Raw genomic sequence first — 57,312 nt, 5'->3', positions numbered from 1 at the left:
GCATCATTGTCTACGGGTAATTTGGATTTCGAACAGTTCCGGGTCTTCCTGGAAAAAGCCTGTGGCATTCTGCTCGGTGAAAACAAGCAGTATCTGGTCTCGAGCCGTCTCAACAAACTGATGGAGCAGCAAGGCATCAAGTCCCTGGGTGAGCTGGTACAGCGCATCCAGACCCAGCCGCGCAGCGGTTTGCGCGAGCAGGTGGTCGATGCCATGACGACCAACGAAACCCTGTGGTTTCGCGACACCTATCCGTTTGAAGTCTTGAAGAACAAGGTACTGCCGGAAGCGATCAAGGCCAGCCCCAACCAGCGTCTGCGGATCTGGTCGGCGGCCTGCTCGTCGGGGCAGGAACCGTACTCGCTGTCGATGTCGATCGACGAGTTCGAGCGCAGCAACCTGGGTCAGTTGAAGATGGGCGTGCAGATCGTTGCCACCGATCTGTCGGGCCTGATGCTCAACAACTGCAAGACCGGCGAGTACGACAGCCTGGCGATCGGTCGCGGTCTGTCGCCGGAACGCCTGCAACGCTACTTCGACCCGAAAGGGCCGGGGCGCTGGGTGGTCAAGGCGCCGATCAAGAGCCGGGTGGAATTCCGCTCGTTCAACCTGCTCGACAGTTACGCAGCGCTGGGCAAATTCGACATCGTGTTCTGCCGCAACGTGTTGATCTACTTCTCTGCCGAAGTGAAGAAGGACATCCTGTTGCGCATTCACAGCACGTTGAAGCCGGGCGGGTATCTGTTCCTTGGCGCTTCGGAGGCGTTGAACGGATTGCCGGATCATTACCAGATGGTTCAGTGCAGCCCGGGGATTATTTACAAGGCGAAATAAGCGGTTTGCGCTGATACAAAAAACGGGAGGCCCCAAAAGGCCTGCCGTTTTTTTGTGCCCGAATTATTTCCACGAACACCACGAACCCCCTGTGGGAGCGAGCCTGCTCGCGAAAGCGGTCTGTCCATAAGACAGTTGGCGCCTGACACGCCGCCTTCGCGAGCAGGCTCGCTCCCACAGGGATCTGCGCTGGCCTGGCAAGGACGGCAAGCGGCAGAAAAGCGGCATCCGGCGGTAACCGGTTGCCGCTTTTCTGGCATTGCCGCTTAGCCTGTTCGGCGCAAAGCCCCGGAATACGGGGCTTTGTTCATTTGGCACGGCGCTTGCTAAAGCTCAGATACGAAAAACCGGTCACCTGAAGGTTCCCGACATGAGCATCAGCTTCGACAAAGCGCTGGGCATTCACGAAAAGGCATTGGGCTTCCGCGCCCAGCGTGCCGAAGTACTGGCCAACAACATCGCCAACGCCGACACCCCGAACTACAAGGCGCGGGATCTGGATTTCTCCAAAGTGCTCGAAGCACAGACCGAGAAGACCAAGACCGGCGGCCACTTTGCCCTGAACATGACCAACAGCCGGCACATCGAGGCTGAAGGGCTGGGCAACGGCGACGAATCGTTGATGTATCGCACGCCGATGCAGCCTTCGATCGACCAGAACACCGTCGACGCTCAACTGGAACAGTCGAACTACGCGGAAAACGCCGTCGGCTTCCAGGCCAGCTTCACCTTGCTCAACAGCAAATTCAAAGGGCTGGTGTCAGCCCTGCGCGGAGAATAATCCATGTCCCTGTCCAGCGTTTTCAACATTGCCGGCAGCGGCATGAGCGCGCAGACCACGCGTCTGAACACCGTGGCGTCGAACATCGCCAACGCCGAAACCGTTTCGTCGAGCATCGACCAGACCTACCGCGCGCGCCATCCGGTGTTCGCCACCATGTTTCAGGGCGGCCAAGCCGGCGGCAGCAATTCGCTGTTCCAGAACCAGGACGCAGCCGGGCAGGGCGTGCAGGTGCTCGGCGTCGTCGAAGACCAGAGCAACCTCGAAGCGCGCTACGAGCCGAACCATCCGGCTGCCGACGCCAAGGGCTACGTCTACTACCCGAACGTCAACGTGGTGGAAGAAATGGCTGACATGATTTCTGCGAGCCGCTCGTTCCAGACCAACGCGGAAATGATGAACACCGCCAAAACCATGATGCAGAAGGTACTGACCCTCGGTCAGTAATAAGGGGCGACTGCCATGAGCGTTACGGATACCACCAGCAGCCTGAGCATGAACGACATCCTGGCCAACTCGTCGAAGAAGGCCAGCAGCACTACGTCAGGCGGCATCGCTTCGGCGACCAACAGTGCCACCGGCGGCCAGGCGCTGGGCAAGGATGCTTTCCTGCAATTGCTGGTCACCCAGCTGAAAAACCAGAACCCGCTCGACCCGCAGGACAACAGCGCGTTCGTTGCGCAACTGGCGCAGTTCAGCAGCCTTGAAGGCATCACTACGCTGAACTCCACGGTCAGTGGCCTTGCCGGCAACTACAACTCGTCGCAGGCGCTGCAAGCGTCGTCGCTGGTCGGTCGCAACGTGATCGTGCAGACCAACACCGCGCAGCTCGATGACCCGAGCAAAGGCCTGACCGGTTCGGTCACCGTGCCTTCGTCGATTGCCGGCGGCACCGTGACCATCACCGACAAGGACGGCAAGACCGTGCGCACCATCGACCTGGGCAGCCGCGCTGCCGGCGATGCCAGTTTCACTTGGGACGGCAAGGACACTGCTGGCACCGTGGTGCCGGTCGGCACTTACACGTTCAAGGCCAACGCACCGGTCAACGGCACCGCGACGGACCTGGCGACTTATCTGCCAGCGACCGTCAACAGCGTGACGATCAGCCAGACCGGCGGTGAGCTGATGCTCAACCTGGCTGGCAAGGGCACCGTCGCCCTGTCCAAAGTACAAACCATTGGTATATAGAGCCGACTAACCCGGCATAAAGGAGTGGAATATGTCTTTCAATATCGGCCTTAGCGGTCTCTATGCAGCCAACAAGCAACTGGACGTGACCGGCAACAACATCGCCAACGTCGCCACCGCCGGTTTCAAATCCTCGCGCGCAGAATTCGAAGACGTCTATTCGTCGACTCGTCTGGGCAGCGGCAGCAAAGTGATCGGCAACGGCGTGCGCCTGGCCAACGTTTCCCAGCAGTTCACCCAGGGTGACATCAACAACACTGGCAACGTGCTGGACATGGGCATCAACGGCTCCGGCTTCTTCACCATGAGCAACAACGGCTCGATCTCGTACACCCGTGCCGGTACGTTCAAGGTCGACAACGCCGGTTACATCACCAACACCGACTACACCTCGCGTCTGCAGGGTTACGGTGTGGATGCCAACGGCAAGATCATCAACGGTGTGTTGACCGATCTGAAGATCGACACCTCGAACCTGGCGCCGAAGTCGACTTCGGCGGTGACTTCGAGCATCAACCTGAACTCTTCGGCACCCGTGATTATTGATACCGGCGCTACTGCCGTGAAGTTCGACCCGTCGAAGCCTGAGACTTACACCAAGTCGTTCAGCACGCCGATCTATGACACTCAGGGTAACTCCCACGTCATGGATCAGTACGTGGTCAAGACTGGCGAGAATACCTGGAAGGTTTACACCCTGGTTGATGGACGCAACCCGGATGCCACCGGTAGCGATCCAACCAACGCCGCCACGCCTCCGGTTGCTTCGACATTGACGTTCGACAGTTCCGGCAAATTGCTTCAGGTGAGTACACCGAGTACTTTGCCGCCGCCGGCGCCAAACCCGCTCATCAGCAGCGACTTGACGTTGAGTAACTGGAAGCCAGGCACCGTGACCAACGGTGTTTTTACGCCTAACGGCGCGGCAGCAAATCCGGCTGGCGTGACCATTTCGATGGCCAAGACCACCCAGTACAACGCTGATACTTCGCGCACGATACCGACTCAGGATGGCTACGCCACTGGACAGATCACCAACCTGACCATCGACGGTACCGGTACGCTGTTCGCCAACTTCAGCAACAACCAGAGCAAGGCGATTGGTCAGGTTGCACTGGCCAGTTTCACCAACGAGCAGGGCTTGCAGGCTGTCGGTGGCACTAGCTGGAAAGAGACTTTCGCTTCGGGTATTCCGGGCTACGATGCGCCGAAGACTGGTACGTTGGGTGAGGTGGTGTCCAACTCGCTGGAAGAGTCGAACGTTAACCTGACCAACGAGCTGGTTGATCTGATCAAGGGTCAGAGCAACTATCAGGCGAACGCCAAGACCATTTCGACTCAGAGCACGATCATGCAGACCATTATTCAGATGACCTGATTCGGGTTTCTGACTGGTTTTTTTGGGCCCCTCGGTTTTGAGGGGCTTTTTTTGGTCTTGGCGGCCTCTGGGCCGACCAGGTTCTTGGGGTTTTGGGGGTATATCCGTTTTTGCGGGTGTTGCGGCTGGCGGTTCCGCTCTTACAGCGGGTCACTTTTGCAGACGCCCAAAAGTAACCAAAACGCTTTGCTCCTGCGTTCGGCCCTCGCAGGCTCGGGTTCCTTCGCTCCGGGACTGATCCGGGCGCAGCGGCTACGGTTTGCTTCGCTGCACCTCCTTCCGCTGTGTACGACTGCGTCGTACGGTCGCTGCGCTCCCACGCCCGGATCAATCCCTCCACTCAGCCTTCCGACGTCGCCGGTGGATCAAAAGCACTCGAGCTAACGCTCATTGTTGAATGGGGCGGCTTCGCCGCGGGCAGCTGCGCTGCTTTGCTTTTGCTTTTGTGGGAGCGAGCCTGCTCGCGAAGGCGGCCCGACAGCCGACCTGGTCTTGAGGTAACACTCGATCCAACTGTAGGAGCCGCCGAAGGCTGCGATCTTTTGATCTGGCTCTTGATCTGGCTTTTGCTTTGCTTCGGCTTTTGATCTTTTGCCCCTTCGGCAGGCTTCGTTACGGGATCGATCCGGGTGTGGGAGCGCAGCGACCGTACGACGCAGTCGTACACAGCGGAAGGAGGTGCAGCGAAGCAAACCGTAGCCGCTGCGCCCGGATCGGTCCCGTAACGAAGGTACCCCGAGCTTTAGCGAGCGGGCCGTACGCCGGGGCAAAGCCTTTTGGGTTACCTTTTTGGCGTCTGAAAAAGGTGACTCGCTGTAAGAGCGAAACCGCCAGCGGCAACACCCGCAGCAACGGATATACACCCAAAACCCCAAGAACCTGGTCGGCCCAAAGGCCGCCAAGGCCGCCAAAAAACAAAACCCCCGACAAACCAGAAGTCTGTCGGGGGTTTTGTTTGTCTTGAGATTCCAGGCGTCTCGCAACGCCTGATCTCAGCTCAGCTTATTGGCAAGCTTCGCAATCCGGCTCGTCAATCGCGCAGGCCTTTGGCACTGGCGCCGGACCTGCCGGAGCGGCCAGAACCGAATCGTCGCCGTGGTTGCCGCCGCTGGAAACAGCGTTCAGCTTACCGGTGTTGATGGTCGACTTCTCGGTGCTGGTCGCGGCCAGGGCACGGAGGTAGTAGGTGGTTTTCAGACCACGGTACCAGGCCATGCGGTAGGTCACATCGAGCTTCTTGCCCGATGCGCCGGCGATGTACAGGTTCAGCGACTGGGCCTGGTCGATCCACTTCTGACGACGGCTGGCGGCGTCAACGATCCACTTGGTGTCCACTTCGAACGCGGTCGCGTAGAGCTCTTTGAGTTCTTGCGGGATGCGCTCGATCTGCTGCACCGAACCGTCGTAGTACTTCAGGTCGTTGATCATGACCGAGTCCCACAGACCGCGAGCCTTCAGGTCGCGAACCAGGTACGGGTTGATCACGGTGAATTCGCCCGACAGGTTCGATTTCACGTACAGGTTCTGGTAGGTCGGTTCGATCGACTGCGAAACGCCAGTGATGTTGGCGATGGTCGCGGTCGGTGCGATGGCCATGATGTTCGAGTTACGGATACCTTTCTGTACACGGGCGCGAACCGGTGCCCAGTCGAGGGTTTCCTTCAGGTCGACGTCGATGTACTTCTCGCCACGCTGTTCGATCAGGATCTGTTGCGAATCCAGCGGCAGGATGCCCTTGGACCACAGCGAACCGTTGAACGTCTCGTAGGCGCCGCGCTCGTCGGCCAGGTCGCAGGAAGCCTGGATCGCGTAGTAGCTGACCGCTTCCATCGACTTGTCGGCGAACTCGACGGCAGCGTCGGAGCCGTAGGCGATGTGCTGCAGGTACAGAGCGTCCTGGAAGCCCATGATGCCCAGACCGACCGGACGGTGGCGGAAGTTGGAGTTCTTCGCTTGCGGCACCGAGTAGTAGTTGATGTCGATCACGTTATCGAGCATGCGCACGGCAGTGTTCACGGTGCGTTGCAGCTTGGCGGTATCGAGCTTGCCGTCGACGATGTGATTCGGCAGGTTGATCGAGCCCAGGTTGCAAACGGCGATTTCGTCCTTGTTGGTGTTCAAGGTGATCTCGGTGCACAGGTTCGAGCTATGAACCACGCCGACGTGCTGCTGCGGGCTGCGCAGGTTGCACGGGTCTTTGAAAGTCAGCCATGGGTGGCCGGTTTCGAAGAGCATGGAGAGCATCTTGCGCCACAGGTCTTTGGCCTGGATGGTCTTGAACAGCTTGACCTTGCCCGGATACTCGGTCAGCGCCTCGTAGTACTCGTAGCGCTCTTCGAAGGCTTTACCGGTCAGGTCGTGCAGGTCCGGTACTTCGGATGGCGAGAACAGGGTCCACTTGCCGTCATCGAAGACACGCTTCATGAACAGGTCAGGGATCCAGTTGGCGGTGTTCATGTCGTGGGTACGACGACGATCGTCACCGGTGTTCTTGCGCAGCTCGATGAACTCTTCGATGTCCATGTGCCAGGTTTCCAGGTAGGCACACACCGCGCCTTTGCGCTTGCCACCCTGGTTCACGGCCACAGCGGTGTCGTTCACTACTTTGAGGAACGGCACCACGCCTTGCGACTTGCCGTTGGTGCCCTTGATGTACGAACCCAGCGCACGAACAGGCGTCCAGTCGTTGCCCAGGCCGCCGGCAAATTTCGACAGCATGGCGTTGTCGTGGATCGCGTGATAGATGCCCGACAGGTCATCCGGCACGGTGGTCAGGTAGCAGCTCGACAGCTGTGGACGCAGGGTGCCGGCGTTGAACAGGGTCGGGGTCGAAGCCATGTAGTCGAACGAGGACAGCAGATTGTAGAACTCGATCGCACGGTCTTCTTTCTGCTTCTCTTCGATCGCAAGACCCATGGCCACGCGCATGAAGAAGATCTGCGGCAGTTCGAAACGCACGCCATCCTTGTGGATGAAGTAGCGGTCGTACAGGGTCTGCAGGCCCAGATAGGTGAATTGCTGATCGCGCTCGTGGTTGATCGCCTTGCCCAGTTTTTCCAGGTCGAAGGTAGCCAGCACAGGGTTCAGCAGTTCGAACTCGATACCTTTGGCGATGTAGGCCGGCAGAGCCTTGGCGTACAGGTCGGCCATTTCGTGATGGGTGGCGCTTTCGGCGACTTCGAGGAAGTTCAGGCCTTCGGCACGCAGGGTGTCCATCAGCAGGCGGGCGGTGACGAACGAGTAGTTCGGCTCGCGCTCGACCAGGGTACGGGCGGTCATCACCAGGGCGGTGTTGACGTCGGTCAGGGCCACGCCGTCGTACAGGTTCTTCAGGGTTTCGCGCTGGATCAGGTCGCCGTCGACTTCTTCCAGGCCTTCGCAGGCTTCGGTAACGATGGTGTTCAGGCGGCCCATGTCCAGCGGCGCGAGGCTGCCGTCGGCGCGGGTGATGCGGATCGACGGGTGCGCGTTGACTGCTGCTTCGGCAGGAGCGTGAGCTGCGCGCTCTTTCGAACGGCCGTCACGGTAGATCACGTAGTCGCGTGCAACTTTCTGCTCGCCGGCACGCATCAGGGCCAGTTCGACCTGGTCCTGGATTTCTTCGATGTGGATGGTGCCGCCCGATGGCATGCGACGCTTGAAGGTCGCGGTGACCTGTTCGGTCAGGCGCGCAACGGTGTCGTGGATTCGCGACGAGGCGGCAGCGGTGCCGCCTTCAACTGCGAGGAACGCTTTGGTGATAGCGACGGTGATCTTGTCATCGGTGTAAGGAACGACAGTGCCATTACGCTTGATCACGCGCAGCTGGCCAGGCGCGGTGGCTGCCAGATCCGAAGTCGAATCGGCGGCCTGCGGCAAGGTGCCCTGCGGGTTCTCGCGAGTTGTGTCGGTTTGCATGGGGGGTGGTCTCCACATTCTCTATGTTTGTTTGGCACCGTCATGGTGCTCACCGTTCTGTACCGAAGCACTGCAACCGACGGGCGTCGGCATTACAAACTTCGGAACAGTAGGAAAAAGGCTGCAACGCCGCATCCTTGCCGAAGTTTTGGTTACGAGCCGAAGCTCGCCACCGGATTCCTTCGCGGGTGGCAGTCATGACTGCAACACCCATACCGTTTTGTCCGTTTCGGACCAAATAAAACGGTGCCATCCGCCAGCGCGGTTTGGGCTTGAAAAAACTCGCTTGTTCTACCGGAAACTGGCCATAAAGCACTTGAGTTTCAGGTCTGAAATGTGGTTGGGCATTTTAGGTGAAAACCCTATATGTAGGGTCTCTCTTTTCGCCGTGCTACAAGATAATGCGTTTCAGGGGGGGATTGCAACGTACTACCTGTGGATAAGCCTGTGCGTAATTTGTGTAAGAAAGAGGGAAAACGCGTGTAGGCCGCGAACCTGCTGAGCCAGACCGTTTGTCATTGTTTTTTTGTCTGGAAAAACGCTTCAGCGGTTTTTTAAGGGCGCGAACCCTATCACAGAATTCCGCCTTGTCCGAACGCATTTACCGACTTGTTTTCCGGGTGAGCGGCGTTTATACAATCGCTGGGTGCATGGGCATTTTTATCCTCCTGAAACATGACAGATGATCGGGAGGTACACGCAGGATTGTGGGAGCGAGCCTGCTCGCGAATCGGTTGACCACTGAGCATTCAGGTTGGAGCAACAGACGCTTTCGCGAGCGGGCTCGCTCCCACAGGTTTTGTCCGTGTCAGGCGATTGTCTTTCTTCTTTTAATAAAAACAGCAAGCAGAGGTCACCGGTGGAGCAACAAACCTGGCAGGTATTGATCGTCGAGGATGACCAGCGACTGGCCGAGCTCACCCGCGATTACCTGCAAGCCAATGGCCTGCGCGTGGAGATCGAAGGCAACGGTGCGCTGGCGGCGGCGCGGATCATCAAGGAGCAGCCGGATCTGGTGATCCTCGATCTGATGCTGCCCGGCGAGGATGGCCTGAGCATCTGCCGCAAGGTGCGCAGCCAGTACGACGGGCCGATCCTGATGCTCACCGCGCGCACCGATGACGCTGATCAGATCCACGGCCTCGACCTCGGTGCCGACGACTACGTATGCAAACCCGTGCGTCCGCGCTTGTTGCTGGCGCGCATCCAGGCGTTGCTGCGCCGCAGTGACACACCGGAGCCGGCCGCGGAAAAATCCCGGCGTTTGCAATTCGGTCCACTGGTGGTCGACAACGCGTTACGTGAAGCCTGGCTGAGCGACAACGGCATCGAGCTGACCAGCGCCGAATTCGACCTGCTGTGGCTGCTGGTGTCCAACGCCGGGCGGATTCTGTCCCGCGAAGAAATCTTCACTGCCCTGCGCGGCATTGGCTATGACGGCCAGGACCGTTCGATCGACGTGCGTATCTCGCGCATCCGCCCGAAAATCGGCGACGACCCCGACCATCCGCGCCTGATCAAGACCATCCGCAGCAAAGGCTACCTGTTCGTCCCGGAAGCCTGCGCAGACCTGGCGCTGTGAATTCGATCTTCCTGCGCATCTACGGCGGCATGTGCGCCGCGCTGATTCTGGTGGCGGTGCTTGGCGTGCTGGCGCTGAACCTGCTCAATCAGGTGCGCAGCGAGCAATACCGCGAACGCCTGGCCCACGGCACCTTCTCGCTGATGGCCGATAATCTGCAACCGATGAACCAGACCGAGCGCCATCGCGCGCTGCTGGTGTGGGAGCGGCTGCTCGGTATTCCGCTGACGCTGAAGAAATTCTCTGAAACCGACCTTGATCTGGCCCAGCGCACCCGTGTGTTGCGCGGTCAGGCGCTGGTCGAGCAGACCGGGCCACACGCGGCAAAGGTCTATCGGCTGATCAGCGAAAAAGAGCAAATGATGCTGGTGGGCGAGGTACAGCAAATCAGCGAGCAACTGGCCCGGGCGACCATTTACCTGCTGGCCGATGAACTGGTGCGGGTACCGGTCGGCGAACAGCCCAAACGTCTGGCGCAGATAAAGCAGGAAAAGGGCTTTGGCTTCGATCTGCGTCTGGTCACGGTAAATGACGCCGACATGGACGAAGATCAGAGCCGCCGCGTGGCCGAGGGCGATACGGTGATGGCGCTGGGCAAGGGCGGCGATTCGATCCGCGTCTTCGCCGGTATGGTCGGCACGCCGTGGGTGCTGGAAATCGGCCCGCTGTATCAGATGAATCCGTATCCGCCGGAATGGCTGGTATTGATTGCCGCGCTGGGCCTGACCCTGATCGGCCTTATCGTTTATCTGTTGGTGCGTCAGCTCGAGCGACGTTTGCGCGGCCTCGAAGCAGCGGCCACGCGCATCGCCAAGGGCAGCCTGGAAACCCGTGTGCCGGCGCGCGGTGCCGACTCGGTCGGACGGCTGGCGTTGGCGTTCAATGGCATGGCCGAGCACCTGCAACAGTTGCTGGCGATCCAGCGTGAACTGGTGCGTGCGGTTTCTCATGAACTGCGTACCCCAGTGGCGCGGCTGCGTTTCGGGCTGGAAATGATCGGCACGGCGACCACTCCGCAAGCGCTGGAAAAATACCGCGAAGGCATGGATCACGACATCGAAGACCTCGATAAGCTGGTCGACGAGATGCTCACTTACGCACGGCTGGAGCAGGGCTCGCCGGCGCTGACTTTCCAGCGCATCGATCTGGATGCGCTGGTCAATCAGGTGATCGCAGAATTGGCGCCGCTGCGCGCCGAGGTCACGGTGCAGCGCGGTTTGTGTTTGTCATCGGCCGACAACGACGGCGCGTGGGTCGAGGCCGAGCCGCGTTATTTGCATCGGGCGCTGCAGAATCTGGTGGGCAACGCGATGCGCCATGCGCATTCGCAGGTGACGGTGAGTTATCAGGTTGGCCAGTTGCGTTGTCGGATCGACGTCGAGGATGACGGGCCGGGCGTGCCGGAAGTGGCGTGGGAACGGATCTTCACGCCGTTTCTGCGCCTCGACGACAGCCGCACGCGCGCCTCGGGCGGGCATGGTCTGGGCTTGTCGATTGTGCGACGGATCATTCACTGGCACGACGGCCGGGCGATCATTGGCAAGAGCAAGAGTCTGGGTGGGGCCTGTTTCAGTCTGAGCTGGCCGAGGAATCAGGAGCGCCGCTGAGATTCGGGATACCGCCTTCGCGAGCAGGCTCGCTCCCACATTTGAAATGCAATCCCCTGTGGGAGCGAGCCTGCTCGCGAAGGCGCCATGACAGGCAATGCAAACTTCAGGCAGGAATGCTGACCAGACTCAACAACTGCCCATCCTGCACTGCAAACTGCGCCTCCAGCTCCGATCCGTTGCGCCATTCGCTGGACAAATCAGTCAACAACCGCAGCCTGACCTGACCCGCCGCACTCCATTCCAGCACTTCGGCATGCTCGAAATAAAAGCGCTGCTGCACGATCGGGTACAGCGCCTTGAACAAACTCTCTTTCACCGAAAACGTCAGGGTCACCCGCAGCGCCAGTTGCTCCTGCGAGCCTGCCGCCATGCGCTGCATTTCCGCCGGGGTGAGAATTTCCCCGGCCAGGCGTTCAGCGCGCTCGTTACTCAACAGGTTTTCCAGATCCATGCCCAAGCCGCGCCAGTGTTGCTTGTTGGCGACAATCGCCGCCGCACGGCCAGTGCTGTGGGTGATCGAACCGCAGATGTGCGCCGGCCAAACCGGCGCGCGGTCTTCGCCAATCGGCGGGACGATATTCAGGCCTTCGAGTTGTTGCAGCGCGGCACGGGCGCAAATGCGCCCGGCGAGAAACTCGGCCTGGCGCTTGGCCACCGAGCGCTGAATGCTCGGCGGCGTCGGCACAGCGCTGCGCTGGAAGTCATCGCCGAGCAGGCGTGTCGGGTCGAAGTGGGTACTGAGCAGCACGGTATCGGCCAGGACCGTCGGCAACGGCCAGTGGCTGTCGAGCGCAGTGCAGCAGGCGGGCAGGGCGGGGGTGGTATGCATGGCGGGCATTTTGCCGGTTAGTCGAGGCAAGGTCGAGAACGGCGGTGAAGCCTTCGCGAGCAGGCTCGCTTCCACAGGGGATTTTCTGTGCGACAGGGATCCAATGTGGGAGCGAGTCTGCTCGCGAAGGCCGCGCCTCGGTCGCTACTGACTCAGCCGAAAATCTTCTTGAAGAACGCCTGCATATCCGCCCAGGATTTTTCATCCGCCGCCTTGTTGTAACCAATGTCCGGCCCGCCATGCTCGCCATGGCTCAAACGATCGGCATCCGGATTGCTGAAACCATGCTTGGCGCCATCCAGACTGACGAACTGGTAGTCCGCCCCGGCCTTGTCCATCTCTGACTTGAAGGCGGTGACGTGGTCCTGAGTGACCATGCTGTCCAGCGCACCGTGCTCGACGAGGATTTTCGCCTTGACGCTGCCCGGAGTCGCCGGGGTCTTGGTTGCCAGCGCGCCATGGAAACTCACCACGCCGGCCAGCGGCACACCCTGACGCGCCGCATTCAGCACCACGGCGCCACCGAAGCAATAGCCGATGGCGGCGATCCTGTTCGGGTCGGTCTGCTTTTGCTTCTTCAACAGATCGAGCCCGGCGGCGAAGCGTTTACTGGCGGCATCGGCATCCTTGGTCGCTGCCTGCATGAAGGCCATGGCGTCTTTCGGGTGCTCGGTGTTTTTGCCTTCACCGTACATATCGATGGCCAGAGCGCTGTAGCCGAGTTCGGCAAGATCCCGCGCGCGGCGCTTGGCGTAATCGTTCAGCCCCCACCATTCGTGAACCACGACAACGCCGGGGCGTGGGCCTTTGATCGCGTCGTCGTAGGCGTAGTAGCCGATCAGTTGGCTGCCGTCGGCGCTTTGGTAGGGGATTTCTTCAGTCTTGATCGCAGCCTGGGTGAAGCTGCTGACTGCCAGCAAAGTGAGGGCGAGGAACAGGCGCATGGTCGGGTCTCCTTATTGAAAGTGGTCAGAACAGCCTAGTCGATCCGGTTCAGGTCAGGTTCAGAGACGGTTCAGGGGCCGTACAGGGGCGGCTCAGTAACCTTGCGCCATACCCAAACAGCACTGTGAAAGAGGAAATACCCATGACTCGTTTAAACAAATTGCTGCTGGCTTTTACCCTGTTAGGCTCCAGCATCGCGGCCAACGCCGACGACACCAGCAACTTCGCCGGCCTGACGTTCGGCCAGACCAGCGACAAGATCGACAAGTCCCACGCGCTCAACAACAATCTCGGCAACCCCAACGTCACCGGGGCCATCGACGGCAACAACACCTACGGCATGCGCCTCGGTCAGCAAAACAGCCAGGGCCGCTACTACGCCACCTACGACAACGTTTCCGGCTCGCACAATGGCGTTAAACTGCGCCAGGAAAATCTGCTCGGCAGCTATGACCTGTTCTACCCGGTGGGCGGCAGCACCAAGTTGTTCGGTGGCGCCACGGCCGGTCTGACCAAGCTGACGCAGGATTCGCCGGGTTTCAGCCGTGACAGCGACATCGGTTACGCCATCGGTGGCCAGGTCGGTGTGTTGCAGCAAGTTTCGCAGAACACCTCGATAGAACTCGGTTACCGTTACCTGCGCAGCAACGCCAGCACCGAAATGAAAGACAGCGGCGGCAGCAAACAGGGCTCGCTGGACTTGACCAGCAGCGCGCAGACCTACCTGTCGGCCAACTACTATTTCTAAGCGGTTGTCGCCGATTGAAGTGTGGGAGCGAGCCTGCTCGCGAAAGGGGTGTATCAGCCGACACTTGCTTGGCTGATCCACCGTATTCGCGAGCAGGCTCGCTCCCACAGGTAGTTGCCTGGAGAGTTCAAGTGATAGGGAGAAAGGCATGAAACTGTTGGTCGTCGAAGACGAGGCGCTGTTGCGTCATCACCTGCAAACCCGCCTGACGGAAAGCGGTCATGTGGTCGAGTCCGTGGCCAATGCCGAGGAGGCGCTGTACCAGACCGGCCAGTACAACTTCGATCTGGCGGTGATCGATCTCGGCCTGCCGGGCATGGGCGGCCTCGACCTGATCCGCCAGTTGCGCTCGGGCGGCAAGACCTTCCCGATCCTCATACTCACTGCGCGCGGCAACTGGCAGGACAAGGTTGAAGGACTCGCCGCCGGTGCCGACGATTACGTAGTGAAGCCGTTCCAGTTCGAAGAACTCGACGCACGCCTGAACGCATTGCTGCGCCGCTCCAGCGGCTTCACCCAGTCGACCATCGTTGCCGGGCCGTTGCTGCTCGACCTCAATCGCAAACAGGCCAGCCTCGATGAACAACCGCTGGCGCTGACCGCTTACGAATACCGCATCCTCGAATACCTCATGCGCCACCATCAGCAGGTGGTGCCCAAGGATCGCTTGATGGAGCAGCTGTATCCGGATGACGACGAGCGCGATCCGAATGTCATCGAAGTGCTGGTCGGCCGTCTGCGCCGCAAGCTCGAAGGCCCGGCCGGGTTCAAACCGATCGACACCGTGCGCGGCCTTGGCTACCTGTTCAATGAGCGCTGCACTTGATCCGTTCCCTTCGCGTTCGCTTGATGCTCGCCGCCACCACGTTGGCGGTGTTGTTCATGCTCGCTTTGTTGCCGGCGATGCAGGGCGCGTTCAGCCTTGCCTTGCAGGACTCGATCGAACAACGCCTGGCCTCCGACGTCACCACATTGATCTCCGCCGCGCGGGTGGAAAACGGTCGGCTGGTGATGCCGTCGCAATTGCCCGACGAGCGTTTCAACCTCACCGATTTCCGCTTGCTCGGCTATATCTACGACCGCGACGGCAAACTGGTGTGGCGCTCGAAAGCCACCCAGGAAGAACAGATCAACTACAAACCGCGCTACGACGGCCTCGGCAACGAGTTCGCGCGGATTCGTGAAGCCAGCGGTCAGGAGTTCTTCGTCTACGACGTCGAAGTCAAATTGCTCGGCGGCAAAAGCGCAGCGTTCAGCATCGTTGCTCTGCAACCGGTGCGTGAATACGAAACCACCCTCGAAGGCCTGCGGGAAAACCTCTATCTGGGCTTCGGCGCGGCATTGCTGGTTTTGCTGGCATTGCTGTGGATCGGCCTGACCTGGGGCCTCAAGGCCTTGCGCCGCTTGAGCCAGGAACTCGACGAAATCGAAGGCGGCACCCGCGAAAGCCTGACGGAAAAACACCCGCGTGAACTGCTGCGCCTGACCGGCTCGCTCAACCGCTTGCTGCTCAGCGAACGCCAGCAACGCAGCCGCTACCGCGACTCCCTCGACGACCTCGCCCACAGCCTGAAAACCCCGTTGGCGGTGCTGCAAGGCGTCAGCGAAGACATGGCCCAGCGCCCTGAAGACCGTGATCAGGCGTGGGTTCTGCAAAGTCAGATCGAACGCATGAGCCAGCAGATCAGCTACCAACTGCAACGGGCCAGCCTGCGCAAAAGCGGCCTGGTGCGCCATCAGGTGCGCCTGCAACCAGTGCTCAAAAGCCTCTGCGATACGCTGGACAAGGTCTACCGCGACAAACATGTGCGCGTGACCTTTGATCTGCCGGAGCATTGCTACGTGCCGATCGAGCAGGGCGCCCTGCTGGAAATGCTCGGTAACCTGCTGGAAAACGCCTACCGCCTGTGCCTCGGCGAAGTGCGGGTCAGCGTGCGCGAATCACTGGCCGGGATCGAGTTGTGTGTCGAGGACGATGGCCCGGGTGTGCCACTCGATCAGCGTGCGCGGATTCTTGAGCGTGGCGAACGGCTGGACGCCCAGCATCCCGGGCAGGGCATCGGGCTGGCGGTGGTCAAGGACATCATCGAAAGCTACAACGCGCGTTTGGCTTTGGGCGATTCACCGATGGGCGGGGCGGCGTTCAGGATTCATTTTCCTGCGGTGTGAAGGTTGGCAGTGCCAGCCTCTTCGCGAGCAGGCTCGATCCCGCCTTGAAAAGCATTCTCCTGTGGGAGCGAGCCTGCTCGCGAAGGCGTCTGACTTCACAACTCCTGTGCCCGATAAGCCCCCGGTGTCAGCCCCGTCCATTTCTTGAATGCCCGGTGAAACGCCGAAGGCTCAGAGAACCCGAGCTGCTCGGCAATCTGCTGCAACGACAGATCCGCGCGGCCCAGATGATAGATGGCGATATCCCGCCGCAGCTGATCTTTCAGCTCCTGAAAACTGGTGCCTTCCTCGCGCAAGTGCCGGCGCAAGGTCTGCGGGCTGATATGCAGATGCGCCGCAACCGCTTCCAGATCAGGCCAGTGCGCAGCGTCGCGACTGAGCAAGCGGCGCAGACGGCTGCTCAGGCTGTCGCCGTCGTCCGGGCGTGAGAGCAGGTCGGCGGGGGAGCGTTCGAGGAAGTGCTTGAGCGTGCGTTCGTCCTGCAACAGCGGCATTGCCAGGTAGCGACTGTGAAACAGCAGGCTGCTTTGCTCGGCATCAAAGGTCAGCGGGCAGGGGAACAGCAGGTCGTATTCGCTGCCGTGCTCGGGGCGCGGATAGCTGAAGGTTGCCTGCTCAAGGCGTATCCGCTGGCCGATCAGCCAACTGCCGAGGCGGTGCCAGATCACCAACAGACTCTCGCTGAGAAAACGATCCGGGTCCCACCACTGCGCGTCGTCCAGACTCAAACGCACCCATTCGTCTTCGCGGCGCAGGGTCAGGCGTGGGGAGTCGGGGAACAGGCTGTAAAACAACAAGCCACGTTGCAGAGCCTTCTCCAGGTTGCGGCAGTGAATCGAGGCGTGGCACATCATGGCGAAGCTGCCGGGCTTGCTCGGCGCGCTGCCGAAACCCAGGTATTCGTCGTCCAGCGCCAGCCACAGCCCTTGAATCAGCCGGGTGAACTGCTCCGGGGCAATCCGCGCGCGGGGTTCGTCGAGCAACTCCGGGCTGATCCCCAGTTGCTGCAACAGACCTGAATAATCCAGGCCGCGCCGGCGTGCGCCGCCAAGGGCGGCACGGGCGAAATGGCTGGCGATGGTGCGTTCGCGCATAAGCGGCAATCCTTGTTCAGGCACCGATCGTAACGGCGGGCCGGCAACGCCACAAGGCGGATTTCCGCCAAATTGCAGGACGCCGAACGCTCAGTTGGCGGAAATCCGCCATGCCTCAAGTCACTGATTGGTGACAGGAAAATCCCCCAGCCCCTGATATCAAAAGGCTTGCTGCCATTCGCACCAATCTGGCACGACGTTTGCGATACAAGCGACAGAAGCGTGCATTTCTCCGACCGGGAAAAATGCCGTTCCAACAACAAATCCCTCCAGTGCAGGAGGGTTCGCAATTAAGGTTCAGCGCTCGACAGATGGATGTTGCCGCTGGACGCTTGAGGAAACCTGCAATGACGACTCGTCAGCCACTGTACAAATCCCTGTATTTCCAGGTGATCGTTGCCATCGCCATCGGCATCCTGCTTGGTCACTTCTATCCGCAGACCGGTGTGGCCCTCAAGCCACTGGGTGACGGCTTCATCAAGCTGATCAAAATGGTCATCGCCCCGATCATCTTCTGTACTGTTGTCAGCGGCATCGCCGGCATGCAGAACATGAAGTCGGTAGGCAAGACCGGCGGCTACGCGCTGCTGTACTTCGAAATCGTTTCCACCATTGCCCTGCTGATCGGTCTGATCGTGGTCAACGTTGTGCAACCGGGCGCCGGCATGCACATCGACGTCACCACCCTCGACGCCTCGAAAATCGCCACCTACGTGACGGCCAGTAAAGACCAGAGCATTGTCGGTTTCCTCCTCAATGTGATCCCGAACACCATCGTCGGCGCGTTCGCCACCGGTGACATCCTGCAAGTGCTGATGTTCTCGGTGATCTTCGGCTACGCCCTGCATCGCCTGGGTTCGTACGGTCGTCCGCTGCTGGACATGATCGATCGCTTCGCCCACGTGATGTTCAACATCATCAACATGATCATGAAACTGGCGCCGCTGGGTGCGTTCGGTGCCATGGCGTTCACCATCGGTGCCTACGGTGTCGGCTCGCTGGTGCAACTGGGCCAGTTGATGATCTGCTTCTACATCACCTGCGTCCTGTTCGTCGTGCTGGTGCTGGGTGCGATCTGCCGGGCTCACGGTTTCAGCGTATTCAAGCTGGTGCGCTACATCCGTGAAGAACTGTTGATCGTACTGGGTACGTCCTCGTCGGAATCGGCACTGCCACGCATGCTGATCAAGATGGAGCGTCTGGGCGCGAAGAAATCGGTAGTGGGTCTGGTGATCCCGACCGGTTACTCGTTCAACCTCGACGGTACTTCGATCTACCTGACCATGGCCGCCGTGTTCATCGCCCAGGCGACTGACACGCACATGGACATCACCCACCAGATCACCCTGCTGCTGGTACTGCTGCTGTCCTCCAAAGGCGCGGCGGGTGTGACCGGTTCGGGCTTCATCGTCCTGGCCGCGACACTGTCGGCGGTAGGTCACCTGCCGGTTGCCGGTCTGGCGCTGATCCTCGGTATCGACCGTTTCATGTCTGAAGCCCGCGCACTGACCAACCTGGTCGGTAACGCTGTAGCGACCATCGTCGTCGCCAAGTGGGTCAAGGAACTGGACACCGATCAACTGCAGACCGAGCTGGCTTCCGGCGGTCGCGGTATCTCCGATGAGCGTGAAGAAGACGACCTGGGTGTGGCTGAAGGCCCAACCCCGAGCAATGTGAAGTAAGCATCGCTTGCACAGAAAAACCCGCCTCGGCGGGTTTTTTTGCCCCCGGAATTTGAGCGCAACGGTCACACCTGCTGACATTTGCGGTGATTGCCGCATCGGCGATGGCTGCCTAGGCTGAGTACATCGCCCAAGGAGTTCGCCCATGTCTGCACCGCTGGCCTCACTGAAGATTCTCGATTTCTCCACCTTGCTGCCGGGCCCGTTCGCCTCGTTGCTGCTGGCGGACATGGGCGCCGAGGTGCTGCGCATCGAATCGCCAACCCGTATGGATCTGCTGCGGGTGCTGCCGCCGCATGATGGCGGGGTCTCGGCCAGCCACGCTTATCTGAACCGCAACAAGCGCAGTCTGGCGCTGGATCTCAAACAGCCCGAAGCGTTGGAGATCATCAAGCAACTGCTGGGCGAGTACGACATCGTGCTCGAGCAGTTTCGCCCCGGGGTGATGGAGCGCCTGGGCCTGGGTTATGAAGCGTTGAAAGCGATCAATCCAAAGCTGATTTATGTGTCGATCAGCGGTTACGGCCAGACCGGGCCGTACAAGGAACGCGCCGGGCATGACATCAACTATCTGGCGCTGGCCGGGCTTGCCAGCTATACCGGGCGCGCCGACAGCGGGCCGTTGCCGCTGGGCATGCAGGTGGCGGACGTGGCGGGCGGCTCGCTACACGGCGTGATCGGCTTGCTGGCAGCGGTGATTGCCCGTCAGCAAACCGGGCAGGGCACCCATCTGGATGTGAGCATGACCGACTGCGCGTTCAGCCTGAACGCCATGGCCGGCGCTGGCTATCTGGCCTGCGGCGCGGAACCGGGCCGGGAAGACCAGATGCTCAATGGCGGCAGCTTTTACGATTATTACCGTACCCGGGATGGGCGCTGGATGTCGGTGGGCAGTCTGGAGCCGGCCTTCATGCAGCAATTGTGCACGGCGCTGGGCCGGCCGGAACTGGCCGCGCAAGGGTTGTCGCCCAGGCCTGAGCAACAACAGGCCTTGAAAGAGGCGTTGCGCATTGAATTCGAGCGGCATGATTTTGCAGAACTGTGTGAGTTGTTCGCCGGGGTCGATGCCTGTGTCGAGCCGGTACTGAGTCTGGGCGAGGCGTTGCGCCACCCGCAAATGCAGGCGCGGGAGCTGGTGACCCAGGTACCGCGCGGCGATGGCACGACGCAGGCGCAGATGGCTTGTCCGTTGAAATTTTCTGAGGCGTTGCCGGCGCCAAGACATGTTGGCGCCGGTTTGGGGCAGCATACGGATGAGGTGTTGGGGGAGTTGGGCTTGAGTGCTGAGCGGATCGCCGAGTTGCGTTCGGCCAAGGTGATTCTGTAGCGCCCATGCCGCCGCCTTCGCGAGCAGGCTCGCTCCCACATTGAAATGCATTCCCCTGTGGGAGCGAGCCTGCTCGCGAAGGGGTCAGTCAATACAACCCAGGAACCAACTATTCCACCCGCATCTCACCACTGAACACCAGCGTACTGCGGCAGCGCCGGCACAGATACCGCCGCCCTTGCCGCACCAGGCCATGACGCTGGGCGGTAAACGGGAAATCACTGTCGGGGCACGGGCATTTGTAGATATAGCGGGTCACGCTGCGCCGCTTGATTTCATAGGTGTGGCAGCGATCCGGCGGCAATTCGTAGACGCCGCGCATGATCAGTTGCCACTCCTCGCCATGGGGCTGGATGCGGTCGCCGAACAGTTGATGAGCGATCAGGTGAGCGACTTCGTGAGCGACGGTCTGCTTGAGGAAGTGCTCGGTGTTTTCCCGGTACAGCTGCGGATTAAAGCGCAGCAGGTTCTCGTGCAGATGCGCGACACCGGCTTTCTGCCCGCGCAGCTTGAGACTGACGACGGGGCGTTTGAAGGAACGTTTGAAAAAGGATTCAGCGAGTTGGTAACAGTCTTCGACGCGGGTATTGAGTTGCTCGGGCATGCTTGATGGATCTCCAGAGGCGCCGAGTATGCCGCAACCCCGGCGACTTGCGAATCGCCGACCTGCCGAATGGTCGTCGCCCAACGAGAAGGCCGCCTTGCGGCGGCCTGTATTGGCAGATGTTGTTTTTCTCAGGGAGGAAACAGGTCAGTTGGTATAGACCGGGCCGACACCCAGGCCCCAGACAATCACGGTGAACGCCATGATCGCCACCAGCACCACCAGCCCAACCGCGAGCACCGAGCTGGAAAACAGAAAACCTTCATCCGAAGGGATGTTCATGAAGGTCGGCAGGCCGACATACAACAGATACACCGTATAGCAGATGGCCGCCGTGCCGACGATCATCCCCAGCCACATGTGCGGATACAGCGCCGCCAGACCGCCGACGAACAACGGTGTCGCGGTGTATGTGGCAAACGCCACGCAACGGGCCAGGCTTGGATTGGCGTCATAGGTGCGCGCCATCCAGTGCACGAAGGCGCCCATCACCGCGACCCCGCCGAGCATCGCCAGGTACGACATGATGGTCATCCACAGAGCGCTTTCAAACGTGAGCATCACCGGCGCGCGATTGCCGATCACCCAGCCGACCTGGGTCGTGCCGATGAACGCCGAGACAGCGGGGATCGCCGCCAGAATCAGCGTGTGCGTCAGGTACATGTGGCTGATGCTTTCCTCTTGGTCGCCACGGATCTCCTTCCATTCCTGATCGGGGTGGGTAAACAGTCCCACTACGTGATGGATCATGCCATTCACTCCTCTTGTCATTGCCATCGCCCCCCCACGGAGCGCCTACGGGCCAAGATGGCCGAGCAAATACAGGTCTTCAGATGTGTGCGACCTTATGTCGCAGTATAGAAAGGACTCCAGCGCACCGGTATGCCGGGCTTAGAGCAAATCGCGCTGTAAACGGGGTGGGTAATCGCCTCGGAGTCTTGCGGTGAAGGCATTTATGAGGTTGAAACACTTTTGTGGCGAGGGGATTTATCCCCGTTCGGCTGCGCAGCAGTCGCCAGCCCATTCAGCGCGTAGTGTCAGGCAATACGAGTTCTCAGGTATTGGGGCTGCTTCGCAACCCAGCCGGGATAAATCCCCTCGCCACAGATGCTTCGCGCTACTGGGGTTTTTGCGTAAAATGCCGGCCTTTCGTCACACCTCACGGATTTCGCGTCATGGGCACTCTTACGGTCAACCAGAACAAACTGCAAAAGCGCCTGCGCCGCCTGGCCGGCGAAGCGATCGCCGATTTCAACATGATCGAAGATGGCGACAAGGTTATGGTCTGCCTGTCCGGGGGCAAGGACAGCTACACCATGCTTGACGTGCTGATGCACCTGCAGAAGGTTGCACCGATCAAGTTCGACATCGTCGCGGTGAACATGGACCAGAAACAGCCGGGCTTTCCCGAGCACGTGCTGCCGGCCTACCTGAAAGAGTTGGGCATTGAGTATCACATCGTCGAGAAAGACACTTACTCGGTGGTCAAGGAACTGGTGCCGGAAGGCAAGACCACCTGTTCGCTGTGCTCGCGCCTGCGTCGCGGCACGCTTTACACCTTCGCTGACGAAATCGGCGCGACGAAAATGGCCCTCGGTCATCACCGCGACGACATCGTCGAAACGTTCTTCCTCAACATGTTCTTCAACGGCACCCTGAAAGCGATGCCGCCGAAGCTGCGCGCCGACGACGGCCGCAACGTGGTGATTCGCCCGCTGGCGTACTGCAACGAGAAGGACATTCAGGCCTACTCGGACCTCAAGCAATTCCCGATCATCCCGTGCAACCTCTGCGGCTCGCAGGAAAATCTGCAGCGCCAGGTGGTCAAGGAAATGCTCCAGGACTGGGACCGCAAGACCCCGGGCCGCACCGAATCGATTTTCCGCAGCCTGCAGAACGTGGTGCCGTCGCAACTGGCCGACCGCAACCTGTTCGACTTCACCAGCCTGAAGATCGACGAAACCGCGGCTTCGCGTTTCGTCAATGTCGTCAATCTGTAAACACAACCTGTAGAAGCGAGCCCTGTGGCGAGGGGATTCATCCCCGCTGGGGCGCGAAGCGGCCCCAAAATCTCGGGTCTGCTGCGCAGCCCAGCGGGGATGAATCCCCTCGCCACAGGGGCCTGCTTCTGCAGGTGTTATTCATTTCCAAACCTCAGGAGAGGGCATGCGCGATTACAAGTGGCTGCACGAATACTGTCTGAACCGTTTCGGTTCGGCGGCTGAACTGGAAGCCCATCTGCCCGTTCCCAAGACCCCCGCACAACTGCGCAAGATCCGCGACGACCGCTACCTCTCGACCATGGCCCTGCGGGTTTTTCGCGCCGGGCTCAAGCACAGCCTGGTCGACGCCAAGTGGCCGGCGTTCGAAGAGGTGTTCTTCAAGTTCGATCCGGAAAAAGTCGTGCTGATGAGCGCCGAACACCTTGAGCGCCTGATGCAGGACGCGCGGATCATCCGCCACCTCGGCAAACTGAAAAGCGTGCCGCGCAATGCGCAGTTCATTCTCGATGTGGAAAAGGACAAGGGCAGCTTCGGCGCGCTGATCGCCGACTGGCCGGTGACCGATATCGTCGGTCTGTGGACCTACCTGAAAAAGCACGGCCACCAACTCGGCGGGCTGTCGGCGCCACGCTTTTTGCGCATGGTCGGCAAGGACACGTTCGTGCCGAGCTACGACGTGGTCGCAGCGTTGAATGCACAGAAGATCGTCGACAAAGTGCCGACCAGCCAGCGTGATCTGGCGACGGTGCAAAACGCGTTCAACCAATGGCACGAACAGAGCGGCGGACGGCCGATGAGCCAGATTTCGATGATGCTCGCCTATACCGTCAACCATTAAGTCAATCTGATCGTTCCCATGCTCCGCGTGGGAACGCCGCCCGGGACGCTCCGCGTCCCTGAGACGCAGAGCGTCTCTGGATGCGTTCCCACGCAGAGCGTGGGAACGATCGGTGTAGCAACTGATGGCGATCGGTCAGGCGACGCTGATCTCGCCTTCACCCGCCAATTTGCGATTCAACTGATAGCGCCAGCGCACATACAACAGCGCCGAGCAGAATACCGCCAGGCTCGCGGCCATTTCCAGCAGGCCGAACAGCTGCCGGTTGGGGTCGTACGCCGCCAGGGCGCCTTTGATGAAATACAGGTTCACCACAAAACACATCCACGAATGGCCACGGGCGCTGCCCATGATCATCGCCGGGGCGAGCACCAGCCACGGGATCAGCTCGACCAGCAGAATCACCCACGGCCGCGCGCCATGCAGATCGGCGAACACCAGGTAATAAACAGCGAGCAAGCCGGCGAGGGCGAAAAAGCTCAGCAGGCTGAGCACGCGCATCGCCTTGACCCGTGGCTCAAGCCACTCTGTCGAGGGCAGGACTTTCGGCTTCTTCGCCATCAGCCCACCAGCTTCTGCGCGGTTTTCGCCAGACGCAGACCGAGTGCGCGACACAGCGCCACTTCGTGCTGGTCGAGACCGTTCTTGCCGTCGGCACCGGCGTGATGGCTGGCGCCATAAGGCGTGCCGCCACCTTCGGTTTCGAGCAGGGCCGATTCACTGTAGGGCAGGCCGGTGATCAACATGCCGTGATGCAACAGCGGCAACATCATCGACAACAGCGTGGTTTCCTGACCGCCGTGCAGGCTGGCGGTGGAGGTGAACACGCCGGCCGGTTTGCCGACCAGCGCGCCGGTCAGCCAGAGGTTGCTGGTGCCGTCGAGGAAGTACTTGAGCGGCGCGGCCATGTTGCCGAAACGCGTCGGACTGCCCAAGGCGAGGCCGGCGCAGTTCTTCAGATCATCGAGGCTGGCGTAGAGCGCGCCCTCAGCGGGAATCTCCGCCGCCACCGCTTCGCACTCGGTGGAAATCGCCGGCACTGTGCGCAGACGCGCTTCCATTCCGGCCTGCTCGATGCCCCGGGCGATCTGCCGGGCCATCTCGTTGGTCGAACCGTTGCGGCTGTAATAGAGAACCAGAATGTACGGCGTGCTCATGGCAACAACTCCAGCACGTTTTCCGGTGGGCGACCGATGACGGCCTTGTCGCCGACTTCCAGAATCGGCCGCTCCATGAGTTTCGGGTGTGCGGCGATGGCGTCGATCAATTGCTGCTCGCTGAGGCTGGCGTCGGCCAGGTTCAGGGTTTTGTATTCCTCTTCACCGCTGCGCAGCAGCTGCCGCGCGCTGATCCCGAGCTTGCCGAGCAGGGCCTTGATCTGCGCGGCGCTGAGCGGCGTTTCCAGGTAGCGCACGACAGTCGGAGTCAAGCCGCGGGCTTCAAGCAGTTCCAGCGCGCCGCGGGATTTCGAGCAGCGCGGATTGTGATAAAGCGTCAGATCGGTCATGGCGGGTCGCTTCTGGCGTAAAGTGGCGGCTATTCTAACTGTGCGGCGCGCAATCCAGAACCGTCAGAGGCGATGGGTCGCAGGCGCTTTCGAATTTTCACAAGGAACACGACATGACACGGCGATTGGCAGCGGCATTGACGATAATCGGGGCGTTGATGCTGGGGGGCTGCGGCAATGATTACGGCATCGACCAGAACGGCCAGAAGGTAGCGTCCGAACGTCTGGACAAGCAGTGGGTGGTGCTCAATTACTGGGCCGAATGGTGTGGCCCGTGCCGCACGGAAATTCCCGAGTTGAATCATTTGGCTGATGAGCTCAAGAGCAAGAACGTCGGTGTGTTCGGGGTCAACTTCGACAACGTTCAGGGCGCGGAGCTGAAAGAGGCGAGCGAAAAACTCGGCATCAAGTTCACCGTGCTGGCGCAGGATCCGGCCGAGCTGTTCGACCTGCCGCGCAGTGAGGCGCTGCCGGTGACGTTCATCATCGATGACAAGGGCAAGGTGCGTGAGCAGTTGCTCGGCGAGCAGACGGCGGCGGGGGTGCTGGCGAAGCTGGAGGCGTTGCGGAACAAGTAACCTGTGGCGAGGGGATTCATCCCCGTTGGGCTGCGTAGCAGCCCTGAATTTGCAGTTCGCCTGGAACTGCGCAGGGGGCCGCTTCGCGACCCAACGGGGATGAATCCCCTCACCACAGGTAACCCCCTGCGGGCATAGAAGGGCTCAGCCCTCTTCCAGCCACCAGCGCAACGGTTTGCCTTGAGCCGGCCAGAAGCGCACCTGCTCGATGGGCGAAATGTCCCAGCGCTCGACTTTTTCCAGCGCCTGCAAAAAGCGTTGTTCCTGCTCCATCAACGCCGGGGCGCAGAGCTTGCGGGTCTTGCCGATCTTGCCGAAGCTCAGCTTGTCGCCGTCCTGCGTGTAAGGCGCGAACCAATGGTTGCAGCCGCCGTTGCCGTAGGCGCGGCCGTCATCGCCAAGGGTCACGGTCAGATGGCTGTAATCCATCAGTGGCCGCTCGCCGATCCATTCCAGAATGTAGCTGCGGTTGTGCTGCAGTTGCACCGGCTCTGCGGCGCAACCTACCAGGCCGACACCGATCAGTGCGGTCAGGGCGAGGCGTTTCATCACGCAGGCTCCTGGCATTTCGGGCAAAGGTGCCTGTCGCCGACGGCTTTCCAGCCCAGCTCGGCGATGCGCGCGGTGGCGGCGGGTTTCTCGGCGGACTTGCCGAGTTTGGCATCCACGGCGAATTCGAAGCTCAGCTCTTTCGCGCAGCTGTCGCAGTTGACCTGCCAGGTGTGAATGGCCAGTTCGCCGAACACCGGGCCTGTGGTCATCGCGGTCCATTGGCCTGGCGGATTGATCAAGTGGCGGACCGTGTCGACGGTCAGGCGCATGGACAAATCCTTGCTGCCTTTGAGCGTGACCAACAGGGCATCGCCGATACGGATCGAGCCACCGTTGCCGGTCACCTGATAGCGGCCTGGAACCAGGGCGCGGCATTCGGTGAGGGTGTGTTGCGGGTTCATCAGGGTGTAGCGGAAATCGTGTTCGACCATGGGTCCTCCAAATATGCGCGACATGCTAGCACGGGCTCGATTGCAGAATGATGCGCGCGTGCGACCTTCGATCCGGTTCAAATGCGCCGACAGTCATGGCAAACTGCCGGCCCCCGAATCTGAAGGAACGGAACATGGCGCTGATCGAATGTTATGAATGCAAGCGGAGCATCAGTTCCGAAGCGCTGGTGTGCATTCACTGCGGCGCCCCGATGGCCGAACACGCCTCCATGCAGGCGCAGTCCGCGGCGGCAGCGGCGCAGCCCGCGACAATCTCCTTCGGCAGCCTGCCTCGCAACAAGGCTGTGCCCGAGGCGGTTGCGCCACCAGTGGCCGAGCCGCTGCCCAAAGTGATGCCGGCGGCAGCAGGGCGTCGCCGTCGTCAGCAGGCCGCAGAACAGGCGCGTCAGGCGCAACAACCGCTCAACGCCGATGGCAGTCGCCCGGTGGAAGGCTGGCTGAAAATCATGGTGTTTCTGTTGCCAGCGTTTTTCGTCTGGTTCCTGCTGCGCAACGGCCATTCGAGCAAGCAGCGCCTGCTCGGTTTTGGCTGGCTGGGCTTGCTGATCCTGGCGTCTTCGCTGTCCAAGTAAAACCGTTCAACCCTCGACCTGGTTCTGCGGCGCACCTGCCGCCCAGGTCGCGATGTTGTGCAGGGTGGTCGCGGCAATCGCGCCCAGCGCCTCGCGGGTCAGAAACGCCTGATGCGCGGTGATGATCACGTTGGGAAACGTCAGCAGACGCGCCAACACATCGTCCTGCAACGGCAGGTCGGAGCGATCCTCGAAAAACAGCTGCGCCTCTTCCTCGTAAACATCCAGCCCCAGATAACCGAGTTGGCCGTCCTTGAGCGCGTCGATCAGCGCTGGCGTGTCCACCAGCCCGCCACGCCCGGTGTTGATCAGCATCGCCCCGGCCTGCATGTGCGCCAGTGAGTCGCGATTGATCAGGTGCTTGCTCTGTTCGTTGAGCGGGCAATGCAGACTGATGATCCGCGACTGCGCGAGCAATTCCGGCAGGCTCAGATAACGTGCGCCCAACGCCAGCACCTCGGGGTTGGGATACGGATCGTAGGCGAGCAATTCACAGCCGAAGCCGTGCATGATTTTCGCGAAGGTGGCGCCGATCTGCCCCGTGCCGACGATGCCGACGGTTTTGCCGACCAGATCGAAACCGGTCAGGCCATGCAGGCTGAAATCACCTTCGCGGGTGCGGTTGTAGGCGCGATGCAAGCGACGATTGAGGGCGAGGATCAGCGCCACCGCATGTTCGGCCACGGCGTGCGGCGAGTAGGCCGGCACACGAACCACGGCCAGGCCAAGGCGTTTCGCCGCTGGCAAGTCGACATGGTTGTAACCCGCCGAACGCAGGGCAATCAGCCGCGTGCCACCGGCAGCGAGGCGTTCGAGCACCGGGGCGCTGAGGTCGTCATTGATGAACGCGCAGACCACTTCGTGTTGCTCGGCCAGCGCCGCCGTATCGAGGCTGAGCCGCGCCGCTTGAAAATGCAGTTCAAGCCCGGCCGGGCAGTCGGCGCCGAGAAAGCTGTCGCGGTCGTAGGTCTGGCTACTGAAAATGATCGTGCGCATGAATCCTCCTGGAACATCGACGCGGGCCGCAATGGCCCGCGACAACTGTAGCGCTTTGCGCGCGCCGTGCCTTGCCGTGGATCAGGCGCTGATGCGCGCCTGCGCCGCGAGTCGATTGATCGAACGCTCCAGTTCATCCAGTGCGGCGGCGGCTTTCGGATCGTCCTGCTTGAGCAGCGTTTCGCTGCGCTGGCAGGCGGCGCGCAGTTGCGGCACGCCGCAATAACGGGTCGCGCCGTGCAAGCGGTGCACGCGTTCAAGCAGGGCATTCTGGTCGTGGCTGTCACGCGCTGCGCGTATCGCTTCGCGGTCGGCTTCCAGCGACGCCAGCAGCATGGCGAGCATGTCCGCCGCCAGATCCGCCTTACCGGCCGCCAGACGCAAGCCTTCTTCGTGATCGAGCACTGGCAGTTCCTGCTGACTCGCCGCGCTGTCGCCGCTGCGCTCCGGCGCCTGATTGCGCAGGGCTAGTCCGGTCCACTTCAACACCACCTGCGCCAGTTGCCGTTCGCTGATCGGTTTGGTCAGGTAGTCGTCCATGCCGCTTTGCAGCAGCGCGCGTTTTTCATTGGCCATCGCGTGGGCCGTGAGCGCAACGATCGGCAGCGGTGTGCAATGCCGCTCGCTTTCCCACTGGCGAATGGTTTCAGTGGTCTGGCGACCGTCCATGCCCGGCATCTGCACGTCCATCAGCACCAGATCGAAAGATTCGCTCTGCACGGCTTTGACGGCCGCGTAACCGCTTTCGACCGCGAGCACGCGGGCGCCCATGTCTTCGAGCAGGGTCTGCACCAGCAACAGATTCGCCGGGTTGTCGTCGACACACAGCACGCGCGGCGCACGGCTGGACAGCGGCTCGCCCGGTTCGCTGCGGGTCTGGCGCGGATTGACCAGATCGGACAGCGCCCGGCGCAATTTGCGCGTACACGCCGGTTTGGCCTGAAGCTGGCTGTGCGGGTTGGGCACCGACAGGTGAAACAGCGTCTGTTCGGTGGTCGGGCACAGCACCAGCACTTTGCAGCCCAGGTGTTCGAGGTCCCAGATGTGCTGGTTCAAGCGTTCCGGGAGCATGTCGTTGCTGGTGATGCCGATCACCGCCAGATCGATCGCCTGATCGGTCTGATGCGCGCCGGTGACGCCATTGCTCAGGCTCTCCAGAGTATTGAACGGCGTAACTTGCAGTCCGCAGTCTTCCAGCTGATGTTGCAAGGCCTGACGCGCCAGTTCGTGGTTTTCCAGCACCGCCACACGGCGCCCGAGCAGCGGCGCGGCGGGCAGGTCTTCGGCATCGTCGCGGGTCTTGGGCAGGCTCAGGCTGATCCAGAATTCCGAGCCCTCGCCCGGCGTGCTGTCGACGCCGATCTCGCCGCCCATCTGTTCGATCAGGCGCTTGGAAATCACCAGCCCCAGCCCGGTACCGCCGGGTTGGCGCGACAGCGAATTGTCGGCCTGACTGAAGGCTTGGAACAGCGCGCGGACATCCTGACTCGACAGGCCGATGCCGGTGTCCTGAATGCTGATGCGCAGTTGCACGCTGTCTTCGTGTTCGTCTTCGAGCATCGCCCGGGCGACGATGGTGCCTTCGCGGGTGAACTTGATCGCGTTGCTGACCAGATTGGTGAGGATCTGCTTCAGGCGCAGCGGATCGCCGACCAGCGACAGCGGCGTATCGCGATAGACCAGGCTGACCAGCTCAAGCTGCTTGGCGTGCGCGGCCGGGGCGAGAATGGTCAGGGTGTCTTGCAGCAGGTCGCGCAGGTTGAACGGAATGTGATCGAGTACCAGTTTGCCGGCCTCGATTTTCGAGAAGTCGAGAATCTCGTTGATGATTCCCAACAGGCTGTCGGCGGACTTTTCGATGGTGCCCAGATAGTCGAGCTGGCGCGGGGTCAGTTCGCTTTTCTGCAACAGGTGGGTAAAGCCGAGAATGCCGTTGAGCGGCGTGCGGATCTCGTGGCTCATGTTGGCGAGGAACTCGGATTTGATCCGGCTGGCTTCCAGCGCTTCTTTGCGCGCCAGGTCCAGTTCGATGTTCTGGATCTCGATGGTTTCCAGGTTTTGCCGCACGTCCTCCGTGGCCTGATCGACGCTGTGCTGCAATTCTTCGCGAGCGTTCTGCAGGGTGCCGGCCATGCGGTTGATGCCGGAGGCCAGTTCATCCAGTTCCTGACTGCCGAGCGGCGGCAAGCGGGTTTCCAGATGACCGTCCTTGAGTTGCGCAACCGCTTGTTTGATCTGGCTCAGCGGACGGTTGATGGTGCGGCCCATGCGCAACGCGAGGAGGGCGGCGCCGGCAAGTCCGGCGGCGATCAGCAGCAGGCTGGCGAACAGGCTGCGATAGCCGCGCAGCAACATGCCGTTGTGCGACAGCTCCAGCTCGACCCAGCCGAGCAGGCGTTCGGATTCTTCGGGAATGATTTCGCCGGCGAGGTTGCGATGCTTGCCGAACACCGGCATCAGGTAGCGCGTTGCGTCATTGCCGCTGCGTCGTTGCAGCAGCGCGCTGTCGCCGCTCGGGGCCTGATTGAGCATGGTCGGGCCGGCGTGGGCCAGTGGCGAGCGGTCCGCCGCGAGGAAAGTCACCGCACGCACGTCGGGTTGTTCAAGGGACTGGGTGGCGATGCGTTCAAGCAGATCGGCGTCGCCGTGACCCATCGCCGGCGCCACCAGCGGCGCCAGTTGCTCGGCGATCATTTCGCCGCGCTGCATCAATTGGCTGTGCAGGTCGGTCTGCTGCGTCCAGGTGAAATAGCCACCCAGCACCAGCGCCATCAGGCTGGTCGGCAACAAGGTCAGCAACAGCACGCGACCTTTGATTCCCAGTTTCTTGAGCACGCCTATCTCCCGCATCCCGCTGATCTGTTGACACATGCGTGCATCCGGCACGCGACATGGGCGCAGTGTAGCGATTTGCAGGCGGGCAATCTTGCGGAAAATGCAGCGCCGCCCACGCACTCGTTCGTCCGACAGGCCAAGCTTGTGTTGCCCGCTGTCGGACAATCTTGAATAATCCGCCAACTGAGAATTACTTGCAGATACTCATGACTCCTGTTTCCGTTGGCCAGCCACGCATCCTTTCCATTGAAGACGATCCGGTCCTCGGCGCGTATGTGCACGAGCATCTGGGCCGCAGCGGTTTTCAGGTGACCTGGTGCCAGAACGGCCAGGAAGGTCTGAACATCGCCCAGCGTCAGCCTTTCGACGTGGTGCTGATGGATATTCTGCTGCCGGGGCTCGATGGTCTGCAGTTGTTGACGCAATTGCGGCAGAGCCATTCGACGCCGGTGTTGCTGATGTCGGCGCTGGGTGCCGAGGCCGATCGCATCAGTGGTTTCCGCCTCGGCGCCGATGACTATTTGCCCAAGCCGTTCAGCATGGCCGAGTTGCATGTGCGCATCGAAGCGATCCTGCGCCGCGTGGCCCTGGATCGGCGCCCGCCTGCGGTTACCGCTGCGGTGGTCAGCGGCGCCCTGCGTTTCGATGACGAACAGTGCGACGTGTTTTTCCGCGAGCAAGCGGCCGGGCTGACCCGCAGCGAATTCCGTCTGCTGGAAACCCTTCACCGCAACAACGAGGAGGTGCTGAGCAAAGCCTTCCTTTATCAGCACGTCCTGCAACGCGGCTTTGCGGCGCACGACCGCAGCCTCGACATGCACATCAGCCAGATCCGCCGCAAACTCAAAGCCATCGGTTATACCGAGCGCGAAGTGCGCACGGTGTGGGGCAAGGGCTATGTCTTGAGTGGCGCTGGTGAAACTGTCTGAGCTGCCGGGGCGGCATTCGCTGTTCTGGAAACTGGCGTGCCTGCTGGTGGCGTTCTGTCTGCTGATGATCTGGCTGAGCTGGTCATGGGGCCGTTATATGGAGGAGCGCAATCAGTTTCTCTCCAGTGACGCGCGCAGCACGCTCAGCCGTTATGCCGCACAAGCCGAACAAGCGTGGCAGCGCGGCGGGCGCAATGGCGTCGATGACTGGTTGCAGAGCATGGAATTGCGCGAGGCCAGTTGGGTCGGGGTGATCGGCGCTGATTTGCAGTCGCTGAGCAGCCAGCCTTTGAACGCGGCAGAGGTGCAGCACCTGACCTTTTTGCGCGGCCTCGACTGGCCGATCCACAAGAAGGGCCGACCCTGGCTGCGGGTACCGTTCCCGCAGGATCCGGCCGCCGGCATTCTCGTCATTGAATTGCCCGAACGCTTTGTTCCGGGCAAGTACCGGGTGTTCTGGCGGGTGATCACCAACGGTGTGATTCCCGGGCTGTTCACCCTGTTGCTCTGCGTCGGCCTGTATCGCCTGTTGGTGGTGCCGCTGAACAACCTGCGCGAACAGGCCAACGCCTGGCGCGCCGACCAGTTGAATGTGCGCCTGTCGAGCGGCATCACCCAGCGCCCGGATGAACTCGGTGAGCTGGCGCGGGCCTTCGATTCCATGTCCGAGCGCCTGCAAAGCACAGTCGCCCTGCAACAGCAGTTGTTGCGCGACCTGTCTCACGAACTGCGCACGCCGCTGAGCCGCCTGCGCGTGGCCAGCGAAAGCGAACAGGGCCTGGCGCAATTGCGCGAACGCATCGGCCGCGAAGTCGACGGCATGCAACGTTTGGTCGAAGACACCCTGCAACTGGCCTGGCTCGACACCGACCGTTCACCGTTGCCGGATGAAGCGATCCAGATTCAGGCGCTGTGGGAAATGCTCACCGACAACGCCTGCTATGAAAGCGGCTGGCCGAGTCTGCAACTGCAATGCTCGGTCGAGGCATCGTGCTGGGTGCGCGGCAACCTCAATACCCTGGCGCAAGCGCTGGAAAACATCCTGCGCAACGCCATTCGTCACTCGCCCGAGGGCGGGATTGTGCGTCTCGATGCACGGCGCGATGGCGAGTATTGGCATTTGTGGCTGGAGGATCAGGGCGGCGGCGTGGCTGACGAAGATCTGCAGCGGATCTTTTCGCCGTTCATTCGATTGGACGGCTCAAGGCCCGGGGGTGGTGGCTTTGGCCTGGGCTTGAGCATTGCCCGCAACGCGGTGCAGCGCCAGGGCGGGTTGCTCTGGGCGGAAAACACCGGGGCGGGGTTGCGGTTGAATTTGCGCTTGTTGGCGGATGATGGTGTCGCACCGACTGGCGCTATCGCTGGCAAGCCAGCTCCCACAGGGAGTTTCTGCCAAACACAAATCGTGTGAAGACTCGGTCTCTGTGGGAGCTGGCTTGCCAGAGATGAGGCCATCCGCATCGCTGCAGATGAAGTCTGGCGAACTTAAATGTCTCACCACTGGTTGGACTGTTGTCCCTTATTCCCATAAACCATAAGCACCGCACTTTGCGTGATATGGCCTGCGCGGGTTTGCCGGTATGATAGGCGCCCCCGCACGTCTGGATTGCGAATACGCCATGACCCTGCAGTACCCAACCATCGCCGATTGCGTCGGCAACACGCCGCTGGTGCGTTTGCAGCGCCTGCCCGGCGCCACCAGCAACACCCTTTTGCTCAAGCTCGAAGGGAACAACCCGGCGGGTTCGGTCAAGGACCGCCCGGCGTTGTCGATGATCACTCGCGCCGAGTTGCGCGGGCAGATCAATCCCGGCGATACGCTGATCGAGGCGACCTCCGGCAACACCGGCATCGCGCTGGCGATGGCCGCTGCGATCAAGGGTTACAAGATGATCCTGATCATGCCGGACAACTCCAGTGCCGAGCGCAAGGCAGCGATGACCGCTTACGGTGCCGAGCTGATCCTGGTGACTCAGGAAGAGGGCATGGAAGGCGCCCGCGATCTGGCCCAGCGTATGGAAGCCGAAGGCCGTGGCAAGGTGCTCGACCAGTTCGCCAATGGCGACAACCCCGAAGCGCACTACACCACCACCGGCCCGGAAATCTGGCGTCAGACCCAGGGCAGCATCACCCATTTCGTCAGTTCGATGGGCACCACCGGCACTATCATGGGCGTGTCGCGCTACCTCAAAGAGCAGAGCGACAGCGTGCAGATCGTCGGTCTGCAACCGATGGAAGGCTCGGCCATTCCGGGCATCCGCCGCTGGCCGCAGGAATACCTGCCGAAGATCTATCAGGCTGACCGCGTCGACCGCATCGTCGACATGGCGCAAAGCGAAGCCGAAGACGTCACCCGGCGTCTGGCCCGCGAAGAGGGCATCTTCTGCGGCGTGTCCTCGGGCGGTGCGGTGGCAGCGATGCTGCGCTTGTCCAAAGAAGTTGAAAACGCGGTGATCGTCGCGATCATTTGCGACCGTGGCGACCGTTACCTGTCGACCGGCATTTTCGACGCGCCGAACTGATGGCCAAACACGAGAGAGGCCTGCGCTTCCAGCCCACCGGCGGCAGCAAGGCGCCACAGATCCCGACCGGCAAAAAGCAGCGCTTGAGTATCGAGCGCCTGGCCAATGACGGTCGCGGCATCGCGTTTTTCGAAGGCAAAACCTGGTTCGTCCTCGGCGCCCTTGCCGGTGAAGAGGTCGAAGCGCGGGTGCTCGGCGCCCACGGCAAAGTAGTCGAGGCGCGCACCGAGCGCGTGTTCACTGCCAGCGAATTGCGTCGTCCGTCAGCGTGCGCGCACTTCGGCCGCTGTGGCGGATGCAGCGTCCAGCACTTGCCCCACGACGAACAACTCGCCCTGAAACAGCGCATGCTCGCCGAGCAATTATCGCGCGTTGCCGGTGTCGAACCGGAAGAGTGGGCGGCGCCGCTGACCGGCCCGGAATTCGGCTACCGTCGGCGCGCGCGCATCGCCGTGCGCTGGGACATGAAGGCGAAGAAACTCGAAGTGGGTTTCCGCGCTGCCGGCAGTCAGGACATCGTCGCAATCAGCGAATGCCCGGTGCTGGTACAGCCCTTGCAACCGATCATGACCCGCTTGCCGGAGATGCTGCGGCGCTTGAGCAAACCGCAAGCGTTGGGCCATGTCGAGTTGTTCAGCGGCTCATCACTGGCGGTATTGCTGCGACACATGGCGCCGTTGTCCGAAGCGGATCTGAGCATCCTCAAGGATTTCTGCCGGTTTCATGAAGCGCAGTTGTGGTTGCATGGCGAAGGTGAACCGCAACCGGTCGAGGCCGGTCAGAGCCTCGGTTATCGCCTGGAACAGTGGGATCTCGAGCTGGCTTATCGGCCGGGTGACTTCGTTCAGGTCAACGCCGGGGTCAACGAAGCGATGATCGCCCAGGCGCTGGACTGGCTGAAACCGACGGCTGAAGAACGCGTGCTCGACCTGTTTTGCGGGTTGGGAAATTTTGCGCTACCGCTGGCTAAAAGCGTGCGTGAAGTGGTGGCGGTGGAGGGCGTGAAGAAAATGGTCGAGCGGGCCGCTGCCAACGCCGTCAGTAACAATTTGCATAACACAAAGTTTTTTCAAGCCGATTTATCCCAGCCTTTGAGCGATGCCCAGTGGATCGGAAACGGCTTTTCTGCGGTACTCTTGGACCCACCGCGTGACGGTGCTTTCGAGGTGGTGCGCAAGCTCGCGACCCTGGGTGCCAAGCGGTTGGTATACGTGTCGTGCAACCCGGCCACGCTGGCGCGCGACACGCAGGAATTGATCAAGCAGGGCTACCGGTTAAAACGTGCCGGGATTCTCGATATGTTTCCTCAGACGGCACATGTCGAGGCCATGGCGTTATTTGAAGCGAGCCAGGACGGCTCGTCTGAATCCGTCTGATCTGTCCGCGCAGCGCTCGCCTGAGCCCCGCGAGCGCGAACGGACACTGAGGATCAGCGATTTGACGCATTGAATCTGCGTCGTAGGGAAGGTAAAGCAGCATGGTACAGGTGAGAGCACACCAGCCGATCAACACTGACGGCAGTATCAATCTCGAGGCCTGGCTCGATCACGCGGTCAGTGTCGATCTGGCACTGGATCGCGAGGCCTTGAAAGAAGCCTGCGAGTTCGCTCGCGAGGCCGAACAGCAGTCCAATGCGAAGAAGAACCTGTGGGCCGAAGGCTCCGGCAGTTTCAGCACGGGCCTTGAGATCGCCGAGATCCTCGCCGACCTCAAGCTCGATCAGGATTCGCTGGTCGCCGCCGTTTTGTATCGCGGCGTGCGTGAAGGCCAGATAGAGCTGGCGGCCATCGGCCAGCGCTTCGGTCCGGTGGTGGCCAAGCTGATCGACGGCGTGCAGCGCATGGCGGCCATCAGCGCCAGCCTCAGCCCACGGCAATCGATGGTCATGGGCACGCAAGGGCAGGTCGAGAACCTGCGCAAAATGCTCGTGGCCATGGTCGATGACGTACGCGTTGCGCTGATCAAACTGGCCGAACGCACCTGCGCCATCCGTGCGGTGAAAACCGCCGACGATGAAAAGCGCAACCGCGTCGCTCGCGAAGTCTTCGACATCTATGCGCCGCTGGCCCATCGCCTCGGCATCGGTCATATCAAATGGGAACTGGAGGACTTGTCCTTCCGTTATCTGGAACCCGATCAATACAAGCAGATCGCCAAGTTGCTCCACGAGCGGCGGCTGGATCGCGAGCGCTTCATCAGCGACGTGATGACCCAGCTCAAGGACGAACTGCAGGCCACCGGCGTCGACGCCGACATCAGCGGCCGGGCCAAACACATCTACTCGATCTGGCGCAAAATGCAGCGCAAGGGTCTGGAATTCAGCCAGATCTATGACGTTCGCGCGGTGCGCGTGCTGGTGCCGGAAATGCGCGACTGCTACACCGCGCTCGGCATCGTCCACACCCTGTGGCGGCACATCCCGAAAGAATTCGACGACTACATCGCCAACCCGAAAGAGAACGGCTACCGCTCGCTGCACACGGCGGTGATCGGTCCGGAAGGCAAGGTCCTCGAGGTGCAGATCCGCACCCATTCGATGCACGAAGAAGCCGAACTCGGCGTCTGCGCGCACTGGCGCTACAAGGGCACCGACGTCAAATCCGGCTCGAACCATTACGAAGAGAAAATCTCCTGGCTGCGTCAGGTGCTCGAATGGCACGAAGAGCTGGGTGACATCGGCGGTCTGGCCGAGCAGTTGCGCGTCGACATCGAGCCCGATCGGGTTTACATCTTCACTCCCGACGGGCACGCCATCGACTTGCCGAAAGGCGCGACGCCGCTGGATTTCGCCTATCGCGTGCACACCGAAATCGGCCACAACTGCCGGGGCGCGAAGATCAACGGCCGTATCGTGCCGCTGAACTACAGCCTGCAGACCGGCGAGCAGGTCGAGATCATCACCAGCAAGCACGGCACGCCGAGCCGCGACTGGCTGAACCCGAACCTCGGTTACGTCACCACCTCGCGGGCGCGGGCGAAGATCGTTCACTGGTTCAAATTGCAGGCTCGCGATCAGAACGTTGCGGCCGGTAAAACCCTGATCGAGCGGGAACTCAATCGCCTCGGCCTGCCGGCGGTGGATTTCGACAAGCTGGCCGAAAAGGCCAACATGAAAACCGCCGAAGACATGTTCGCCGCCCTCGGTGCCGGTGACCTGCGTCAGGCGCATCTGGTCAACCTTGCGCAGCAATTGGTCGAACCGGAGCGCGGCAACGAACAGTTGGAACTGATCCCGCGCAAGGCTACCGGTTACAAGCCGGGCAAGCGCGGCGATATCCAGATCCAGGGCGTCGGCAACCTGATGACGCAAATGGCCGGTTGCTGCCAGCCACTGCCGGGCGATGCGATTGTCGGTTACATCACCCAGGGCCGGGGCGTGAGTATTCACCGCCAGGACTGCGCCTCGGTGCTGCAACTGGGCGGGCGCGAGCCGGAGCGGATCATTCAGGTCAGCTGGGGGCCGGTGCCGGTGCTCACCTATCCGGTGGACATCATCATCCGCGCCTACGACCGTTCCGGCCTGCTGCGTGACGTCTCGCAGGTGCTGCTCAACGAGCGCATCAACGTGCTGGCGGTCAACACCCGCTCGAACAAGGAAGACAACACTGCGCTGATGTCGCTGACCATCGAGATCCCCGGTCTGGATGCGCTGGGACGGCTGCTGGGGCGGATTTCGCAATTGCCGAACATCATCGAAACCCGGCGTAACCGTACCCCGTGATGCAATTGATTGTTCCCTGTGGGAGCGAGCCTGCTCGCGAAGAGGGCGTGTCAGTCGACATCTTTGTTGCAGACACAGCGCTTTCGCGAGCAGGCTCGCTCCCACAATGGTTTTGTGGTGAGACAGAAAAATGATGTACAGCCTCGAAGACCTGCTCCACCTGATGTCCCGCCTGCGCGATCCGCAGTTCGGTTGCCCGTGGGACATCAAGCAAACCTACGCGACGATCGTCCCGCACACCCTCGAAGAAGCCTATGAAGTGGCCGATGCCATCGAGCGTGGCGATCTCGATCACTTGCAGGGCGAGTTGGGTGATCTGCTGTTTCAGGTGGTGTATTACAGCCAGTTGGCCAAGGAAGAGGGGCGGTTCGAATTTGCCGGGGTGATCGACAGCATCACGCGCAAACTGATCCGTCGCCATCCGCATGTGTTCCCGACGGGCGACCTGTACGCGCCGCTCGACGTGCCGCGCTTGAGCGAAGAGCAGGTCAAGCAGCGCTGGGAAGAGATCAAGGCCGAAGAGCGCGCCGAGAAAACCTCGGCGCCCGAGCAGTTGTCATTGCTCGACGACGTGCCGGCCACGTTGCCGGCACTGTCGCGCTCGGCCAAGTTGCAGAAGCGCGCCGGGCAGGTCGGTTTCGACTGGCCGGACGCTTTGCCGGTGCTCGACAAGGTGCGCGAAGAGCTCGATGAAGTGCTCGAAGCCATGTCGGAAAATGATCCGGTGGCGGTGGCCGACGAGATCGGCGATCTGCTGTTTTCCGTGGTCAATCTGGCCCGGCATCTGAAGGTCGATCCGGAAACAGCCCTGCGCGGCGCCAATGGCAAGTTTGAAAGACGTTTCCGTTTTATCGAACAGGCATTGCGCGACACCCACCGTCCCATGGAAGATTGCACCCTCGAAGAGTTGGACGCCCTGTGGGGCGAAGCCAAACGCCAGGAAAAGAATGAGCCCAGCTGCGGCTGAGCCGTTGCCCAAGTGAGTAAGCATTGATGAGCCTTTCCCTTCGCGACCAGTTGCTCAAAGCAGGCCTGGTCAACCAAAAGCAGGCCAAGCAGGTCAGCAAAGACAAGCAGAAGCAACAGCGCCTGGCCCACAAAGGCCAGGCCGAGCTGGACGATTCGCAGCAGCGCGCCGCCCAGGAAGCCATGGCCGAGAAGGTCAAGCGCGACCAGGAGCTGAACCGTCAGCAGCAGGAGAAGGCCGAGGCCAAGGCCCGCGCCGCGCAGGTCAAGCAGTTGATCGAAGTCTCGCGTCTGCCCAAGCTGACCACTGAGGACTACTACAACTTCGTCGACGACAAGAAGGTCAAGCGCATCTCGGTCAACACGCTGATGCGTAACAAGCTCAGCAGCGGTTCGCTGGCGATCGTGCACCACAACGGCGGCTATGAAGTGATTCCCCGTGAAGCGGCGCTGAAGATCCAGGAGCGCGACCCGCAGCGCATTGTCCAGCTCAACGTGCAGACCGAAGAGGTCAACGCTGAGGACGATCCGTACGCGGCGTACCAGATCCCTGACGATCTGATGTGGTAAATCCACGGCTGTAACAACGACGAACCCCGCTCATGGCGGGGTTTGTCGTTTTCAAATGCTGTGTTGTTTCAGGCGGACTTCAGTTCTCGTTGCTGTTCCTGCACTTCCAGTTCGGCCTTGTAGTTATGGGCATCTATTTCGTTGTGGAACATGCCGACCAGCAAGTCTTGTTGATGCACATCCCAGATACGGATGCCGGCGGCCAGGCCTTCGTGGGACATGTGTGAATCGTCGCGTTCAGTTACTTTTACAGTCATCTGCTAGCTCCAAATCTCAAGTTACTGCACCAAGGCGTGTGCAGGACTCTGTTATAGGATTTGTTAGTCAGCTAAGTAAACCGCCAATTGGCGCAAGGTGTTGTTGCGGATTTCGCAACAGTGCTGGAGGCCGCGTAAACCGCGACATTCGGTCGCAGGGCGGTAAGTTTCATGACAGAAGTTTCATCTCCAGAACACCCTGAAACCCTGTCTTTGATCGTTCCCACGCTCCGCGTGGGAATGCCTCTGGGGACGCTCCGCGTCCAGTGACGCGGAGCGTCACGGGCTGCATTCCCACGCAGAGCGTGGGAACGATCAACAACACGGACCGGAAGTTTTCCGGCTGATTTCTGCAGGCCAAAAAAAACGCCCCGAACCAGTCGGGGCGTTTTCATGTGCGGCTCAGCGGTGGGGAATTACTTGCCTTCCCAGCGCTTCAGCACCAGCGTGGCGTTGGTGCCGCCGAAGCCGAAGCTGTTGCTCATCACGGTATTGATGGTGGCGTTCTCGCGGGTCTTGGTCAGCACCGGCAGATCGGCCACTTCCGGGTCGAGCTCGTCGATGTTGGCGGAGCCGGCAATGAAGTTGCCTTCCATCATCAGCATGCAGTAGATCGCTTCGTGCACGCCGGCGGCGCCCAGGGAGTGACCGGACAGGCTCTTGGTCGAGCTGATCGCTGGAGCCTTGTCGCCGAACACTTCACGCACACCTTTCATTTCCGCAACGTCGCCGACCGGAGTCGAAGTGCCGTGGGTGTTCAGGTAGTCGATCGGGGTGTCGACGGTGGACAGCGCCTGCTGCATGCAGCGGATCGCGCCTTCGCCGCTCGGGGCAACCATGTCGTAGCCATCGGACGTTGCGCCGTAGCCAACGATCTCGGCGTAGATCTTCGCGCCACGGGCCAGAGCGTGTTCCAGCTCTTCGACGACAACCATGCCGCCGCCGCCAGCGATGACGAAACCGTCACGGTCCTTGTCGTACGCGCGGGAAGCTTGTTCCGGGGTGTCGTTGCGTTTGCTGGACAGGGCGCCCATCGCGTCGAACAGGAACGACTGGCTCCAGTGCTCTTCTTCACCGCCACCGGCGAAGACGATGTCCTGCTTGCCCATCTGGATCTGTTCCATGGCGGTACCGATGCAGTGAGCACTGGTGGCGCAGGCAGAAGCGATGGAGTAGTTCAGGCCCTTGATCTTGAACGGCGTGGCCAGGCAAGCGGAAACGGTGCTGCTCATGGTCCGCGTTACACGGTACGGGCCAACGCGCTTCACGCCTTTCTCACGGAGGATGTCCAGCGCTTCCATCTGGTTCAGCGTGGAAGCACCACCGGAGCCGGCGATCAGGCCGGTACGCGGGTTGGACACTTGCTCTTCGGTCAGGCCGGAGTCAGTGATGGCGTCTTTCATGGCCAGGTAGGCGTAAGCCGCTGCATGGCCGACGAAGCGATAGATCTTGCGATCGATCAGCTCTTCAAGGTTGAGGTCGATGGAGCCGGAAACCTGGCTACGCAGACCCATTTCAGCATATTCCGGGTTGAACCGGATGCCAGGGCGGCTTGCACGCAGGTTAGCGGAGACGGTCTCTTTGTCATTGCCCAGGCACGAAACGATGCCCAGACCAGTGATAACGACGCGGCGCATGCGAATAACCCTTAGAAGTTGTCAGTGGAGGTGAACACGCCGACGCGCAGGCCTTCGGCGGTGTAGATTTCGCGTCCGTCGACACTGACCGAACCATCGGCGATGGCCATGTTCAGCTTGCCCTTGAGGACGCGTTTGATATGAATGTTGTAAGTGACTTTCTTCGCGGTCGGCAGCACCTGACCGAAGAATTTCACCTCGCCCGAACCCAGCGCACGGCCGCGGCCCGGCAGGCCTTGCCAGCCCAGGAAGAAACCGACCAGTTGCCACATGGCATCCAGACCCAGGCAGCCCGGCATCACCGGATCGCCTTCGAAATGGCAGGCGAAGAACCACAGGTCAGGGTTGATATCCAGCTCGGCGACCAATTCACCTTTGCCGTACTTGCCGCCTTCTTCGCTGATATGGGTGATGCGATCCACCATCAGCATGTTCGGGGCGGGCAGTTGCGCGTTACCTGGGCCGAACAGCTCACCGCGACTGCAGCGCAGCAGGTCTTCCCGAGTAAAGGCGTTTTGTTTGGTCATGCGAGCTCCTCAATAATCCCATGCGGCAGGTGGGGCAGATCTTCCCGACCGTTCAAGGCGTTCATGCCTCGAACCGGCAGCCTACTCATAGACTATTGCGTTGTGGTGAAAGTCACAGCACCAAGGACATGAATGTACACTTGTGCACTGAAATTTTTAATCAAGCCCCTTTTGGGGCTCGTTCGGGTGCCTAAGACTGCCGCACTTTCGCTTTTCACGCCAGTCGCAGATGGTCGAAAGGCCCACACTACGACACCCAGCGCTGCAAAATCTGCTGCAGGTCATTGCGTTTGAACGGCTTGGCCAGGTAATCGTTCATCCCCGCCGCCAGACAGGTTTCGCGATCGCCCTGCAAGGCGTTGGCGGTCAGCGCGATGATCGGCACATCGCGGCGTCCGGGCAGGTCGCGGATCTGCCGCGTGGCCTCGTAGCCGTCGATGATCGGCAGCCGGCAATCCATCAGAATCACTTCGAATTCGCCACCCTCGGCACTGCGCACCGCTTGCGCGCCATCGGTCGCCACGCTGACCGCAAAGCCGAGGCTGCGCAGCATCGCTTCGATCACGGTCTGGTTGACCGGGTTGTCTTCGACCAGCAACACATGGCGTCCTTCGCCCTGACCACTACCGTTCAGGGTGCGCGGCGCGGCCAGCGCCGGCATTGCCTGCTTATAGAGCGCCAATGGAATTTCCAGAGTGAACACCGAACCGCGTCCTTCCTCACTCTGCGCGCGCAAGGTGCCGCCCATACGTTCGGCCAAAGTCCGCGCGATCGGCAGACCAAGACCGGTGCCACCGTAACGACGGGAGATCGAACTGTCGGCCTGCTGGAAGGCGTTGAACATCAGCTCCAGACTCTCCGAAGAAATGCCGATGCCGCTGTCGCGCACCGAGCAGGTGAACCACAACAGTTCGTGATCCAACGATTGCCATTGCGCCTCGATGCTGACCCGGCCCTGCTCGGTGAACTTCAAGGCATTGCCGACCAGATTGACCAGAATCTGCCGGATCCGCGTCGGATCGCCCTGCACCTGCAAGCCGCGCATGTCGTCGGGAATGCGCAGATTCAGTGCCAGGCCTCGCTGCACCGCGCTGTGCTGGAACGATTGCGCGCAGGCGCCGATCAGCTCGGCGAGATTGAACGGGATGTGCTCCAGCTCCAGCTCCGAACGTTCGATTCGCGAGAAGTCGAGAATGTCATTGATGACCTTGAGCAGATGTTCGGTCGACTCCGAAGCGAGCGCGGCGTATTCGACTTGCTCCTCGGTCATCTCGGTGGTTTCGAGCAACTGCAACATGCCCAGCACGCCGTTCATGGGCGTGCGCAGTTCATGGCTCATCATCGCCAGAAAATCCGATTTGGCGTTGTTGGCCTTTTCCGCCTCTTCGCGGGTCTGGATCAGCTGCGCCATCGCCTGTTGCTGCTCACGACTGGCCTGCTCCAGCGCTTGGGCAAGGTTGTTGATGTGTTGTGACAGCGCGCCCAGTTCAGTGTCATCGACAATCGGCAACGGGGTTTTGTAATCGCCTTCCTGAATCGCCTTGACCGCATCGCCGATGTCGCGGATCGGCTGCGACAGACTGCCGGCCAAACGACGGGCGACGACAAAAGTGAAGAGCAGGGCGAACAGCGCGAGAATCCCGGCCTTGAACAGGATCTCCTGCTGGCGCTGACTGAACGCATCGTTGGACAGGCCGACGATCACTCGCCCCAGATAATCCTCGCCGGCGGCGCTGTTGCTGACTTTGCCGTCCTGGAAAAAATCATTGTGCAAGGCGATCCGCTGCAAACGCACCGGCGCCTGGAATACTTCGACCTGATGCGGGCGGCTGTGGCTGTCGGCCGGTTGTTCGACATAAACCAGAATTCGGTTGGCGCTGTCCTGCACTTCGAGAAAGCGCACGTTGGGCGTGGCCAGTGTCGCCTTGAGCAGGCTTTCCAGCACTTCGTTGTTGCCGGAGATCACCCCGTATTCCGTGGCAGGCGCCAGTTGGTTGGCAATCAACTGGCCAGTGTGGTTCAGCTCCTGACGCAAGTCCTGGATGCGCACGAAGGTAAAGAAGCTGATCAACAGCAGCGTCAGCAACAGCGCCGGGCCGAGGCTGATCAGCTGCGTGCGGGTGTTGATGTCCCAACGGCGGCGAAAATTCATGGGCGGCGCTCTCCTTCGGCCAAGGCACTGGCGACAGATGCTTCATTCAGCGGTTCGATGCCTAAGGAACGAGCCACCTGCGCATTACTTGAGACTTTGAAACGAGCGGGGTAAAGCGCTCGCGGCCAGGCGCTGGTGGGCTGATCGAGCAAATGGTCGAGGACCGCCAGCCAGTCGCTCTGATCGCTGTAGGTACTGGCAAGGCTGCCAGCGCGAACGAATGCAATGTTGGGGCCGATCAGCGCAACCTGACGCGAGTAGCTGCTGAGCAGGAGGTTTTTCGCCGTTTGCGAGTTGTACAGATCGGGGTCATCGAGGCCGAGCAAGACGTCGCTGCTTTTCAGCACCGCTTGCAGCGGACGGCTGTCGTGAATGTTGTCCCAGCGCTGGCTGACGATCTCCAGATTCAAGGGCCGTGCAGCCGCGCGCAATTCGTCAATGAGGAATTCGCCGTGCTCATCGAACAGCACGCCGACCCGGCGCGCCTGCGGCAAGATCCGCCGGATCAGTTGCAGTTGCCGGCTCAGCGGCGGGTCGCTCCAGAGCAGGCTCAGGCGCGCCGGTTGGGCATCGGCGAAACGCTGGCGCGCCTGCAAGCGGCTGATGCGCAACACCAGCGTCGACGGGCCTTGTGAGTCTTGCAGACGCCAGTCGAGGCTGGGCAGATCGAGCAGGATCAAGCGCAGACTGGCCGGTAATTTGCCCGGTGCCGGCAAACTCGCCAGCGGCTGGAACCGCACGTTGTCGGTCGGGCGCAGTTCACTCAGCGCTTGCACGAAGGCCTGCACGCCGGGGCTTTCCTCGGCGCCGGTCAACAGAATATCCGCCGCTTGCACCGCGACGCCGTGCAGCCACGCGGTCATGAACAGGCAGAGCCCGGCCAGCCAGTGGCCCAGGGTGGGCGTCTTCCGTGACGGGCCGGTGCGCATCCTAGAACTCCAGCTCGGCACTGAAATACATCACCCGGCGTTCATCGTAATTATTGTCGACGAAAGTATTCGGCTGATGGTCGAGGCGCTGCTGCAGCACGCCGGCCAATTGCAGCTGAGCTTTGCCAATGGCGATGCGTTTGGCGATGCGCGTGTCGACGCGTTCGAAGCGATAGCCGTTGAGCGCGTTGTCGCCGTAATAGAAGAGGGCGCTGTTCCAGCCATGGCCCCAATTGCGCAGCCAACCGGCGGAACCGCTGTTGCGCGAGGTCAACTGCTGGTCCAGCGGATTGCTCGCCTCGGCGTCGACGAAGGCGTAGGTCAAACGCAAACGGTCGGCGCTGCTGAGGCGCCAGTCGAGTTGCGTTTCGGTGCCGCGAAAGCGCGAGCTGTTGGCGTTGCTGGCGATGTACTGATTGTTGCGCAGCGGTTCGCTGATCATCCCGGTGATTTCGTCGTAGAACAGCTTCACGTCCACGGCCAGTCCGAGTTCGGCGAAGTAACCGTTGTAGCCCAACTCGCGCGAGCGCATGTGTTCCTGATCGAGATCACCGGGGCCACGGGTCTTGACGAAATAGCGCGCCGACGACTGGCCGTAGGCCGAGGGTCGCAGGTTGCTGACCTGATAGCTCCAGTTGACGTTGTTCTCGAACATGTCCGGCGAGCGGATCGCTTCCGAGTACACCGCGCGCAGGCCATGACGCGGGTTGATCAGGTAGTTGACCGCGAAGCGCGGGGTCAGCGAACTGCCGATCAGTTGCGTGTCTTCGAACATCGCCCCGCCCTGCACCAGCCAGTGCTCGGTGGCGCGCCATTCCAGTTGGCCGAAAGCGCGCCAGGTGGTGTCGTCGAGGGTGCCGTTGAAATAGGTCTCGGAATCGGCACGGTCGTAGCGGTAGTTGAGGCCGCTGACCAGGCGCAGGCTGTCGGACAGGCTGAGGGTGTCCTGCAGTTCGAGGTCGTAGCGCGATTCGCGGGCGCTCTGGTCGATATCGCCGCACAAGGTCTGGCTGGCGCCGTTGCGCCATTGTTCGAGCACTTGATTGGCCAGCGCCATTTCCTGCGGCGTGCCGGGTGCCGCGCCGGGGCCGGTGAACTGGTTGATGTTGCGCGCCAGCCGTTCGGTGTAATTCGGGTTGAGCTGCCACAGCTGCGCCAGCTCGGGGCTGAACGACACCTCGGCATCGCAGGCGCGCCAGACTTGCTGGCGATCCCAGTGCTGCGCCGAACCTTGCACATAAAGGCTGTGTTCGGGGTTGATATCGAGGTTCCAGCGCACCGAACCGGCGTAATCCTTGGCCACCACGTCGGAATTGTTCCCGGCGTCGGTAATCCCCGAGAACACCGGGCGGTAGGTATAAGGTCGCTGATTGCTGCCGTCCTTGGCGTTGAGCTGCCAGTCGAGGCTTTGCCCCTCATTGAGGTCGTGGCTGACCGCCAGGCTCAGACGATTCAAGCGCCGACCGTCGCGATAATCGGCGCCGTTGCGGTTGCTGTCGAAACCGTCATCTTCCTGACCGGACAGCGACAGGCGCAGATCACCGCCGTCCCAACCGGTGCCCTGACTGGCATAAAAGTCGTTGATGCCACGCTGGCCGCGCGTGATCTTCAAACGCGTGCCATGGCTGTCGGCCGGGTGGCGGGTGATGATGTTGATCACCGCCATCAGCGCGTTGGCGCCGTAGCTGACCGTGTTCGGGCCGCGAAACACCTCGATCCGGTCAATGTCTTCCATCGCTACCGGAATATCGCTCCAGTCCACCGTCGCCAGGCCGGCGCGGTACACCGAACGGCCATCGATCAACACCTGCATGCGCCGTGCTTCGCTGGCGTTGGTGCCGTGGTAATTCACCGCCGGCTGATTGCCGTTGATGCTGCCAACCATCATCCCCGGCACCAGTCGCAGCAGCTCGCTGATGTCGCGGGCACCGCTGGCGCTGATCAGTTCGCTGTCGAGAACGGTCATGCTTCCCGGCACTTCCGCCGGCGTCTGCTTCAGGCGCGTAGCGGTAAGCACCTGCGGCAGCGTCTGGCTGTCGACGAACAGATCGTCCGCCAGCACCAGCGGGCTGAACAGCAGCGCCAGGAGCAGCGGCGAGCGCGGGGGAGGAGGGCCAGAAAACACGACACAGCCTGCAGAGAGAAGAATTGGCGCGCATGTTAACCGAGGGCGGCGACTTTTCCAGTGACGTTGCAGGCATTTTCCTAGGTTTTATTGGTCTTCTTCCTACAAATGTCGGTAATTGTTGCTGGGGCTGGCCGCCATCGGGTCGCCCCGTATAATGCCCGGCATCGCCACTGGTATGGATTAACGGATTGCATATGACTGAACAGCACCCGATTGCGGTCCTGGGAGGCGGAAGTTTTGGTACCGCCGTGGCCAATCTGCTGGCCGAGAACGGCCATCAAGTCCTTCAGTGGATGCGTGACCCCGAGCAGGCCGAGGCCATCCGGGTCAATCGCGAAAACCCGCGTTACCTCAAAGGCATCAAGATTCTCCCGGGCGTGACCGCCGTCACCGACCTGCAAGCCACCCTCGACGCCTGCGATCTGTGCTTTGTCGCGCTGCCATCCAGCGCCTTGCGCACGGTACTCGCCGCCCACGCCGAGCGTTTGAGCGGCAAGATGCTGGTCAGCCTGACCAAAGGCATTGAAGCGCAGACCTTCAAGCTGATGAGCCAGATTCTCGAAGAGATCGCCCCGCAGGCGCGCATCGGCGTGTTGTCCGGGCCGAACCTGGCGCGGGAAATCGCCGAGCACGCACTGACCGCCACGGTGGTCGCCAGCGAAGACGAAGAATTGTGCAAAGCGGTGCAAGCCGCCCTTCACGGTCGTACCTTTCGCGTTTACGCCAGCGCCGACCGTTTCGGTGTCGAGCTGGGCGGGGCGTTGAAAAACGTTTACGCGATCATCGCCGGCATGGCGGTGGCATTGGAAATGGGCGAGAACACCAAGAGCATGCTGATCACTCGCGCCTTGGCCGAGATGACCCGCTTCGCGGTGAATCAGGGCGCCAACCCGATGACCTTCCTTGGTCTGGCCGGGGTCGGCGATCTGATCGTCACCTGTTCGTCACCCAAGAGCCGCAACTACCAGGTCGGCTTCGCCCTCGGTCAGGGCTTGAGCCTCGACGAAGCGGTGTCGCGTCTTGGCGAGGTCGCCGAAGGGGTCAACACCCTCAAAGTGCTCAAGGCCAAGTCCCAGGAAGTCGGCGTGTACATGCCGCTGGTCGCCGGGCTGCACGCGATCCTGTTCGAAGGACGCACGCTGGAGCAGGTGATCGGTCTACTGATGCGTGCCGAGCCGAAAACCGACGTCGACTTTATTTCCACCAGCGGTTTCAACTGATTCCGCTGTTACACGGACAGGAAGCAAGCCATGAACGATCCGAAAAGCGAAACCCAGTACGAATCCATCCTCCTGCGGGTGTTGTGGATGATCGTTTATCTGCTGGTCTGGCAAGTCGCGCAGTTCATCCTCGGCGCGGTGGTCTTGGTGCAACTGATCTACCGCCTGATCTACGGCGCACCGAGCGCCAGCCTGATGAATTTCGGCGACAGCCTCAGCCAGTTCCTCGCGCAGATCGGCCGCTTCGGCACGTTCCACAGTGACCAGAAGCCCTGGCCGTTCGCCGACTGGCCAGCGCCGCGCACCCCGGAAGGGGAAGCGCCGCACACCGTCGCCCCGGCCGCGCATCCGGTGCGCGATGAGGAACCCAAACTATGAAACTGTGGGTATTGCGTCATGGTGAGGCGGTGCCTCACGGCTCGAAAATCGATTCCGAGCGCGAGCTGACCGAGCATGGTCGTAAAGAAGTCCTGCGCAGCGCCGCGCATCTGATGGGCCAGCCGCTGACGGCGATCTACGCCAGCCCTTATCTGCGCGCGCAGCAAACCGCGCAGATCGTGCGCGAGGCGCTGGGGTTCGAGCCGGAGATCCGTACGGTCAAGTGGCTGACGCCGGAGAGCGATCCGGACAAGGTGGCCGAGCAATTGGTGTCGGTGAGCAATGTGCTGCTGGTCAGCCACAACCCGTTGGTGGGCAATCTGCTCAGCTATCTGCAACACGGCGCCGGGCATCCGTCGGAGAAGGTCAGTACAGCGGGGCTGGCGGAGCTTGAGCACAGCGAGCTGCTGATTGGCTCGATGAAGCTCAACAGTCTCAAGCACCCTTAACGCCATATCCCTGTGGGAGCGAGCCTGCTCGCGAAGGCGGCGTGTCATTCACCCTTTTTGGGGCTGACATACTGCATTCGCGAGCAGGCTCGCTCCCACATTGATTTCTGCCAATCCGTGAAATTATTTGTTTGAAAATTCCAACCAAGCACTTGCTTGGTTGACTACGCTTGCTCCAGACCAAAAAAAACAGGAGCGAGTCGCATGTCTGCCGCCTTCCGTTTGCCGCTGGACGTGTTCTACGAACGGGAAGCCCGGCACCCGCGCCAGCGCTTTCTGGTGCAGCCCATCGGCGGTGGTCAGGTGGAGACGCTGACGTGGGCCGATGTCGGCCATCAGGCCCGCTGCGCCGCGCACTGGTTGCGGGCGCGGGAGCTACCGCCCGGCAGCCACATCGCCCTGATCTCGAAAAATTGCGCGCACTGGATCATCGCCGATCTGGCGATCTGGATGGCCGGACATGTGTCGGTGCCGCTGTACCCCAATCTCACCGCCGAGTCCGTGGCGCAGGTGCTGACTCATTCGGAAAGTGCGCTGGCGCTCATCGGCAAGCTCGATGACTGGGCAGGCATGGCGCAAGGCGTGCCGACGGGTTTGCCGACTATCAGCCTGCCGCTGCATCCGCCAGGCGAGTTCGATTACAGCTGGGCGGACCTGCAGAGCTGTTCGCCAATTCAGGACGATCCACGCCCCGCCGCCGAGCAATTGGCGACTATCATCTACACCTCCGGCACCACAGGCCTGCCCAAAGGCGTGATGCACAGTTTCGCCAATCTCGGTTTCGCCACCAGTCGCGGCACGCAGCTGTTCGGGCTCAACGAGAACGATCGGCTGCTGTCGTATCTGCCGCTGTGCCACGTTGCCGAGCGCATGTTTGTCGAGTTGGCTTCGATCTATACCGGGCAGACCGTGTTCTTCGCCGAAAGCCTCGAGACTTTCATCACCGATCTGCAGCGCGCGCGGCCTACGGCAATGTTCGGCGTGCCGCGTATCTGGACCAAATTCCAGATGGGTGTGTACAGCAAGATCCCAGCGCAGCGTCTGGACTTCCTCCTCGGGTTGCCCTTCATCGGCAAGCGGGTCGGGCACAAAGTGCTCGCCGGGCTCGGCCTGGATGCCTTGCGCGTGGCGTTGTCCGGCGCCGCGCCGGTGCCGCAGACCTTGCTCGCCTGGTATCAGAAACTTGGCCTCGATGTGCTGGAGGTCTACGGCATGACCGAGGGCTGCGGTTATTCGCATATCTGCCTGCCGGGGCGATACAAGCAAGGCTGGATTGGCCAGCCGTGCCCTGAAGTCGAGGTGCGCATCGATGAGTCCGGCGAAGTGCAGGTGCGCAGCCAGGCCAACATGCTCGGCTATTTCAAGGAACCGCAGAAAACTGCTGAGACACTCACCGCAGACGGCTTTCTGCGCACCGGCGACAAGGGTGAGCAGGACAGCGAAGGGCGCCTGCGCCTGACCGGGCGACTCAAGGAAATCTTCAAGACCAGCAAGGGCAAATACGTCGCGCCGGCGCCGATCGAAAACCGCCTGGCGGTGCATTCACGCATCGAACAAGTGTGCGTGGTCGGCGATGGCCTGAGTGCACCGCTGGGGTTGTGCGTGCTGTCCACCGTCAATCAGCAAGAGCCTCGTGCCAGTCTGCACGCGAGCCTGGAAAAGCTGCTGGAAGAGGTCAACGCCGCCCTCGACAAGCACGAACGCCTGCACCGGCTGGTGGTGGTGAAGGACTACTGGGCGGTGGATAACGGCTTCCTCACGCCGACCCTGAAAATCAAACGCAACGTCATCGAAGACCGCTACGGCGCACGCTTCGAAGAATGGAGCGCGCGCAGCGAGGCGGTGCTGTGGCAGGATTGAGCATCGACTACAACAACAAAGGAAGTCTGCGATGAGCTTGTGGCGTACTACTCCCGACATCGAACAGTTGAACGCAATCCAGAAGAACACCATCGGCGAAGTGCTGGATATTCGCTTCGAAGCCTTCGACGAACAGTCGCTGACCGCGAGCATGGTCATCGACCATCGCACCCACCAGCCTTACGGCCTGCTGCATGGCGGCGCATCGGTGGTGCTGGCGGAAACCGTGGGTTCGATGGCCAGTTATCTGTGCATCGATGCCAGCAAATTCTATTGCGTCGGCCTGGAGATCAACGCCAATCACTTGCGCGGTTTGCGCAGTGGGCGGGTGACGGCGGTGGCCACGCCGATTCATATCGGGCGCACCACGCATGTCTGGGACATCCGTTTGACCAGCGATGAAGGCAAGGCCAGTTGCGTATCGCGCCTGACCATGGCGGTGGTGCCGCTGGGGGAACAGCCGCCGCTGCGTTGACAGGTTGTAGATCAAAAGATCGCAGCCTTCGGTGTTGTGGTCTTTTGCTTGCGAAGCGTCTCCACCACCATTTCTGGCAGTTATGGTCATTGCTGTGGCGCCGGGTCTTGCGGACAATCAACGCCACGATTCCCGCTCATGGATTTGCCCGCATGTCGCAACCGATCTTTTTCGCCCACGCCAACGGCTTCCCCTCGGGGACCTATGGCAAGTTGTTCGCGGCGCTGGCGCCGGAGTATCGGGTCGCGCATCTGGAGCAGCACGCCCATGACCCGCGTTTTCCGGCAGACGACAACTGGTACAACCTGGTCGATGAATTGATCCATCACCTCGAGCAGCAGGAGCAGCCGGTATGGGGCGTCGGCCACTCCTTTGGCGGTCTGCTGCACTTGCACGCGGCGTTGCGCTGTCCCGAGCTGTATCGCGGCGTGGTGATGCTCGACTCGCCGGTGCTGACCCGCACCGATCAGTGGGTGATTCGCGCGGCCAAGCGCTTTGGTTTCATTGACCGGCTGACCCCGGCCGGGCGCACCCTCGGACGCCGTGAAGAATTCGCCGATCTCGACAGTGCACGCAGTTACTTTTCCGGCAAAACCCTGTTTCGCGGCTTCGATCCGGAATGCTTCGATGCCTACCTGCAACACGGTTTGCATCAGGTCGACGACAAGCTGCGTCTGCGTTTCGACCCGGCCACGGAAATCAGCATTTATCGCGGCGTGCCGCACACCAGTCCGGGGCGCACCCGCCAGTTGCAGGTGCCGCTGGCCATCGTGCGCGGGCACAAGAGCCGCGTGGTCATGCGCCATCACACACGTTTCGTCTCGCGCCTGCCCCAAGGCGAGGCGCTGAGCATGCCCGGCGGGCACATGTTCCCGCTGGAGCGCCCGCAGGACACGGCACGGCTGCTTAAGAGCCTGTTCATGCGCTGGGAACAGCGGCAGAACAAGGATTGCGCATGAGCCCGACCTGCGAAGAAGTGCGCCTGAACCTGCCGCATATCGAGTTGGCCGTGCATCTGTTCGGCCCCGAGGACGGCCTGCCGGTGATCGCGTTGCACGGCTGGCTCGACAACGCCAACAGCTTTGCCCGGCTGGCGCCGAAGCTCCACGGTTTGCGTATCGTCGCGCTGGACATGGCCGGCCACGGTCATTCCGCTCATCGACCAAGCGGCGCCGGTTATGCCCTGTGGGACTACGCCCATGATGTGCTGCAAGTCGCCGAGCAGCTGGGCTGGAAGCGTTTCGGCCTGCTCGGACATTCAATGGGCGCGATTGTCTCGATGGTGCTGGCCGGTTCGCTGCCTGAACGCATCAGCCATCTGGCGCTCATCGATGGCGTGATTCCTCCGACAGACAAAGGCGAAAACGCCGCCGAGCGCATGGGCATGGCCCTGCAGGCGCAACTTGATCTGCGGGAAAAGCGCAAACCGGTCTATACCACACTCGAGCGTGCCATCGAGGCGCGGATGAAGGGCCTGGTGGCAGTCAGTCGCGAGGCCGCCGAACTGTTGGCCCAGCGCGGTTTGATGCCGGTCCCCGGCGGTTACACCTGGCGCACCGACAATCGCCTGACCCTGCCATCGCCGCTGCGCCTGACGGAAGAACAGGCAATGGCGTTTGCCTCGCGCGTCAGTTGCCCGGCGCATCTGGTAGTCGCGGCGGATGGCATGCTGGCCAGGCATCCTGAGTTGCTGCAGCGTCTACCCTTCAGTCACGAACAGTTGCCGGGCGGGCATCATCTGCACCTGAATGACGAGGCTGGCGCAGGTCTTGTAGCAGACTGTTTCAATCGCTTCTTCGCCATGCCTTGACTTGCTACCGGCAACTGCCGAGGCTGGGCGGGTTGAAACAGGAGACAAACTTGATGGATTTCTATACCGCTGCGACCCCGACCCGCCCAGCCATGACCGTCCGGTGAGCCTGACTATGCGGCCACTCAGTCTTTTCGCGCTGTGCTGCTTCAGCTCCTTGTCCTTCGCTGCCGATGTGCCGGGCAGCCAGGATCTGCAAATCGTGCCGCGTCTGGCCGACGCACAGATCGTCGACTATCGCCCGGCGGCCGAGCTGGAGCGCATCTACCCGCTGGGTTCGATCCGCAAGATCAGCGGCCAGTTGCGCTTCGACGGTCAGGTCACCGCCCGTGGCCAGACCACCTCGGTAACCTACGAGTTGCCGCCGGAACATTCCGCCACCGAAGCCTTCACCGCCGCCCGCGAAGCCCTGCAACAGCAGGACGCCGAATTGCTGTTCTGGTGCCAGGCCCGCGATTGCGGCGAAAGCAGCCTGTGGGCCAACGAGGTGTTCGGCAACGCCAAGCTGTATGGCGCTGACGAGCAGCAGGCTTATCTGTTGCTCCGGCTGGCGGCGCCAAAGGACAACACGCTGGTGGCGCTCTACAGCATCACTCGCGGCAATCGCAAAGCCTATCTGCATGTCGAACAGTTCGAGGCGACTGCGCCGTTGGGCGAGTTGTTGCCGACCTCGGCGACCCTGCTGCGCCAGTTGAAAAGCACTGGTGAGCTGGATTTCCCGAAACTGGTCGAGGAGCCGGATGCCACCTGGTTGCGCCTGATTTCCCGTGGCCTGAATCTCGACACGACCTTGCGGGTCACGGTTTCCGGGCCCAAGGCCGAAGCCTGGCGGCAGGCGTTGATCACTCAGGGCGTACGGGCGGCGCGTCTGGAGACCGGCAATCTCGAAGGCTCTGGCCTGCGCATCGACCTGTTGCGATAAGCTGTGCCGGGCGAGCATGCACGCAGTGTTCGCCTACTCTTTCGCTGACTGACTTTGCCGAGACTTCCCATGCTCAATAACGATCGCCTGCTGGTGCAGATTCTGCTGCTGGTGTTGTTTGGTGCCAGCCTGTGGGTGATGGCGCCGTTCTGGTCGGCGCTGTTCTGGGGCGCGGTGCTGGCGTTCGCCAGTTGGCCGCTGATGCGTTTGTTGACCCGCGCGCTCAATGGCCGCGAATCGCTGGCCGCGTTGATCCTCACACTGGGCTGGATGTTGCTGGTGGCGGCGCCGCTGGTGTGGCTGGGTTTCAATCTTGCCGATCATGTGCGCGATGCCACGGCATTCATCAAGGATGTGCAGGTCGACGGCTTGCCGGAAGCGCCCACCTGGCTTGGCAGCGTGCCTTTGGTTGGTGAGCGACTGGTGGCGATGTGGGACAGCATCGATCAGCAGGGCGCGGCGTTGATGGTCTCGATCAAGCCGTATCTGGGCCAGGTCGGCAACTGGCTGCTGGCGCGCAGTGCGCAGATCGGTGGCGGGATTCTCGAGCTGACGCTGAGCCTGGTGTTCGTGTTCTTTTTCTACCGTGACGGGCCACGACTGGCGGCGTTTGTGCACAGTCTGTTGCAGCGCTTGATTGGCGATCGTGCCGGTTATTACATCGAATTGGTGGCGGGCACGGTGCAGCGGGTGGTCAACGGCGTGATTGGTACGGCGGCGGCGCAGGCGGTGCTGGCGTTGATCGGCTTTTTCATTGCCGGGGTCCCTGGGGCGCTGGTGCTGGGGATCGTCACGTTTATGTTGAGTCTGATTCCGATGGGGCCACCGCTGGTGTGGGTGCCGGCCACGGCTTGGCTGGTGTGGAAGGGTGAGTACGGGATGGCGATCTTTCTCGGGATCTGGGGGACGTTCATCATCAGTGGCGTGGACAATGTGCTCAAGCCGTATCTGATCAGCCGTGGCGGTAATCTGCCGTTGGTGATTGTATTGCTCGGGGTGTTTGGCGGGTTGATTGCGTTTGGCTTTATCGGGTTGTTTATTGGGCCTACTTTGTTGGCGGTGGCTTATAGTCTTTTGACGGATTGGAGTAAGAGTCAGGCTCGGGTCTAGGGGGGGCTTGGCGGCCTTTGGGCCGACCATGCTCTTGGGGTTTTGGGTGAATATCCGTTTCTGCGGGTGTTGCGGATTACGGTTCCGCCCTTACGGCGGGTCACCTTTTTCAAACGCCAAAAAGGTAACCCAAAAGGCTTGCTCCTGCGTTCAGCCCTCGCAGGCTCGGGTTCCTTCGCTGCGGGATCGATCCGGGCGCAGCGGCTACGGTTTGCTTCGCTGCACCTCCTTCCGCTGTGTCTGGCTGCGCCAGACGGTCGCTGCGCTCCCACGCCCGGATCAATCCCTCCACTCAGCCTTCCGACGTCGCCGGTGGATCAAGATCAAGAGCACTCGAGCTTGCGTTCATTGTTGAGTGGGGCGGCTTCGCCGCGGGCAGCTGCGCTGCTTTGCTTTTGCTTTTGCTTTTGATTTTGATTTTGATTTTGTGGGAGCGAGCCTGCTCGCGAAGGCGGCCTGGCAGCCGACCATATCTCTCTGAAACCACTCGATCCCTGTGGGAGCTGGCTTGCCAGCGATAGCGCCCTCACATCCAACCAATATCTACCGAATACACTCAGTTTCATTGTGGGAGCGAGCCTGCTCGCGAAGGCGGCCTGGCAGCCAACCCATCTCTCTCTGAAACCACTAGATCCCTGTGGGAGCTGGCTTGCCAGCGATAGCGCCTCCACATCCAACCAATATCTACCGATACACTCAGTTTCATTGTGGGAGCGAGCTTGCTCGCGAAGAGGCCGATACATTCAACAGATGCATTGAATCATCAGACGCTTTCGCGAGCAGGCTCGCTCCCTCTTCAAGTCGGCTGAGCTTCAGCCCCGTGGCAACCGGACAACGGCGGTCAGCCCACCACCCGGTGTTTCTTCCAGATTCAACCGCCCACCCAATCGCTGCGCGGCTTCGCGGGCGATGGTCATGCCCAGCCCTACGCCGCCGGAGTTGCGGTTACGCGAGCCTTCCAGTCGGTAGAACGGTTCAAACACGGCTTCACGCTGGTCCTCAGCAATCCCCGGCCCGTGATCAATCACCCGAATCAGCAATTCCTCACGCTGTTCCAACAGTTCAATCTGCGCCTGTCCGGCGTAACGCAGGGCGTTGTCCAGCAGGTTGTTGATGCACGAGCGCAGCGCCATCGGTTGTACTGGCAAAGGCGCGCAGTGGCCGCTGGCCTGTACATCGGCGCCCTGGTCCTGGGCGTTCTCGCACAGCGATTCGACCAGCGCCTGCACGTCCAGCAACTGCAAGGCTTCGCTGGTGCGTTGTTCGTGCAGATAGGTGAGGGTGGCGTCGAGCATGCCGATCATGTCGTCCAGGTCCTGGCGCATCTGGCTTTGCAGTTTGTCGTCGCTGATGTTTTCCAGGCGCAGTTTCAGGCGTGACAGTGGCGTGCGCAGGTCGTGGGAGACGGCGCCGAGCATGCGCGCGCGTTGCTGGACCTGTTCGCGGATGCGCCGTTGCATGAGGTTGAAGGTGTGGGCCGCTTGCCGGGCTTCGCGCGGGCCGGATTCGTCGAGGGGGTCGCTGTCGAGGTCTTCGCTCAGGCGCTCGGCGGCGTCGCTCAGGCGCTGGATCGGCCGGCTGAGCAGCTTGGCGCCGTACCATGCGGCAATCATCAGAGTGATGAACTGAAAGGTCAGCGGTACCACCGGGCCACCGAACCAGGGGCGTGTTTGCCTCGGTGGGTAAGCGGCGTTGTGCAGCGGCGGTTGGCCGTCGATGTTCGTTGAGAACTCTGGCGGTGGTGGG

The 57,312-nt window shown here is 61.2% G+C and carries 52 protein-coding genes; 32 read left to right on the top strand and 20 right to left on the bottom strand.

The features are described 5' to 3' along the window. The first annotated feature begins 6 nt into the window (after window positions 1-6). The 5 genes from cheR to flgE all read left to right on the top strand — a co-directional run bounded on the left by cheR (window position 7) and on the right by flgE (window position 4,184). Window positions 7-834: a protein-glutamate O-methyltransferase CheR gene (gene cheR / locus J5M66_RS22935; RefSeq protein ID WP_016773612.1), complete on the top strand. Its 828-nt coding sequence runs from the start codon at window positions 7-9 to the stop codon at window positions 832-834. 370 nt (window positions 835-1,204) lie between these two features. Further along, entirely contained in the window at window positions 1,205-1,615 is a 411-nt protein-coding gene (flgB, locus tag J5M66_RS22930) for a flagellar basal body rod protein FlgB (protein ID WP_016773613.1), read from the top strand. 3 nt (window positions 1,616-1,618) lie between these two features. Continuing rightward, window positions 1,619-2,062 (top strand): flagellar basal body rod protein FlgC, encoded by a 444-nt coding sequence (gene flgC, locus J5M66_RS22925; RefSeq protein WP_016773614.1) that lies wholly within the window; start codon window positions 1,619-1,621, stop codon window positions 2,060-2,062. 15 nt (window positions 2,063-2,077) lie between these two features. Continuing rightward, a complete protein-coding gene (flgD, locus tag J5M66_RS22920) occupies window positions 2,078-2,806 on the top strand; it encodes a flagellar hook assembly protein FlgD (protein ID WP_123443640.1) in 729 nt (242 codons plus the stop codon). Between the two features lie 31 nt (window positions 2,807-2,837). Further along, entirely contained in the window at window positions 2,838-4,184 is a 1,347-nt protein-coding gene (flgE, locus tag J5M66_RS22915) for a flagellar hook protein FlgE (protein ID WP_207807966.1), read from the top strand. 1,002 nt (window positions 4,185-5,186) lie between these two features. On the opposite strand, the gene J5M66_RS22910 is transcribed toward flgE, so the two are convergent. Next, complete coding sequence (locus tag J5M66_RS22910; protein ID WP_024013986.1) at window positions 5,187-8,081, bottom strand: ribonucleoside-diphosphate reductase subunit alpha; 2,895 nt, start codon at window positions 8,079-8,081, stop codon at window positions 5,187-5,189. Window positions 8,082-8,940: 859 nt separating this feature from the next. On the opposite strand from J5M66_RS22910, the gene J5M66_RS22905 reads away from it, so the two are divergent. Both J5M66_RS22905 and J5M66_RS22900 read left to right on the top strand, forming a co-directional pair. Beyond that, window positions 8,941-9,663 carry a response regulator gene (locus tag J5M66_RS22905; protein ID WP_024013985.1) on the top strand — a complete coding sequence of 241 codons (723 nt, stop codon included), beginning with the start codon at window positions 8,941-8,943 and terminating at the stop codon, window positions 9,661-9,663. Next, window positions 9,660-11,270: an ATP-binding protein gene (locus tag J5M66_RS22900; protein ID WP_122707485.1), complete on the top strand. Its 1,611-nt coding sequence runs from the start codon at window positions 9,660-9,662 to the stop codon at window positions 11,268-11,270. Before J5M66_RS22905 ends, J5M66_RS22900 begins: the two co-directional genes overlap by 4 nt. A 106-nt stretch (window positions 11,271-11,376) precedes the next feature. Here J5M66_RS22900 and J5M66_RS22895 read toward each other — a convergent pair whose 3' ends face one another. Together J5M66_RS22895 and J5M66_RS22890 are read right to left on the bottom strand one after the other, a co-directional pair. Beyond that, window positions 11,377-12,102 (bottom strand): 4'-phosphopantetheinyl transferase superfamily protein, encoded by a 726-nt coding sequence (locus J5M66_RS22895; protein WP_207809747.1) that lies wholly within the window; start codon window positions 12,100-12,102, stop codon window positions 11,377-11,379. 152 nt (window positions 12,103-12,254) lie between these two features. Next, window positions 12,255-13,046 carry a dienelactone hydrolase family protein gene (locus tag J5M66_RS22890; protein WP_207809744.1) on the bottom strand — a complete coding sequence of 264 codons (792 nt, stop codon included), beginning with the start codon at window positions 13,044-13,046 and terminating at the stop codon, window positions 12,255-12,257. A gap of 143 nt (window positions 13,047-13,189) precedes the next feature. Here J5M66_RS22890 and J5M66_RS22885 point away from each other — a divergent pair, with 143 nt between their 5' ends. From J5M66_RS22885 to J5M66_RS22875, 3 genes are all read left to right on the top strand, one after another. Next, window positions 13,190-13,795: a hypothetical protein gene (locus tag J5M66_RS22885; protein WP_206421715.1), complete on the top strand. Its 606-nt coding sequence runs from the start codon at window positions 13,190-13,192 to the stop codon at window positions 13,793-13,795. Window positions 13,796-13,943: 148 nt separating this feature from the next. Further along, window positions 13,944-14,621, top strand: a complete 678-nt coding sequence (locus J5M66_RS22880) for a response regulator transcription factor (protein ID WP_016773623.1) — start codon at window positions 13,944-13,946, stop codon at window positions 14,619-14,621. Continuing rightward, window positions 14,618-15,964: an ATP-binding protein gene (locus tag J5M66_RS22875; RefSeq protein ID WP_024013980.1), complete on the top strand. Its 1,347-nt coding sequence runs from the start codon at window positions 14,618-14,620 to the stop codon at window positions 15,962-15,964. Before J5M66_RS22880 ends, J5M66_RS22875 begins: the two co-directional genes overlap by 4 nt. A gap of 95 nt (window positions 15,965-16,059) precedes the next feature. Here the strand turns inward: J5M66_RS22875 and J5M66_RS22870 are convergent, their stop codons facing one another. Next, window positions 16,060-17,058, bottom strand: a complete 999-nt coding sequence (locus tag J5M66_RS22870; protein WP_207809742.1) for an AraC family transcriptional regulator — start codon at window positions 17,056-17,058, stop codon at window positions 16,060-16,062. Window positions 17,059-17,405: 347 nt separating this feature from the next. Here J5M66_RS22870 and J5M66_RS22865 point away from each other — a divergent pair, with 347 nt between their 5' ends. Together J5M66_RS22865 and J5M66_RS22860 are read left to right on the top strand one after the other, a co-directional pair. Next, complete coding sequence (locus J5M66_RS22865) at window positions 17,406-18,740, top strand: dicarboxylate/amino acid:cation symporter (protein WP_122707473.1); 1,335 nt, start codon at window positions 17,406-17,408, stop codon at window positions 18,738-18,740. A 145-nt stretch (window positions 18,741-18,885) separates the two neighbouring features. Then, complete coding sequence (locus tag J5M66_RS22860) at window positions 18,886-20,067, top strand: CaiB/BaiF CoA-transferase family protein (RefSeq protein WP_206421716.1); 1,182 nt, start codon at window positions 18,886-18,888, stop codon at window positions 20,065-20,067. 109 nt (window positions 20,068-20,176) lie between these two features. On the opposite strand, the gene J5M66_RS22855 is transcribed toward J5M66_RS22860, so the two are convergent. Together J5M66_RS22855 and J5M66_RS22850 are read right to left on the bottom strand one after the other, a co-directional pair. Continuing rightward, window positions 20,177-20,671 carry a SprT family zinc-dependent metalloprotease gene (locus tag J5M66_RS22855; RefSeq protein WP_024013976.1) on the bottom strand — a complete coding sequence of 165 codons (495 nt, stop codon included), beginning with the start codon at window positions 20,669-20,671 and terminating at the stop codon, window positions 20,177-20,179. Window positions 20,672-20,818: 147 nt separating this feature from the next. Further along, window positions 20,819-21,421, bottom strand: coding sequence for a Yip1 family protein (locus J5M66_RS22850; RefSeq protein ID WP_016773629.1), 603 nt, complete (start codon window positions 21,419-21,421; stop codon window positions 20,819-20,821). Window positions 21,422-21,846: 425 nt separating this feature from the next. Between J5M66_RS22850 and ttcA the strand changes: the two genes are divergently transcribed. Both ttcA and J5M66_RS22840 read left to right on the top strand, forming a co-directional pair. Further along, window positions 21,847-22,671: a tRNA 2-thiocytidine(32) synthetase TtcA gene (gene ttcA / locus J5M66_RS22845; protein ID WP_056788114.1), complete on the top strand. Its 825-nt coding sequence runs from the start codon at window positions 21,847-21,849 to the stop codon at window positions 22,669-22,671. Window positions 22,672-22,837: 166 nt separating this feature from the next. Next, window positions 22,838-23,512: a DNA-3-methyladenine glycosylase I gene (locus J5M66_RS22840; RefSeq protein WP_016773632.1), complete on the top strand. Its 675-nt coding sequence runs from the start codon at window positions 22,838-22,840 to the stop codon at window positions 23,510-23,512. Between the two features lie 135 nt (window positions 23,513-23,647). Here the strand turns inward: J5M66_RS22840 and J5M66_RS22835 are convergent, their stop codons facing one another. The 3 genes from J5M66_RS22835 to arsC are packed head-to-tail and all read right to left on the bottom strand — an operon-like array spanning window position 23,648 to window position 25,019. Continuing rightward, a complete protein-coding gene (locus tag J5M66_RS22835; RefSeq protein WP_206421717.1) occupies window positions 23,648-24,073 on the bottom strand; it encodes a DUF2069 domain-containing protein in 426 nt (141 codons plus the stop codon). Further along, complete coding sequence (gene wrbA, locus J5M66_RS22830; protein WP_041479575.1) at window positions 24,073-24,669, bottom strand: NAD(P)H:quinone oxidoreductase; 597 nt, start codon at window positions 24,667-24,669, stop codon at window positions 24,073-24,075. Before wrbA ends, J5M66_RS22835 begins: the two co-directional genes overlap by 1 nt. After that, a complete protein-coding gene (arsC, locus tag J5M66_RS22825) occupies window positions 24,666-25,019 on the bottom strand; it encodes an arsenate reductase (glutaredoxin) (protein WP_130911305.1) in 354 nt (117 codons plus the stop codon). Before arsC ends, wrbA begins: the two co-directional genes overlap by 4 nt. Before the next feature lie 113 nt (window positions 25,020-25,132). Between arsC and J5M66_RS22820 the strand changes: the two genes are divergently transcribed. Beyond that, window positions 25,133-25,597 carry a TlpA disulfide reductase family protein gene (locus J5M66_RS22820; RefSeq protein ID WP_123443635.1) on the top strand — a complete coding sequence of 155 codons (465 nt, stop codon included), beginning with the start codon at window positions 25,133-25,135 and terminating at the stop codon, window positions 25,595-25,597. Window positions 25,598-25,741: 144 nt separating this feature from the next. On the opposite strand, the gene J5M66_RS22815 is transcribed toward J5M66_RS22820, so the two are convergent. Both J5M66_RS22815 and J5M66_RS22810 read right to left on the bottom strand, forming a co-directional pair. Next, entirely contained in the window at window positions 25,742-26,146 is a 405-nt protein-coding gene (locus J5M66_RS22815) for an META domain-containing protein (protein ID WP_123443634.1), read from the bottom strand. Continuing rightward, complete coding sequence (locus J5M66_RS22810) at window positions 26,146-26,580, bottom strand: hypothetical protein (RefSeq protein ID WP_024013971.1); 435 nt, start codon at window positions 26,578-26,580, stop codon at window positions 26,146-26,148. Before J5M66_RS22810 ends, J5M66_RS22815 begins: the two co-directional genes overlap by 1 nt. Before the next feature lie 134 nt (window positions 26,581-26,714). Here J5M66_RS22810 and J5M66_RS22805 point away from each other — a divergent pair, with 134 nt between their 5' ends. Further along, window positions 26,715-27,173: a hypothetical protein gene (locus J5M66_RS22805; protein ID WP_123443633.1), complete on the top strand. Its 459-nt coding sequence runs from the start codon at window positions 26,715-26,717 to the stop codon at window positions 27,171-27,173. 6 nt (window positions 27,174-27,179) lie between these two features. Here J5M66_RS22805 and J5M66_RS22800 read toward each other — a convergent pair whose 3' ends face one another. Then, window positions 27,180-28,169, bottom strand: a complete 990-nt coding sequence (locus J5M66_RS22800) for a 2-hydroxyacid dehydrogenase (RefSeq protein ID WP_197892568.1) — start codon at window positions 28,167-28,169, stop codon at window positions 27,180-27,182. Between the two features lie 81 nt (window positions 28,170-28,250). After that, window positions 28,251-31,004 carry a response regulator gene (locus J5M66_RS22795; RefSeq protein ID WP_073472548.1) on the bottom strand — a complete coding sequence of 918 codons (2,754 nt, stop codon included), beginning with the start codon at window positions 31,002-31,004 and terminating at the stop codon, window positions 28,251-28,253. Between the two features lie 206 nt (window positions 31,005-31,210). Between J5M66_RS22795 and J5M66_RS22790 the strand changes: the two genes are divergently transcribed. The 7 genes from J5M66_RS22790 (at window position 31,211) to J5M66_RS22760 (ending at window position 39,712) form a co-directional block, all read left to right on the top strand. Further along, window positions 31,211-31,933: a response regulator transcription factor gene (locus J5M66_RS22790; RefSeq protein WP_207809740.1), complete on the top strand. Its 723-nt coding sequence runs from the start codon at window positions 31,211-31,213 to the stop codon at window positions 31,931-31,933. After that, entirely contained in the window at window positions 31,920-33,344 is a 1,425-nt protein-coding gene (locus J5M66_RS22785) for a sensor histidine kinase (protein ID WP_207809739.1), read from the top strand. Before J5M66_RS22790 ends, J5M66_RS22785 begins: the two co-directional genes overlap by 14 nt. A gap of 208 nt (window positions 33,345-33,552) precedes the next feature. Next, window positions 33,553-34,455, top strand: a complete 903-nt coding sequence (gene cysM, locus J5M66_RS22780) for a cysteine synthase CysM (protein ID WP_039757833.1) — start codon at window positions 33,553-33,555, stop codon at window positions 34,453-34,455. Further along, a complete protein-coding gene (gene rlmD / locus J5M66_RS22775; RefSeq protein WP_207809737.1) occupies window positions 34,455-35,831 on the top strand; it encodes a 23S rRNA (uracil(1939)-C(5))-methyltransferase RlmD in 1,377 nt (458 codons plus the stop codon). Before cysM ends, rlmD begins: the two co-directional genes overlap by 1 nt. 101 nt (window positions 35,832-35,932) lie before the next feature. Continuing rightward, window positions 35,933-38,176, top strand: coding sequence for a GTP diphosphokinase (gene relA / locus J5M66_RS22770; RefSeq protein WP_041479585.1), 2,244 nt, complete (start codon window positions 35,933-35,935; stop codon window positions 38,174-38,176). 133 nt (window positions 38,177-38,309) lie between these two features. Then, window positions 38,310-39,143, top strand: coding sequence for a nucleoside triphosphate pyrophosphohydrolase (gene mazG / locus J5M66_RS22765; protein WP_207809735.1), 834 nt, complete (start codon window positions 38,310-38,312; stop codon window positions 39,141-39,143). A gap of 26 nt (window positions 39,144-39,169) precedes the next feature. Beyond that, window positions 39,170-39,712 (top strand): DUF2058 domain-containing protein, encoded by a 543-nt coding sequence (locus J5M66_RS22760; protein ID WP_016773645.1) that lies wholly within the window; start codon window positions 39,170-39,172, stop codon window positions 39,710-39,712. A gap of 68 nt (window positions 39,713-39,780) precedes the next feature. On the opposite strand, the gene J5M66_RS22755 is transcribed toward J5M66_RS22760, so the two are convergent. The 6 genes from J5M66_RS22755 to J5M66_RS22730 form a co-directional block, all read right to left on the bottom strand. Next, a complete protein-coding gene (locus tag J5M66_RS22755) occupies window positions 39,781-39,969 on the bottom strand; it encodes a hypothetical protein (protein ID WP_016773646.1) in 189 nt (62 codons plus the stop codon). Between the two features lie 416 nt (window positions 39,970-40,385). Continuing rightward, the gene (gene fabB, locus J5M66_RS22750; protein ID WP_016773647.1) at window positions 40,386-41,606 is read right to left on the bottom strand and encodes a beta-ketoacyl-ACP synthase I; all 1,221 of its coding nucleotides are present in this window, start codon (window positions 41,604-41,606) and stop codon (window positions 40,386-40,388) included. An 11-nt stretch (window positions 41,607-41,617) separates the two neighbouring features. Continuing rightward, window positions 41,618-42,133, bottom strand: coding sequence for a 3-hydroxyacyl-[acyl-carrier-protein] dehydratase FabA (fabA, locus tag J5M66_RS22745; RefSeq protein ID WP_024013962.1), 516 nt, complete (start codon window positions 42,131-42,133; stop codon window positions 41,618-41,620). 247 nt (window positions 42,134-42,380) lie between these two features. Continuing rightward, a complete protein-coding gene (locus J5M66_RS22740; protein WP_137213916.1) occupies window positions 42,381-44,285 on the bottom strand; it encodes an ATP-binding protein in 1,905 nt (634 codons plus the stop codon). Further along, complete coding sequence (locus J5M66_RS22735; protein WP_206421721.1) at window positions 44,282-45,214, bottom strand: ABC transporter substrate-binding protein; 933 nt, start codon at window positions 45,212-45,214, stop codon at window positions 44,282-44,284. The genes J5M66_RS22740 and J5M66_RS22735 overlap by 4 nt, the downstream gene beginning before the upstream one ends. Window position 45,215: 1 nt before the next feature. Then, window positions 45,216-47,339, bottom strand: coding sequence for a TonB-dependent receptor (locus J5M66_RS22730; protein WP_207809733.1), 2,124 nt, complete (start codon window positions 47,337-47,339; stop codon window positions 45,216-45,218). Window positions 47,340-47,536: 197 nt separating this feature from the next. Between J5M66_RS22730 and J5M66_RS22725 the strand changes: the two genes are divergently transcribed. The 9 genes from J5M66_RS22725 (at window position 47,537) to J5M66_RS22685 (ending at window position 55,566) form a co-directional block, all read left to right on the top strand. Continuing rightward, window positions 47,537-48,562, top strand: coding sequence for an NAD(P)H-dependent glycerol-3-phosphate dehydrogenase (locus tag J5M66_RS22725; protein ID WP_207809731.1), 1,026 nt, complete (start codon window positions 47,537-47,539; stop codon window positions 48,560-48,562). 30 nt (window positions 48,563-48,592) lie between these two features. Then, the gene (locus J5M66_RS22720) at window positions 48,593-48,940 is read left to right on the top strand and encodes a DUF4389 domain-containing protein (protein WP_016773653.1); all 348 of its coding nucleotides are present in this window, start codon (window positions 48,593-48,595) and stop codon (window positions 48,938-48,940) included. Beyond that, on the top strand, window positions 48,937-49,389 hold the full coding sequence (sixA, locus tag J5M66_RS22715) for a phosphohistidine phosphatase SixA (RefSeq protein WP_207809729.1): 453 nt from the start codon (window positions 48,937-48,939) through the stop codon (window positions 49,387-49,389). Before J5M66_RS22720 ends, sixA begins: the two co-directional genes overlap by 4 nt. A gap of 204 nt (window positions 49,390-49,593) precedes the next feature. Next, window positions 49,594-51,249, top strand: a complete 1,656-nt coding sequence (locus tag J5M66_RS22710) for an AMP-binding protein (protein ID WP_207809727.1) — start codon at window positions 49,594-49,596, stop codon at window positions 51,247-51,249. Window positions 51,250-51,280: 31 nt separating this feature from the next. Then, complete coding sequence (locus J5M66_RS22705) at window positions 51,281-51,724, top strand: hotdog fold thioesterase (protein ID WP_016773655.1); 444 nt, start codon at window positions 51,281-51,283, stop codon at window positions 51,722-51,724. Between the two features lie 152 nt (window positions 51,725-51,876). Next, complete coding sequence (locus J5M66_RS22700) at window positions 51,877-52,683, top strand: alpha/beta hydrolase (protein ID WP_056788154.1); 807 nt, start codon at window positions 51,877-51,879, stop codon at window positions 52,681-52,683. After that, on the top strand, window positions 52,680-53,534 hold the full coding sequence (locus tag J5M66_RS22695; RefSeq protein ID WP_207809725.1) for an alpha/beta hydrolase: 855 nt from the start codon (window positions 52,680-52,682) through the stop codon (window positions 53,532-53,534). Before J5M66_RS22700 ends, J5M66_RS22695 begins: the two co-directional genes overlap by 4 nt. A 115-nt stretch (window positions 53,535-53,649) precedes the next feature. Continuing rightward, a complete protein-coding gene (locus J5M66_RS22690; protein WP_122611638.1) occupies window positions 53,650-54,456 on the top strand; it encodes a DUF4892 domain-containing protein in 807 nt (268 codons plus the stop codon). A 69-nt stretch (window positions 54,457-54,525) separates the two neighbouring features. After that, a complete protein-coding gene (locus J5M66_RS22685; RefSeq protein WP_016773659.1) occupies window positions 54,526-55,566 on the top strand; it encodes an AI-2E family transporter in 1,041 nt (346 codons plus the stop codon). A gap of 812 nt (window positions 55,567-56,378) precedes the next feature. Here J5M66_RS22685 and J5M66_RS22680 read toward each other — a convergent pair. Then, window positions 56,379-57,312 (bottom strand): ATP-binding protein (locus tag J5M66_RS22680; RefSeq protein WP_207817503.1); only part of this gene is annotated, 934 nt, incomplete at its 5' end.

This window comes from Pseudomonas sp. 67(2021) (assembly GCF_017491835.1).
Lineage (GTDB): Bacteria > Pseudomonadota > Gammaproteobacteria > Pseudomonadales > Pseudomonadaceae > Aquipseudomonas > Aquipseudomonas atacamensis.
This window is presented reverse-complemented; position numbering and strand designations above follow the sequence as displayed.

Coding starts and splice junctions, on each gene's coding strand:
- J5M66_RS22850 (WP_016773629.1), bottom strand. CDS start 21,421: ATGATCCATCACGTAGTGGGACTGTTTACCCACCCCGATCAGGAATGG.
- J5M66_RS22705 (WP_016773655.1), top strand. CDS start 51,281: ATGAGCTTGTGGCGTACTACTCCCGACATCGAACAGTTGAACGCAATC.
- J5M66_RS22685 (WP_016773659.1), top strand. CDS start 54,526: ATGCTCAATAACGATCGCCTGCTGGTGCAGATTCTGCTGCTGGTGTTG.
- J5M66_RS22910 (WP_024013986.1), bottom strand. CDS start 8,081: ATGCAAACCGACACAACTCGCGAGAACCCGCAGGGCACCTTGCCGCAG.
- J5M66_RS22720 (WP_016773653.1), top strand. CDS start 48,593: ATGAACGATCCGAAAAGCGAAACCCAGTACGAATCCATCCTCCTGCGG.
- J5M66_RS22815 (WP_123443634.1), bottom strand. CDS start 26,146: ATGAAACGCCTCGCCCTGACCGCACTGATCGGTGTCGGCCTGGTAGGT.
- relA (WP_041479585.1), top strand. CDS start 35,933: ATGGTACAGGTGAGAGCACACCAGCCGATCAACACTGACGGCAGTATC.
- flgC (WP_016773614.1), top strand. CDS start 1,619: ATGTCCCTGTCCAGCGTTTTCAACATTGCCGGCAGCGGCATGAGCGCG.
- J5M66_RS22805 (WP_123443633.1), top strand. CDS start 26,715: ATGGCGCTGATCGAATGTTATGAATGCAAGCGGAGCATCAGTTCCGAA.
- rlmD (WP_207809737.1), top strand. CDS start 34,455: ATGGCCAAACACGAGAGAGGCCTGCGCTTCCAGCCCACCGGCGGCAGC.
- ttcA (WP_056788114.1), top strand. CDS start 21,847: ATGGGCACTCTTACGGTCAACCAGAACAAACTGCAAAAGCGCCTGCGC.
- J5M66_RS22810 (WP_024013971.1), bottom strand. CDS start 26,580: ATGGTCGAACACGATTTCCGCTACACCCTGATGAACCCGCAACACACC.
- J5M66_RS22855 (WP_024013976.1), bottom strand. CDS start 20,671: ATGCCCGAGCAACTCAATACCCGCGTCGAAGACTGTTACCAACTCGCT.
- J5M66_RS22690 (WP_122611638.1), top strand. CDS start 53,650: ATGCGGCCACTCAGTCTTTTCGCGCTGTGCTGCTTCAGCTCCTTGTCC.
- cysM (WP_039757833.1), top strand. CDS start 33,553: ATGACCCTGCAGTACCCAACCATCGCCGATTGCGTCGGCAACACGCCG.
- flgD (WP_123443640.1), top strand. CDS start 2,078: ATGAGCGTTACGGATACCACCAGCAGCCTGAGCATGAACGACATCCTG.
- J5M66_RS22725 (WP_207809731.1), top strand. CDS start 47,537: ATGACTGAACAGCACCCGATTGCGGTCCTGGGAGGCGGAAGTTTTGGT.
- wrbA (WP_041479575.1), bottom strand. CDS start 24,669: ATGAGCACGCCGTACATTCTGGTTCTCTATTACAGCCGCAACGGTTCG.
- J5M66_RS22800 (WP_197892568.1), bottom strand. CDS start 28,169: ATGCGCACGATCATTTTCAGTAGCCAGACCTACGACCGCGACAGCTTT.
- J5M66_RS22880 (WP_016773623.1), top strand. CDS start 13,944: ATGAAACTGTTGGTCGTCGAAGACGAGGCGCTGTTGCGTCATCACCTG.
- J5M66_RS22835 (WP_206421717.1), bottom strand. CDS start 24,073: ATGGCGAAGAAGCCGAAAGTCCTGCCCTCGACAGAGTGGCTTGAGCCA.
- flgB (WP_016773613.1), top strand. CDS start 1,205: ATGAGCATCAGCTTCGACAAAGCGCTGGGCATTCACGAAAAGGCATTG.
- J5M66_RS22735 (WP_206421721.1), bottom strand. CDS start 45,214: ATGCGCACCGGCCCGTCACGGAAGACGCCCACCCTGGGCCACTGGCTG.
- J5M66_RS22700 (WP_056788154.1), top strand. CDS start 51,877: ATGTCGCAACCGATCTTTTTCGCCCACGCCAACGGCTTCCCCTCGGGG.
- fabB (WP_016773647.1), bottom strand. CDS start 41,606: ATGCGCCGCGTCGTTATCACTGGTCTGGGCATCGTTTCGTGCCTGGGC.
- J5M66_RS22820 (WP_123443635.1), top strand. CDS start 25,133: ATGACACGGCGATTGGCAGCGGCATTGACGATAATCGGGGCGTTGATG.
- J5M66_RS22790 (WP_207809740.1), top strand. CDS start 31,211: ATGACTCCTGTTTCCGTTGGCCAGCCACGCATCCTTTCCATTGAAGAC.
- fabA (WP_024013962.1), bottom strand. CDS start 42,133: ATGACCAAACAAAACGCCTTTACTCGGGAAGACCTGCTGCGCTGCAGT.
- J5M66_RS22860 (WP_206421716.1), top strand. CDS start 18,886: ATGTCTGCACCGCTGGCCTCACTGAAGATTCTCGATTTCTCCACCTTG.
- J5M66_RS22695 (WP_207809725.1), top strand. CDS start 52,680: ATGAGCCCGACCTGCGAAGAAGTGCGCCTGAACCTGCCGCATATCGAG.
- flgE (WP_207807966.1), top strand. CDS start 2,838: ATGTCTTTCAATATCGGCCTTAGCGGTCTCTATGCAGCCAACAAGCAA.
- J5M66_RS22710 (WP_207809727.1), top strand. CDS start 49,594: ATGTCTGCCGCCTTCCGTTTGCCGCTGGACGTGTTCTACGAACGGGAA.
- J5M66_RS22760 (WP_016773645.1), top strand. CDS start 39,170: ATGAGCCTTTCCCTTCGCGACCAGTTGCTCAAAGCAGGCCTGGTCAAC.
- arsC (WP_130911305.1), bottom strand. CDS start 25,019: ATGACCGATCTGACGCTTTATCACAATCCGCGCTGCTCGAAATCCCGC.
- J5M66_RS22840 (WP_016773632.1), top strand. CDS start 22,838: ATGCGCGATTACAAGTGGCTGCACGAATACTGTCTGAACCGTTTCGGT.
- sixA (WP_207809729.1), top strand. CDS start 48,937: ATGAAACTGTGGGTATTGCGTCATGGTGAGGCGGTGCCTCACGGCTCG.
- mazG (WP_207809735.1), top strand. CDS start 38,310: ATGTACAGCCTCGAAGACCTGCTCCACCTGATGTCCCGCCTGCGCGAT.
- J5M66_RS22895 (WP_207809747.1), bottom strand. CDS start 12,102: ATGCATACCACCCCCGCCCTGCCCGCCTGCTGCACTGCGCTCGACAGC.
- J5M66_RS22865 (WP_122707473.1), top strand. CDS start 17,406: ATGACGACTCGTCAGCCACTGTACAAATCCCTGTATTTCCAGGTGATC.
- J5M66_RS22890 (WP_207809744.1), bottom strand. CDS start 13,046: ATGCGCCTGTTCCTCGCCCTCACTTTGCTGGCAGTCAGCAGCTTCACC.
- J5M66_RS22740 (WP_137213916.1), bottom strand. CDS start 44,285: ATGAATTTTCGCCGCCGTTGGGACATCAACACCCGCACGCAGCTGATC.
- J5M66_RS22885 (WP_206421715.1), top strand. CDS start 13,190: ATGACTCGTTTAAACAAATTGCTGCTGGCTTTTACCCTGTTAGGCTCC.
- J5M66_RS22755 (WP_016773646.1), bottom strand. CDS start 39,969: ATGACTGTAAAAGTAACTGAACGCGACGATTCACACATGTCCCACGAA.
- J5M66_RS22870 (WP_207809742.1), bottom strand. CDS start 17,058: ATGCGCGAACGCACCATCGCCAGCCATTTCGCCCGTGCCGCCCTTGGC.